Source organism: Pseudoalteromonas sp. 0802, assembly GCF_013350085.1.
GTDB lineage: Bacteria > Pseudomonadota > Gammaproteobacteria > Enterobacterales > Alteromonadaceae > Pseudoalteromonas.
Genome location: NZ_JABVXE010000002.1, coordinates 460,565 through 518,235 on the forward strand (window position 1 = coordinate 460,565; position 57,671 = coordinate 518,235).

The window sequence follows — 57,671 nt, forward strand, 5'->3', positions numbered from 1 at the left end:
GCTAAAAAGCTCATGCACTGGGGTAATAAACTTTCACCAATCGAAAAGCGCGGAAAGGTTTGCTGCTCTAACACCACTACATGCCAACCTTTTTTTACTAGTAAACTGGCAGCCACAGCACCTGAAGGGCCAGCACCAATAATAACAACATCAGCCTGTTGAACTTGATTATTCACCTATTATTTTTCCTTATTTTTAGGTAATGCAATACTGAGCGGCGCCAGAATATAGATACAAACTAGCCCCACTAATACCGTTAATCCGAAACTGAAAATGGCCGGGGTTTTCGAAACGGCCAACATGCCAAATACCCACATCGATGATGCCGCTGACAAACTAATTGCGAGTACATTGCTCGGGCTTAAATTATTGACCTGATAAAACACTAAGTAATCGATTGCCAACGCTAATATCAATAAACAGCCTAGCAAATTAAAAATCGATAACTGAGATTGCAGTGCACTGCAAAGTAGCAGTACAGCCGCGGTTGTTAGTACAAGCACTAGCGTTTGTTTACACGCCGTTTTAAAACCAAATTTGACGCTAAATAGTAGTAACGCAAAGGTCATCGCAATGGCCAATGTTATCAGTAACGAATTTGAGTAATGACTTAAACCTTCGCTTATCATCGCGACTTTATCGTAAACAATTAAATCTGGGTAAGCGTTGGCTAAATCCATCAGCTCGGTTTTATTTACACCCGTTACCATAAACCAGCTTGCGGTTAGTGTGTTGTTTGAGATCACTTGGTTAGCGATTAACGGCGCTAACGGAGAATTAAGTGCCGCGTTTAAATCAAGCATTGATGTTGAGAGTTCAACGGGCGTCCCTGTCATTTGGCTAACCACACTCATGGCTTGCTGGGCCGAATGCAGTTGATCGTAGTTTTGCTGTTGTAATTGTTTACTAGGCACTAAGTCACTGAGCATCAAAACACGGCCATTAAGGCCGCGAATAGTTGCTTTTAATGCTTCTTGTTGTACTAATAACTGCTGCGCATTATCGGCAAATAAAATCATGATTTGGCCATTATCTTTACCTAATAAAGACATATGCAACGCTTCGTTTTGCATTAAATCAGCAGGACTTGCATTTAAAAGCTTTACATCATCATTAATCACAGGGGGTTTTAGTAAGGCAAAAGCACTCAATAGCACTAACGTCAGCATACTGAGTGCGACGCGATAATGTGTTAAGCGTTTTAAATAACCACTTAACATGTTTGCTAATCGATGCGCAGCAGTGTTAATGGTTAAACCAGCTTGCCAATAAGGCAATATAATACGTGTGCAGAGCCAAGCTGTAACTAGCCCTGCAACAACAAACACGCCCACTTGACTGAGTAACTGCACCGGTGAGAAAAACAAACTCGCGTAACCGAGTGTGGTGGTTAGTAACGACAACAACAGCGCTAGTTTGAGCCCTTGGCTAAAACCTTGTGGCTGCTCGGTTAAATCAAGCATGCCATGAAATGCATAATCAATGGCAATACCAATCAGCGTCACGGCAAACACCATGGTTAATACATGGACTTGACTAAAAATACTGATCAGCGCAATGGTGCCGCCAATAGCGGCGCTTATCACGGTTACAGAGGCCAGCCACAATGCATTTATCGAGCGAAACACCCATACCACCATCACAATAAGTGCCAGCAAGCTCACCGAACCAAACAAGGTCATTTCAAATTTGGCTTGCTGCGCATTTGCTGCGGTATGAAATAAAGCACCAGCATAGCGAATTTGTGTATCGGGATAGCGGCTTTCAAGCTCAGCGATATAGGCAACTATCTCATTGCTTAAAGCTATTGATTGATTTATTGAAAAGGCATTGTCAGCACTTTGCACGAATAACATTAAATACTCATCACCTTGATAGCTAATGTTAATTCGGCCATCTTGCAGCTCAAATTGCTGCATGTGTGCCATAGCCTCAGATAAGAACCCCGCTGTGGCAAGTGTAGGGTCTTGGTTGATAGTACTTGAAACAAAAGGATCAGCGACTTTACTCAATTGGCTAAAGTAATACTGTTGAAAGCGATTAGCATCGCCAATCGCTTGCTTATATTCCTCGGAAACTAAATGCCCTGCGTACTGACCGTAAAATGCTGCCAACTGGGATATTTCTGGTAACTTAAAACGAGGCTCAATATGTTTACTCGCCAGCCACTGTTCTAAATTATCATAAGCTTTTACTACATTTTCACCACGAAAAGAAAAGCTCAACTGCTGTTTATTAGCCGCAAAAAAGTGTTCTTCGACTTGCTGTAAACGCGGTTCTGACTTTGGCAACAAAGCCAAAATATCATTATTCAACGTAGGCTGTTTTAGAATAAAAACAACCACTAAGGCGCTAACTAATAGGCTCAGCCAAGCAAGCGTTAGGCCCCATGCTTTCACTGTTTTTGCTCATTGTGAGGATACGCAAAGCGTAATACCGTAAAGTTACCATTTGCTTCTTGAAGACGCACACGGCTCACTTGCTCTGCTGCTACACATAATTTGAACTGACTAAATAGCTGTTTTAGCAAGTCATCTTTAGGCAATAAAGTCTGACAACCGGGCTCTGCATGATCTGTCATCGTAAATTGCTCTGCAAGTGCTACTTCATCATGCTTTAAAATCGCTTGCAGTAAATTAACGTAAGGCTCTGCACCTTTTTGTAGCTGCGGCTCATCTTGGTCATTCAAGGTATATACTTGCCCTTGCTTGATTAATAGCGTGCTTTTAACCGGAGATTCAACCTGCCAAGTGAGGCCATCTTCAGCAAGTTCAAACGAACCTGTTGAAATAAAAGGTTTACTAAATCCTTTAAAATGCTTCTCTTGGCTAAATGTGCCTTGCTCTGTCACTGCGCTCGATGCAAACACAGGAAAAAAAACTAGCACACTCAGTAACAACACGCTTAATCGCATTAAATCACCTTTTGAAGTTTTTCATGTAGCACAGGCGGCGAAATAAACTGCATTTCTTTTTTCTCTATATCAACCGCAACTTGGATAGTCGTTGCTTTGGTTAACTTTTTACCTGTAGCGCAATCAGTGATTACGTAATCGATACGTAATCGTGTTTCATATTCTTTTAAGTAGGCATCAACGCGGATTTTTTGTGTAAACAATGCTGAGCCGACGTACTTAATATGCATATCAATAATCGGCCACGCATAGCCAGACTCTTGCATTTGCACATAATCATAATCAAACAAACGCAGTAATTCGCAGCGCGCGACTTCTAAATAGCGCGGGTAATTACCATGCCATACCACATTCATTGGATCGCAATCATGAAAAGGAATTTCAATCTCAACATGAGTACTCAGCAACGAGCCTCTACTATGCATATAAACTCCAACGTTTTGTTTGAATAGCGTCTACCGTAAAGCGAAGAACAGCCTCTAGAGGACGGTCTTCATCAAGCAGCGGGAAAAACTCGCTAATGTCTTGATACATACTTTGTACATCACTAGTTAAACTAGCGAATTCAAGCTCACCGCTATTAATACGTAAACGCAAACCTTGAATACTCGCAAGCAAAGTACTTGCAACCACTTGCTCAGTTAGCTGCAATATACGCAAACAATCTCGTGCAGCGATGGTTCCCATGCTCACTTTATCTTGGTTGTGACACTCGGTTGAACGAGAAAACACACTTGCTGGCATGGTCAGTTTTAATGCTTCGGCCGTGTATGCACTGGCGCCAATTTGGACCGCTTTAAAACCATGGTTAATGTAACGACGTTCATCATTGCTCGCCGATAGATTAGAAGGTAAACCATTGTTATAGCGCGTATCAACTAAAGATGCGATTTGTCTATCGGCTAAGTCGGCTAAATTAGCAACAGCGGTTTTCATGCTATCCATAACCATTGCAATATGACCGCCATAGAAGTGACCACCATGCAATACGTGTTCACCTTCGCCATCGATGATTGGATTATCATTTGCCGAATTTAATTCATTTTCAATCATTTGCCTAAACCATGGCAAACTATCTTGCAGCACACCAATCACATGTGGAGCACAGCGAATTGAATACCTATCTTGTAAGCGGTCAGCATTACGCGGGTGTTCTACATGGTTTAAGTCTCCACGGATCCATGCAGCTACTTGCTGTTGCCCTGGATGTGGCTTCACCGAAAACAAAATATCATCAAAGTGATGACTGTTACCTTTTAATGCAAGGCTTGCAAGGGCTGTTATACGGCTGGTCAATTTAACTAGATAATCAGCTCTATCATAAGCAAGACATGCCAAAGCTGTCATCACGGCAGTGCCATTCATGACTGCCAACCCTTCTTTCGGGCGCAGCTTTAATGGCTGTAAGCCAAGTTCTTGCATCACCTCTAGACTGTTTTTAATTTCGCCTTTGTAATACACATCTCGCTCACCAACCATAGCACCGGCTACATACGAAAGCGGCGTTAAATCACCACTGGCTCCCACAGACCCTTCTTGTGGGATCACCGGTACGATATTGTGATTTAAAAAGTCACGTAATAAATTCAACATCTCCCAGCTAACGCCAGAATAACCTTGTGAAAGCGAAGTTAAGCGGGTTGCTAAAATAGCGCGCCCTTGGGCTTGATTAAAAACATCGCCAAGGCCACAACCATGAAAACGAGTAAGATGCAGTGGTAACTCATTGACTAAATCAAGTGGCACTTTTACGGTTACTGAGTCGCCATAACCTGTGGTAACGCCATATATCACGCCATCATCTTCAAGCAACTTATCTAAAAAGGCCACGGCGCTGTCTATTTTATTAGCAAATTGACGGTCTGATGTTAACGCAACAGCACCTTGCTCTAATGCAATATGAACAATATCTTCGATTGATAAACGCTGTTGGCCAAAAACGGTAGTCGAGTGCTCTGACACCTTAGTTCTCCTTGTTTTGACTACGAGACACTTGCTCGTCATTTTGCCAAAAATCATAAAAATTAAACCATTGATACGGATAGGCCGCAGCATAAAAACTGAGCCTTTGCGCATAATCGCTAACAATTTGTTGTAATGTTTGTTGCCTCGTTTTACGCGGTAAAACGAGTTTGTCGGCGTATTTTTCAAAAATCACGCGGTAAAATGTTTCGCCATTGGGCTTTTTATCTTTTAAACAAAACAGATGAAACACCGGGCAATCTAACAGCGCAGCTAAAATAAATGGCCCTTGTGAAAAAGGGGCTGGCTTACCTAAAAAGTCAGCTTCGATAACTCTTCCTGCAGTGGTGGTACTGGTTCTATCACCGACAATCACCACAATTTCACCCTGCTCGACTTTTTCTTTGAGCATAATTGCCATATCAGGGCCAAGATCGGTTACTTGAATGAGGTTTACCGCAACATCCGGATTAATACTTTTCAGTAATTTATTAAATTCAACAGCATGATGTGTAAACACCAACACATTAATCGTTTTACTGTTTCGGTGTTGGCTAAGAGCTCTACATACCTCTAAGTTACCAAGGTGTGAGCCGATAAAAATAGCCCCTTGCTGTTGCTCATCAAGCTGTTTAAACAGCGCTTCGTTGGTGTAAAGAATATTATGTTGCTGAATTCGTCCAAGCCAGGCATCAATTTTGTCAAAAGCGCTGTCAGCAAAGCAGCGAAAGTGACGAAAGCTATCGCGCCAAGTAACCCCTTTGCTATTGCCATTCACTTTACGCGCTTGGGTTAAGAATGCATGAGACGCTTGGCGGGCAGTTTTGCCTGTTAAAAACAAATAAAATACCACCGGAAACAACACCAACCACAAGCCTTTTCGACCAAATACGCGATAACATACGAGCAATATTTGCATGCCTAAGCGATTGCCACGTTCTTGCATTTTTGACCAATGTTTTACAGCCATTAGCCAGTCACCTTACGCCAAAGTAGCTTAGGTGAGCGTAGCAACATGCCAAAGAATAAACGCGTATGCAGCCACGAAATTCCCACGTTATCGTGTAAGGCTCGAAAATGAGATACGCCATTTTCAGGGTAAATGACCTGGGTTGGCAAAAACGTGACTTTAACACCTTGCCAATAAAGCCTGACTAAAATTTCAATATCAAAGTCCATGCGCTTGCCAAGCGTTTGCTTAGTCATTAATTGTTCAACGGCTGCTAAGGGGTAAACCCGAAAACCACACATTGAATCAACAATATCAAAGCTGAGCGTTTCTACCCAAACCCAAAAATGGGTGATGTAACGACTTAAATAACGGTGCTTAGGCACGGAGCTGTCATAAATTGGGCAACCACTGATCACCTTGTTAGGTGATGCATTACTTAGTTCAATCAACTTACTAATATCTGCTAACGAATGCTGACCGTCGGCATCAACCTGAATAGCATGGCTAAACCCTTGCTGATAGGCAGCCATCAAGCCTGTTTGAACTGCCCCACCCTTACCTTGATTTTGAGCATGGCTTATCAAGGTTAAAAAATCGTACTGTGCGTCAAGCTGTGTAAATACATGCTTGGCATCAGCGTCACTGCCATCATCGACCATGATTATCGGCAGCTGTAGCTCTTTTAGCTCATCGAGTACTGCAGCGATAGCATGGGTGTGATTGTAATTAGGAATAACAATACAAAACTGGTTCATGGCTTAATCACAAAATACAATTCGACCAGATGCATGCTGGCCTTTTTCTGATTGATAGCTAAATAAACATTTGCCTTTTGCATTGCGCTCAAGGGTTAGGTTTACCGTCATATCGGGGGTTGTTACTACCTGAAACTTTAACACTTCTAAATCTTGAACTAGTTTGCCAAAACCCAAATATTGCTGAGCATATTTTACTGCCCAATCCAGCTGTACTACGCCTGCTAAAATTGGCGCATCTGGAAAGTGGCCGCGAAAATAATCTAAATCAGCCGCAATGGTTAACGCTAAACTCACACTAGTTTCTGTTTGTGTTAAAACGGCCACCTCTGGGGTCACGTTATTCAGGCTTGGCAAAATACTGCTCCAATGTTTTTAAACTTAATTTAGCTTGGCTGTTAAAAGGAAGTGCATCGATGTAGCGCCATTTACGTGGTAAACAAATACGTTCAAAGCGGTTTGAGAGGTGCGCTTGTAAAGCGCGGTTAACTGCCAGTTTACCCTGCTGTTCAAGCTCTTTATTAGCCTCATCACTGAGTACAACCACCGCACCAATTTGCACGCGCTTAGCTGGAATAACCACTACTTTAACTTCTTTTACCCAGTCGTGACTTTGCAGATAACTCTCAAGCTCATCAAGGTTTAAACGTTTTTCTTCAATTTTTATCGTTCTGTCTATACGGCCCAACAGTTTAAATTGACCATTTTTATGAATAAGTGCTCTATCATCTAAAGGGAAATTCGATTGCTCTAAAATCGCAGAATCTAGCATCAAGCGCCCTTCTTGATTCAGCGATAAAAAATTACCATTAAACGGCTGCCATGGTACATCAACCGCTGCCTGTGTAACTTGTCGATAAGCAATACCGCCGGTTTCGGTACTACCAAATACTTGGGTAGCAGGGCGAGCTAACTGGTTAAATAAAGTTTCGGCATGCTCATTATTGAGTGGTCCGCCAGAGGAGAATAACCACTTAATTTTGTCGCGCTCAGGAATTAACACATTATCAGCACACAAACGGCCAAGTTGCGCAGGGCTTGAGACGAGCGCTGCATAACGAATATTTTTTAGCCTTTGCGCAATATGTTCAGGGTACTGAATTTGTTCACTATCAATTATATGGCCTTTCGCCAACGGCCAAAGTAAACGAAATAATAAGCCGTAAATATGCTGATGCGAAACAGTTGCTAAAAACGTAAATTGGCTAGGCAAGTCAAATGACATTGAAAGTACTGCAAGCTCTCGATTTAATACCCGCCACGGTTTCACTATCGGTTTAGATTGTCCTGATGAGCCTGACGTATAAAATATAACCGCTGTGTTTGTTGGCCATTGTAAACGGTTAGTTTGCAAAGGCGTGTGACCAAGACTTTGCTCAAGGTTAGTAAATAGCACATCATCATTGATATTGGTCGCATCGCCGGCAAAAAAAGCAGACTGTGCTAGCAATAAACTTAAGGTTTCGTGCTGACCATTAGGTGGCAAAATAACATTATAACCACTACACGCTAAAGCAAATAAGCGCACTGCAAATTGGTAGGTATCAGGATGGAATAACACCACATGGCTGCCAGCTTTAAGCGCTGTGAGCTTACTTTGATAAGCCGCAATATCAGCAAAAAACTGTGTTTGTGTTATTGGCTGCCCTGCAACAACAAATGCAGCGTCTGGGTGAAATTTCAGGTTACTCGCTACCATTACTTTTAACCTTTTGTCTTACAAGCCATTCCACAAGGCCTAAGAGAGCTATCAAAATATAGGCTATTAATCCGTTGTACAGAGTCCATGTCTGTAACGAAGTAAATAGGCTAGTGTATAACGCAATACTGCCATTAATAATAAAAAACGCGCACCATACTTTAGTAACTTGGCGCGTGTAATTAACCCCTTTTTCATCAAGATCAGGCTCTTTAATTCGAGCAAAACTTTCAATGACTGTTGGGCCACTTTTCAACGAATAAGCAAAGGTTATGGCCATCACTGTATTTATAATGACTGGGTAAAGCTTTAAGCCCAGATCACTGTTAAAAAACTGCGTTGTTGCTAAAGCGATAATAGCCAAAATAGAGGCTGGCTTTATCCATGGCATAGATGTCAGTAACTTCTTGCTAAGTAAAAGCCTTAAACCTAACAATACCATCAATACCAAGCTCACTTGCCTTAATGAGATATACTGTAATCCAAAATACACAATAAATGGGTATAAAGATAAGCATACTAAGAGCAGTGTTGTGGTTATCGCTTTGAGCATAGTAATGTTTATGAAACGAGTTTTTCTACTTCGTTTACAACATCTTGCACAGTACGCACTTGCTTAAATGCATCTGGCTCAATTTTCTTACCAGTGATTTCGCGTAGTTTTACAACTAAATCAACAGCATCAATGCTATCAAGATCTAGGTCTTGATACAGGTGCGCATCTAGGCTGATATCATCAGCATCGATCTCAAATTCATCTACTAAAATGCCCTGTAAAACGTTGTAAATGTCAGCAGCGGTTTTCATGCTTATTCCTACTTCTAAGTCTGTATTATGATTGGTGTTGGTTAATAAATTCTGCCAATGCATCTACCGATGCAAAATGGGCTTTTGTTTGTTCTGAGTTTGCGTCAATCTTAACGTTAAACTCTTTTTTAATGGCTAAGCCAAGCTCAAGCGCATCGATGCTATCTAGGCCTAAACCATCAACAAACAAAGGTTGGTCATTTTCAATATCATCCACGGTAATATCTTCAAGATCTAAGCTGCTAATGATTAATTGTTTTATTTTGTTCTTTAGTTCAGTCATAGGTGCCTGAGTTCCTCTGAAAAGTAATGTTGCAAATCACGGGTTAATTGTCGTGCTTGCATGGCGGGTTGTTCATTATTAAATGTGTCGTTAAACGTAAATGGGTCAGTGGCAAAGCGCATCTCAAAATGCGCTTTTGTTGCGGCAACGCAATACCATGGTGTGCCTTTGGTCAAAGTGCTGGGTTTCATACTAATCAGCACTGAGGTAATTGGGGCTTTACAACGCGCAGCAATATTCGCAGCGCCACGCTTAAATTTTAACTGTTCACCTGGGGTTGTGCGGGTGCCTTCAGGAAAGATAATCAGGTTATTTCCAGCAGCGAGTGATGCTTCACAATCATTAAGTAACTCTTGCGGGTCTTCATTACTAATATAGCCTGTGCCTTTAATTACACCGCGCATAAATGGATTTTTAAATAGGTGTGCTTTGACCACACAGTCAGCATTTTTAATCACAGATATCAGCACCACAACATCAATTAATGAAGGATGATTGGCAAGCACTAACTGCCCTTTAAGGTCATGAAATTTCTGTTTATCTTGCACAGAAAAATGGATAGCACCGGTGTAATGCATTAAGGCAACAAAGAATTTAAAACTATAGTGAACCGTTAAACGGGCTTTTTGCTTACGTTTCGCTTGGCAAGGTTCAAATAAACGTTGTAAAGGCAAAACCAACAAGGTGAGTACAATACCGCCAAAACCAAATACAGAAAAACAAAACCCGGTAGCCAGTACCCGCCAAATTTTATTCAACTTAATGTAAACGTTAGTCGCCATGGTACTGTAGCATCCAAGCTGATTGTTGATGTGAAAGCAGCGATTGTGATCCTTTGCTTGTTAAAGCAGCTGCTAATTGCAAACTCAGTGGTAAACACGAGTCACTTTGAGTATGTTCTGATTCAGGAAGTTTTGTTAATTCAAAATACGGCTTACCGGTCTGCGCTGTTGATAATACGAACGACACACTATGTGCAATTTGTTGCTCGTCACTAAATGGTAAGTACTCATCTGGTAATACACTTTCGGCATGAGCAATTAAAATTTGTTGCTCACCCCCACTATAAACACGAGCAAAACCATCAATCATGGCAGATATAATGCTGTCTTGGCCACCAGCGATAGCATTCATCGGGGCTTTATTTTTTGCAATAATCGAAAATAATCCGGTTGCAGCATTATGTACACTCAAACCAAATGCGGTCGGAGAAAGAGGTTCTTGTTCGACAAGTGAATGTAACAGTTGCGCTGTTTTTGGTAAGTCGCCATGACGCGATGAAAAATTAACAGCTAGCTGCTGATACTCACCTTGCGCTTGATGCATAGTATGAAGCGCCATTTTCATAAATGGGCTTAAGCGGCGGCGCTGCATCGGTGCAACCCAGCTTAAATCAAGGTCAGCAAGATTGAGATGGCTTAATTCTGCTATTTGTTGCTCGGGTGCAACCCATAAACACAAATTATCAACAACAAATTTCACAAATATTATTCTTATAACGCCAAACGATTGCTAATTTTACCTATTAGCTACAAAAAAGTAAAACAATGGTGCTTAATTACAGCCACAATTAAGCACTCATTCATTTTTATCGCAAAATAACGTCTTTTTCGGTTAAAAGTTGTGCTTTTTCGCCTACTATATCAGCAACATCAAGTTCGTTAATGTAACCTAAACCGATTTCTTGCTGAGCACTTGTTAGTGGCACATAAGGAAGACGGAACACAGGATTTACCGCGCCTGTCATCATAAGTGCCGTATTGATTGCAATTGGATTAGGCTCGCAGAATAACCAGCCCATAAGTGGCTGTAGTTTTGCATTAAGTGCATCATTTTGCTCATCCATTAACTGACGGAATAAGCCTGGAATAATATTAGATGTAACCGAGATAACACCGTGGGCTTTATGAATGTGTCTTGCATCATGCGCTTCATCGTCGTTACCTGACCAACAAGCAATACCTTGCTGTTCATAATGAGCAATACGCTCATTGCCACCGCACTCTTTTACACCGATAAAGTTTTCGTGCTTAGCGAGTGGCTCAATGATATCGGGTGTTAAGTCTTGGCCTGTACGACCTGCTACGTTGTAGATAAACGCAGGACCAATATCAAGTAAACGGTTAAAGTGCTCTTTCACACCCGCCAGCGACGTACGTCCGTAATAAGGGTTAATTTGTAGCGCTGCATCCATACCGGTGGCAAAACCATACTCGGTTGCTTTAATCGCTTCGCGTGTATTGTTGCTACCTGTATTACCGACAATTAATAAACGGTCAGAGAATTTGCTAACACTGTGAGCAATTAGCATTAAGTGTTCTTCCCAATTCATTAATTGCCCTTCACCTGTAGTACCACCGACAATAATGCCATCAACACCAGCTGCAATTTGCTGTTCAACAAGGTCGTCATAACATGCAAGATCAATTTCACCATTGGTTAAATAAGGTGTTTTTATAGCGGTGATCAAACTTGCTTGTTTAATTGTTTCTAGGTTGCGCATAACTTTTTTAATGTTTGGAAAATTTGCGCTAGTTGTATCACAAACACAGGCATTTTCCGAGTAGTGTGCTGCAATAAATAAAAATACTTGAGAAAAAATCAAAGTTAAGTCAAAATCAAACACTGTATAAATTAACAGTATTTATTGTGAGTATTTGATAATGCAACTTTCAAAATTTTTGGCAACCTACTTTTATACCACCGAAGAGCTGTGTCATACCCTCTCAATTGATGAGGAAACGCTATCGGCATGGCAACAAAGTAGTTTATTTCCAAAGCCGAGTTATTGTTTGCAGAGTCAATTAGAATGCAGTTCGTATTCGGGCATTTATCAATGCGAAGAATATCAAGACTATTACCCTCGTGGTGCCGCTAGTTGGGGGCAATTAATTATCAAACATGACATAAGCTCATCCTGCCAAGCGTTTAATTATTTTGCTCAGCAATATTCAAATCAACTCAGTAAGCTTGCTGAGCAAGGCTTTGCTATCGATGAAGAATTATTTGGCAGTGAAATTGACGAGCACTTACAGCAAGTTTGGCAGCAGTTTTTATGCAGTAAATACGGTGTACTAACACAAAATGGCTTAGTTGAAGAAGCCGTACAGCTCGATGTGGCTAAGTTATTGATTGATGATATTACTGAACTACGCACTAAAACAGGTTTAAGCGTGGAAGAGCGCCAAAGCTTGCATAAGGCGCTCAAATTAATGAACCGCGCGTTAAGCCATGGTACGGGCAACGAAGGTAAAAACACCTTACGCCATCGTTATATTGATGACGTAGTGGCAAAGTACGATCTATCGGTAAAATAACTGCTAATTTTGCGCTTTAAATGAAGCGCAACTGAACGACTGCACGAAGTTACATCGATGTTTATTTTGTTGCAAGTAAGTTAATACAATTTGCTACCTTTGTTTTGTAGGTTTTCATCTGCTTGATCGATAGATTGGTTTGGTTGAGTTATTGCTCTTGTCATATTTGTTGTTTTGACACCTAGCAATAACTCCTTTCTTCCAAACTAATTACATCAAAATACAGGATAAAAAGATGAAACCTTTTCCAAGGCTTGGTCGCTTAAAGGCGACCTACTTAGCCATGCTCGGCTTATCGATTGCCCAACCAGCAACCGCAGAAGAATCATTTGTTACGCAACAAAGTAAAGCGGATGCCCTTACATTCACTTTGATCACTGGGGACAAAGTATCGGCTGTTGTCAATAAAGACGGCAAGCTAGGCGGCATTCGATTAGTGAATGCAGATGGTTCAGATACGTTCACCAGTATCTTTAAACGTGGTAACAACACCTATGTTGTTCCAAACCATGCTCAAGCCTTAGTTGATTCAAATGCGATTGATTTAGAGCTTTTCAATATTAATAAGTTATATGAATCGGGTTACGATGATGCATCAACTGACGCCCTCCCCGTCATTGTTGAATACCGCGACGGCACCCTTGCAGGACCTGCAGTCCCAGCAACGCTTGCTGGTATGTCATTAACCGGTGAAATTGAGCTAATCGACAGCGCCGCATTTGCAATCAACAAAGACAAAGCAGCGCAAACTTGGCAAACCCTGGTTGCACAAGCTGACGTTGAAGGTATTTGGCTTGATGCTGTCGTTCATGCTCACAAGGTTACCCAGTCAGAAACACTGACTCCAACAGTCCCACTAACCGGCGCATATGGTGAGTCAGCGATTAACTATAATGGCGCAGGTATTAAAGTTGCCGTGCTTGATACAGGCTACGATACCGAGCACCCAGACTTACAAGGTCGCGTCATTGCATCCCGCGATTTTACGTATTCGAGCAACGGTGTAGATGACTTAAATGGTCATGGAACTCATACAGCCTCAACCGTTGCAGGCAATGGCCATGAGTCAGCAGGCAAATGGGTCGGTGTGGCACCAGCCGCCGATTTAATTATCGGTAAAGTATTAAGCAATACGGGCTCAGGTTCAACTTACGGTATTTTAAATGGCATGCAATGGGCGGTGCTTTCTGAGCACGCTAATATTGTAAATATGTCATTGGGTGGCACAGCAACAACCTGTAGTGGCCCATTGGTTGAGATGGTTGAAGCGCTTAGCGATAAAGCTTTATTTGTTATCTCTGCGGGCAATAGCTTTACCCGCGAAACAATTGGTTCACCGGGCTGCGCGCCAAGTGCATTAACCGTGGGTGCTATTGATCGTGACGGCAATACGGCGTCGTTCTCTTCACGCGGTCCATCGCCAGATGGCCACTCAGCAAAACCAGATATTGCCTCGCAAGGTGTCTCTGTGGTTGCCGCGGCTTCTGGTGGCTTAGGTGATACGGCCTACCGCGTGTATTCAGGTACATCAATGGCTGCCCCTCATGTTGCCGGTGGTGCTGCAATTGTAATGCAAGCTCGCCAAGACCTTACGCCAAAAGAAATTAAAGACGTGCTCACATCATCCGTATTTAGTGGTGACTCACACGTCCTTGAGCAAGGTGCCGGTGCCATGAATATAGACCGTGCCATTGACCAAGCTATTGTGGCCCCTGCAAACCGTGAACTTGGCTACTTTGATAATGCCAATAGTGCATTTACAGAAACACAGATCACGCTAACAAACACGTCTGATGAAAGTATTAAATTAAAATTGAAATTAGATTTAATCGGTGAAGATGGTAAAACACAATTACCGGCGACCTTGGCAGGATTAGATATTAAATCTGTGACAATCCCAGCCAAAGGTGTTGCTCAAGTCCCTATGTGGATTGACCCTAGTGTGGCACTTAATAACAGTGCTTATGGTGCAATTACAGGTCGTATCACAGGCACAACCGTTGGCAATACCGACCAACAAGTAACTGTGCCAGTATCATTTTGGATTGACCAACCTCACGTTAATTTAACGGTAAACCTGACTGATCGCTGGGGTAATCAAGCAGGCTCGCCATCAAAGCTTTACTTAATTAATGAAGAAGATGATTGGGGCAGTCTTGTTAGGCTCACTGGCGGTAAAGCCAATATCGATGTACCTGCAGGTTACTATACGTTGATTGCTAACATTATGACTTACGATAATCAGCAAACCAGCTCTGGTTTAGTTGAATCAGCGGCACAAATGGCTGTATTAAATCGTAAGATTGATGGCAAAACAGAGATTAACTTTGATGCACGTAACGCTCAACCTGTCACCTTCAAAGCTGACCAGCCTCTTGATCCACAAGGTTATTCATTTGGCTTTACTTACGCGATTGACGATCAAGAAGTTGCGAAGCTTGCAGCTATCGAAATGGCACCTGATTACGTAAATGATATGTATGCATGGTCACAAGGTCATGACGATCGTTTTCGCTCATTTATCACCACCCGCGCAGTGGCTCCAGAAACAACCGTCACGATGCAAAATGGGGTTGAACTTGATTACATCAAACAAGGTTTAGCACTGTCTTTTCATGGTGAAGGCTCTGCAGAAGTAGTGCCAGTAGGTGATGCTGGTTACAGCACTGACTGGAGCCAATTTGAGTTAGACGGAAAAATTGCGCTTATTGCTAACCCTAATTACCTCACGTCTTACATGGTCGGTAATGCGATGAAAAATGGCGCCAGCGGTGTGATTTTTTATCGTCCTGGTCGTGGCGGCCGATATAAAGGGGCAATCACAGGCACACCAAAAGTCCCCGTGATTGGTATTAGTACCGAACAAGGTGAAGCCTTAATGGCAGAAATAGAGGCTGGCAACAATATCGTTAGCTGGTCTGGTATTGCGGCTGAACGCTCACCTTATGCTTATTCAATCAACCATATTACTGATGGCCGAATTCAATCTGGGCAAATCAATATTGCTGAACATAAAATGCATAAAATGAGTGCGTCTTATCACTCGCAAAATGATGAGCGCCCTGCATGGACTGATGTTATGGCAATGACCAACAGTACCGGAGAGTTCTACTCAACAGGTAGCTCACAGTTAATTATGTTGCCTCATCAGCGTGATGAATATTACACAGCAAGTACAAAAAATGCATGGACGAATGTCGTTATGCCAAACTATCAAATTCAAAGTGGTGGCGCTTATTTTGATGGTCCACGCGCTATGACTGAAGGTGCTGAGCAAAGCACTACTTGGTTTAAAGGTCCACGTGCTGGTAGCTTAGGCAGCAGTGGCTCGGCGATTATTAGCCGCGATACCAATGTTCTTTACTTTAACCTTGCCTCGTTTGGCGATGCCGCAAACCATGATGGTATTTTTGGTTATATGGGTAGCTCAGCCTTTGGTTTAAAAGTAAATGGTGAGCCAGCATCTCCGTATCAAGGTACGTTAACTCTTGAGCCGGGCTCTCATCAAATTACCTTAGAAATGCGTTCTTATGCCCGTGGTGTTGGTGAGCGCTCTCCAGTCAATGATAAGCTAGGTTCTCTTTACCAAGGTTTCTATACATTTACGGCTGACGAGCAGCAACAAGGTGTTCAGCCAATTTTAGTGCCTATGGTTGATTTACCTGTTGATATTAATAACAGCATGAAAGCAGGTGAAGCGGCTCAAGTTAAATTAACGGGTTTACTGGACGGTGTAGGTGAAGTGGCGCTGGCAGATGTACAGTTCCAATATGCGTACGGACAAGAATGTACGATTGCTAACGTGCCTGCTTATATCTATTGCCCTGTATCAACGAAGTTCTCAAGCGAAAACTGGTTAGATGCACAGGTTGAACACATTGACGGTGAATGGGTAGCTACGATCCCTAATACTGGAAACGTCGGTGACTTTGTCCATATTCGAACGATTGTTTCTGATTATGGTTCAAGCCAAGCAGAGCAAATTACCATGCGAGCTTACATGTTAGATTAATTAGTTAGCGCTAATCAGCAAAGCCGCCTTCGGGTGGCTTTTTTCATGTAAAAACAACATGATCAAGTATTAAGAATCTAAATGCTCGTACTGACCACGATACACTTCGAAAGTCTTCACAACGGTGTGTTGCTCTTTACTTAGATTATCAAACCAGGTATCGAAACGCTCATCATCATCTTGTTCACTCAGAGCTAAATACTGTGCCAACAACTCAATAATATCGTTGTGAGTACACGACAAGGTGTCTACATGATTAGCTAAAACAGAATGGTCTTTATCGCGAAGCGTGTTCATTACATTTTGATCTAGTTCTTCACGGCTAGTTTTATCATTCACTTCCATATCCCTCTTTAAAATAAGCACGCATACCTAGTTATAACAGCCTTATCGACAATATCCAGCTTTTTAAATCTAACTGCTTATTGATTGTTCAGCTTGTACAAAATTAAGACAAACCAATATAAATAAGAATCATTTTTATCTTGATCCAAATAGTCAACCACCCTATAATCGCTACATTATCACATAACAAAGAGTTCCATTATGAAGCCAAATATCCACCCTGATTACCAGCAAGTCGCGTTTCATGATACAGCGGCAGACAGCTACTTTATTATTGGTTCGACAATTAAAACTTCTCGCACAATTGAACTTGAGGGAAAAACCTACCCTTATGTGCCAATTGACGTATCAAGCGATTCACACCCGTTTTATACCGGTAAGCAAAAAGCCGTTGCAAGCGATGGCCGTGTTGCTGCGTTTAATCGTCGTTTCAAAAACTTAGCGAGCAAGTAATTGCTATTAAGGAAAGAACATGAAAGTGTTAAGTTCATTAAAAAGCGCGAAGAACCGCCCGGGCTGCCAAATCGTAAAGCGTAAAGGTCGTGTCTATGTTATTAATAAAGACAATCCGCGCTTGAAGGCAGTTCAAGGTAAAAAGAAAAAGCGTTAAAAAAGGTGCCTCGGCACCTTTTTTAAATTAAAGTAAATCTAACTCGTTAGTTTATTTATATTTGCCAAATAACAACTCCCAAAAACCTGGCGGCTCATGAAGCTCATGGTATTTCTTACGTAGCTCATCAATAGATTTAAGCGGCGCTTTTGCAGCTTCAAGGCCACGGGTCGTTGCAAGTTGCTTAGCTTGCTTTGCTTGATTTATGACTTTATCAAGCCCTTCTAAAGACGCCGTTTTATGCTGTTTAAAATCAGCTGTTTTGGCAGTCTCTAACAACTCAATAAATTCATCGATAGCGGTATTAAAGGTGGCTAAATCAGTTGCTCGCACTGAGTTTTTATAAGCAAGCCCCATGTTTTTCATATTGGCCTCAAGGTCAATATTGTTGGCCGCGCTCAGACTGGAAAAAACGATTAAAAAACTAATAAAAATGGCTCTCATACACCCTCAACCAAATACAAATTGTGCACCCATTATAAAGCGAAACGCTGCGTAAGCCTAATACAGGCAAAATATTACATCCAACAAAAATATTAAAAGTCAATTAAGTTAGCAATCGCTAACAACTAACACATATAAAAATCTAATCCATACCAAACTTAACTTAACTAACTGTTTCATTTAGCTTTAGTAGCGTACAAATTGATACGCAGTTTTTATTTGCAAAAAATAGGGACAATGATAAAGTCTTAGCCGTTAATATTTTGAAAAAAAAGTTAACAAACCTTGTGTAAAGGATAAAATAAAAAATAACAGGTGAAATAATGAAAAAATATAATATCTTAGGTGCAAGTATTAAACTTGCCCTATGTACATCTGCACTTGCAATCTCTGGTCAGTCTATAGCTGCAGATCAAGAAGGTGCAGAAGCTATTGAAAAAGTACAAGTTATCGGCTCTCGTATTCGAACGGATAGTTTCGCAAGTGAAACTCCTATAGATATAATCACGGTAGAAGATGCAAAAAATGAGGGCATCAAAACCCTAGCTGATTTACTTAGAACCAGTACTGCCGCTGCAGGCTCAAATCAAATTACCTCAGCAATGAGTGTGGGTTATGTTACTGCTGGTGGTAAAGGTACAGAGACTGCATCTTTACGTGGTTTAGGTGCATCTCGTACCCTAATTCTTCTAAATGGACGAAGAGCTGGTCCAGCAGGTACTCGTGGCCAAGTTTCGGCTTTTGATCTTAATACTATTCCACTTTCGACAATTGAGCGTGTAGAAATCCTTAAAGATGGCGCATCTTCATTATACGGTTCTGATGCGATTGCAGGTGTTATCAACATTATTACTAAAAAAGGTGACGATAAATCTGTAAATGTTGATATTAGCCAACCATTTGAATCAGGTGGTGAAGAGCAACGCTTCAATATTAGCTATGGTGAAGAATTTAGTAAAGGCTCCTTCCGTGTAACTGCCGATTATAAAGTTTCAAAAGAGCTGAAACGAGGTGATCGAGACTTTCTGAATTGTACCGAGCGTCTTTTATACAATGCGGATGGCTCTCAAGCTGATCCGATCGATCCTAGAACAGGCAAAGCTAATTGTAATGAAACCGGATACGGCCTTTGGGTATATGGTGCAGGTGCAACAAACGTTGTAGGTAGTGGACCAAATCTAGCATACGACTATGACGGATTCTTCGGTGCAAACGGATATGATAATTACAATAGCACAGCGACTCAACCAGGTGATTTAACCACTCCTGATGGCTGGTATCCTGTTTCTTATGACAAAGAAAGTGATGGTTGGTGGGACCTTCAGCACCCGTTTCTAGACAATGAAAGTATGCGTCCAGAAACTGAAGTGTGGTCAGTATTTGCTCAAGGTGATTACGCAATTACTGATGATATGAAATTGTACGGCGAATTAATCCATAGCTCACGAACGACTACAATGAGTAGTTATAGACAGTTTTGGATTGGTGATATTGGCCCTCAAGCTGCAGACCTATTTGATGGTTTCTCTGGAAACGCATTTTTAATGCCTGTTGCATTATCTGATCATTACGGTTCTGAGACGACTGTTGATTACACGCGTGCTGTAGTTGGTTTAGAAGGTAGCCTAGGCGATTGGTTGTGGGATGTTTCTTACCAAAATAGTTACAATGACGGTGAATATCAGCAACAGATCTTCTTAAGAGATTCGCTTGTGATGTCTCAGCTAAATTTAGCTAACGGCGTTCAATGTAATGGTGAAGTAACTGAGTTTTCAAAAAGAACTTGTGTAGATATCCCTTGGACTGATCCAAATTTCTTAGCTGGAAACCCATCTCAAGAGGTTAGAGATTTTATTTTTGGTGAAGATATCGGTAATACTATTTATAAGCAACAAACTTTAGATGCTTATATTACTGGTGACTTATTCGATTTACCTGCAGGAACAGTTGGATCTGCATTTGGTCTTTCAATTCAGAAGGATGAAATCGAAGACACGCCAGGAAAACATACATTAGATGGTAACTCTTGGGGTCTAACAGGAGCGGGGATCACTGCGGGCTCACAAATCACACGAGCTGTGTATGGTGAAGTCAAAGTACCTGTTGTAAAAGATCTATTTTTGATGAACTCGCTTGATCTATCAGCGTCATTCCGTTGGACAGACGTTAATACTTATGGCAACGATACAACATATAAATTAGGTCTAAATTGGGAAGTAGTTGAAGGCTTTAATATTCGTGCTAACCGCGGCAGTTCTTTCCGCTCGCCAGCACTTTATGAACTTTATTTAGCAAACCAATCTGGTTTTGGTGGACAATTAGCAGTCGATCCTTGTTTGAATTGGTCTGAAGAATTTGCCGCAGGTAATATTACTCAGACAGTTGCAAACAACTGTCAGGCAGATGGGATCCCTGCTGATTATGCTCTAGGCGGTAGCTCTGCAACTATTTATACAAGTGGTGGTGAAGGACGATTAAAAGCTGAAACTGCGGTCACAGAAACTATTGGCTTTGTTTGGAGAAGTCCAGAAGACACCTATGCTCTTTCAATAGATTATTACAACATTTCGATTGATGATGAAGTGACTAGCTTAAGTGGCGGTGATATTACGTCTCAATGTTATGAATCTAAAGATTTTGCAAATGAGCCGTTGTGTGACCTTTTCACTCGTCGAGATGGTTCTAATAACGACTACGGTATTGATGAAATCTATAGTGGCTATGTAAATGTTGCTAGCCAAAATGCTCGCGGTGTCGATTATAACTTCACATACCAAGATATGTTTGACTTTGGCTCAATTCGATTCCGATTAGAACATACAATGCAAATTGAACGTACTTATCAGTTATTCGAAAATAGTGAGCTAAACAATGAAGTTGGCGAGATGGGTGAACCTAAGCATGTTGGTAACGCATCACTAACTTATGGCTGGGATGATTACAGCTTGACTTGGACTGCGAATTACTTCGACTCTACAAACGATTATGAATATAACAATGATTCGAATCTAACAACATACCGTGGAGAAGAAGTTCGTTTCGTTGGTGAAACTAGATGGACAACTTATCACACTCTTTCGGGTTCGGCTAACTTCTCAGGCGGTTGGAGCGCGACAATGGGTGTTGCAAACTTATTTGATAAAGAGCCTCCTCGCTTATCGAGCACGGAGTTCCAAGTAGGTAATGCGGCATTGTATTCTCAATACGACTCAATTGGCCGACGTGTATTCGCCAATGTAACATTCGAGTTTTAATTTAGCGTTATAATTTCAATTTGATTCTCTTGGGGCTGCACATTTGTGCAGCCCTTTTTCTATCAGAAATTAAAAAACTATCCTATTCCAATCATTTACTTAAAACCTACCAATTCGCGCTATACTCTACCCTATCGGCCTTTTAACTTAATAAGACTATGCTCAAAACGGTATTTTTCATTATCTGCCTATTTTGCTTACCGAGTGTTTTTGCCAAGCAAAATATTATTTTTATAAACCCAGGTCATGCCGATACCAATGTCACAGGCCCGTTTTGGTTTGAAGTGTCGCAGTTGATGCGTGATGCTGCCAAAGACTTTGATCTCGATTTAACAATTCATTATGCCAACCGAAATCATATTGAAATGAAGTCATTAGTGGCTAAAGCGATAAAAGCAAAGCCAGATATGCTGATTTTAGTTGATGAGAAAAGTGTGCTTACCCAACAACTTTTAAGCTTAAAGCACATCTCTACGCCCATCTATTTTTTACTTAACCGCCCATCAAAACAAGAACTAAAACGTTTGATTGATCATGGCATTAATATCGCAGGTAGCGTAGTGCCCGATAACAAACAAGCGGGGCAACTATTAGCCGAAAAGCTATTTGAACAAGCTCAGCACACGGCAAATATTCTTGCGATTAATGGTGATTACACTACCCATGCAGCACTTGATAGAGAGCAAGGTTTAGAGCAAAGTGTTCAAGCGTATGATAATGCTACTATCACCGCTAAAACAGTTGCCAACTGGTCAGCAACACAAGCGTATCGCCAGAGTCTTGGCTACTTTAGCCATCAATCTAACATCAATATGGTTTGGGCTGCCAATGATGCCATGGCATTAGGGGCGATTGCAGCGCTTGATGAGTTAAATAAACGCAAAGATGTATTGGTTGGCGCAATAAATTGGCCGCTCAGAGTTGTGGCAGAAAAAATAGACGTCACTATCGGTGGTCATGTCACGCTAGGAGCTTTAGCTATAGTAAATGTTCATGATCTACTCAATAATTACGCAACCGGAGCTATGCATCATGAAGTGGCTATTTTCAGTCAACATAACGAACAAACGCTTAAGCTAGTTGAACAAATTCACAGTGATAACCTAGCAATTAACTTTCGCGTTTTCAGTAATGCGAATAAAAATGCCCTTCCCTTCAGTGTTGAATCACTTCTTTTAGAGGTAACCAATAGCAAACTGTAAAGGGCATTTACATTATTTATTGCTGAGCCATACAGCTTGGTATGGGGTTAGCGACATTGTTTGTGTTTGCTCAGTAATTTGCTCACCGCTGATCAAATCTCGCCATTGCTCGGTACCAATCAAATTTAAGTCGGCAAGCGTAAGCGTTTGCGGCTCGTCACTAATGTTATAAACACAAAACATACTTTGCGAACGGTTGATACTTTGTCGCCAAAAACCAAAGAGCCCTTCGCTTAAATGTAACGTATATTGCGTCGCATTAGGGTGAAATGCACTTTGCGCCTTACGAATAGACATTAGGTTTTTCATCGCTTTAAACACAGTACGATGATGGGCATTTTCATTACTCAGCTTTGCTAGTAAATCTGACTCTTGCCAGCGGTGTCGGTTAATCGCTCGGTTATGTTGGCTGTTTTCAAAGCGTTCATAATCATTGGTGGTACCGAGTAAGCTGTGAATATACAAACCTGGAATACCTTCAAGCGCAAACATAATGGCATGCGCACATAAAAAGCGTGCAACACCCCATTTATCTGGGCCTTTATGGGTACCTTGCAACGCATCAAATAAGGCAATGTTTAACTCATAAGGTGTATTGGTGCCATCAGGTGCGGTGCGTAATGAGACTTTACCGCCATATTTAGCCGTAGTATTGACCATTTCGGCAATTTCACTTTGCTCCAACAAGCCTTCAACGGGGCGCAAGCCAATACCATCATGTGAAGCTATAAAGTTAAAGTATGCCGTCCCTTCTTGAGGAGGTGGCATACTCATCATCCAATGTTTTAATGCGGTACTGTCGCCACTGAGTAAGGTATGTAATAACAGCGGTGGTAATGAAAAGTTGTAAATACAATGCGCTTCGTTGGCATTACCAAAGTACGATAGGTTTTCGCGGTTCGGGATATTAGTTTCTGTGATAATAATCACATTAGGCTCAAAATGCTCAATAAGGGTGCGAAGCAGCCTGATCACTTCATGTGTCTCAGGCAGGTTAATGCAGCGGGTATTGAGTTTTTTCCATAAAAAAGCCACCGCATCAAGGCGGAATATACGCACACCGTTATCTAAATAATGACGAATAATGCTGACAAATTCATTGAGCACATCTGGGTTAGCAAAATCAAAGTCGACTTGGTCATGACTAAAGGTACACCACACATGTTGCAAACCGTCTTTAGTTTCAACCGCCTGTAAAAGGGGTGATGTTCTCGGGCGAACAACTTGCACAAGGTCATCACTCTGGCTTGCCGTTTTAAAATACCCTTTTCCCGGCTCTTTGCCCTGAATAAAGTTTTCAAACCAAACGCTGCGGCTAGAACAGTGGTTGATCACCAAATCTGCCATCAACCTAACATCCGCTGAAATATCACGGATATGTTGCCAACTACCTAACGCTTCATTCACTTGCACATAATTCATTACCGCGAAGCCTTCATCTGAGCTATATGGGTAAAACGGCAAGATGTGTAGTGCATTAAGCTCGGGTAAGCATTGGTTTTTTACAAAGCGATGTAACGTATGCAAAGGCGGCTCTTCAGGCTTAGCAACGGCTTCATCCGTATTAGCATGACGAATAATCGAATCACCGTAGGCAATTAAAATCATATCTTGCTCATCCCAACGGTTTTTATGCGGCGTTGGGTCTCGAACGGGATCATCACCTAACATGGTATTGATTAATCTATCTGCGAGTTGTTCAAGCGTTGTTGATAACTCAACTTCGCCGTAGATGCAGGTTAAATGCTGAATAACCCTTTGTTGCAAAAGCTCTAAAGTCACGTGCCTTCCCCGTTAAATATATTCTTTGTTATCAAGCTCTACGGCTTCTTCTAAGCGAGCAAACACCTCTGGCATTGCCGAAGCTACTCGGTTCCAACTCGGCACAAAGGGTGCTTCCATTGGGTTTTCTAAAAAGTGCTGACCTGCATTCATAATATTTTGAGCAAACATTTCAACGGCTTTTTCTTCATGATGAATATCAAGTGTTAAGCCATTCATTAACGCATCGTTGTGATAAGTTTCAATAAAATCGAGAGCAATACGGTAATAGGTTGCCTTTAATGAGCGAATCGTTTCTGTCGTAAAAGTCACCCCTTGGGTAGCCAGCTTTCTAAATAAAGCTTTGGTGATATCAATCGACATTTTCGACAAGCCCGCCGCTTGGTTTTCTAGCGATAAGTCTTGGTGTTTGTGATCATAGTTATCAGCAATATCTACCTGACATAAACGGTTATGCGAGTAATTACGATACATCTCTGATAGCACGCCAATTTCTAAGCCCCAGTCACTTGGAATACGAATATCATTAAGTACATCGCGACGGAATGAAAACTCACCCGCTAGCGGGTAACGAAACGAATCCATATATTCTAAGTAATCGTTGCTGCCTAATATTGTTTTAAACGAACGCAATAACGGCGTTACCAGCAAACGTGACACACGGCCATTAATTTTGCCCTCAGCGGTGCGCGGGTAAAAGCCTTTACAAAATTCATAGTTAAAACGAGGGTGAGCAACGGGGTAAATTAAACGTGCTAATAGCGCTCTGTCGTAAGTCAAAATATCGCAGTCATGCAGTGCAATTGACTCTACTTTTGAGGTTGCCAACTTATAGCCCATGCAATACCAAACATTGCGACCTTTACCTAGCTCTCGTGGCGCAACGCCCAATTTTTGTAGTTCTTTATCAAGAGCTTGTAAACGCGGGCCATCATTCCAAAGTACCTTATGAGGCTGATCAAGCTCCGCAAAAAACTGCAGTGCATGGCGATATTGGCTTTCATCAGCGCGATCTAGACCAATGGTAATTTGCGATAAATAAGGCACATGTTTCAGCTCAGCAATAATATTTTGCAGAGCGGGTCCTTCTAGCTCACTGTAAAGCGAAGGTAAAATTAGGCCCATTGGGCGTTGTTTTGAAAAGCCCAACAACTCTTTTTCTAGTTCTTCTACTGGGCGGTCAGCAATATTGTGTAAGGTCGTGATAATGCCATTTTGATAAAAATCAGCCATGAGATTGCTCCTGTTTTGCTGCAAAACGCGTTTTGATGATAGTTAACGCTGAAACTTCTTGAACCCAACCAGCTGGGGCTGGTTTTTCGCTGAGCTGCCATGCTTTTTGTAATATTTGTGATTGCACTTGGCTGCCAGGGTTATTGATTAAAATAGCGGTGTCGGCCGCTTTGAGCATGGCTACATCGTTTTGACTGTCGCCAAGGGCTATCACAGTAAATGGATTGCGATAGGCTTTTTTGAACTGATTTAACAGCCACTTTTGTGCAAGTCCTTTATTGTTACCTTTGGTTAAATGGATAAAACGCCCGCCAACAAGCACTTCGTAGCCTGCTTGGCTCATTGCATCTATCAAACCTTGCTTTTCTTCCTCACTACCCGAAAAACAAACCGGATCTGAGTACTGTCTTTGTAGAGCCAATTCACTTTTATCGACGGGGAGTCCTGTTAACTCGGCTATTTCTTGTGCACTAAATTGGCTAAACAAACGTACACAATGACTAAATTGGCCCGCATATTGTTTAAGATCTTCATGCAATTTATCGGTACTTTGCGTCATGGCAAAGCGCCAATAACCTTTATATTCATCACAGCCAATCGGCTTTACTTTGAAATAGTCTTTCGGGATATAAACAGCAGCACCATTTTCCACAATAAAGGGCTGGTGATGATCCAAACCTTTTTGAATATCAGTGACTTCAGCAAAGGTTTTGCTGGTGTTAAAAATCACATTGACACCGGTATCATTCAACTTTGCCAAAAATGGTTTGATCACCTCACATTCGTAACTATCGTGATCGAGCAATGTGCCGTCTAAGTCAGTAAAAATAAGTGGCTGAGCAATCTGGTCAGCGAGAAGTTCCATCTTGGTGATATCACGCTCGGTATCAAGCAATAATAACGCATCCACGCTGTGCGCAAGAGTGGCTAAGTTTTCCCGCGTAATACGTTCAAAATGAGAGATAAAACGCTTTAAACTCACTTCGTCAAACGTGCCCTGCCCCTGGCCTTTTTTGGCAATTAGTTTATGCTCTTGCTCTAAGCGCCACGCATACACATCTTCAAATGAAGGCGCTTTTAGCATAATGGTGTAATCGGCCATTGCGAATACATTTTGATATTCATTCGCTAAGCAACTATTTACGCAGCGACGCCAAATGCCGTCGGCATCTTCTAGTTGCTCTAATTCATTTACCGGAGTTTGCAGTTGATAAGGCTGCTGAGGTGTACTGGCTACACACCAGCCTTCAAAAAACACGATATCAATCGGCTTTTGATTACTAGACCACTGCTCTTTTGGCACTGGATCATCAGTTAGTTTATCAAATTGAGGTAATGGCACTTCCACTTTACCTGCCAACAAAGCTGATAAGGTTTGTTCCATTAATTGCGTATCATGCGTACCCGGTACACCACGACTCGCAAACAAAGGATGAACATCTTTAGCAAGCTCGTTGCGTGCATCACGACTTAAATAAAAGTCATCGATTGATAATGACACGCTATTAAATTCGGTATTGCTATTAACCCAGGTCACTAAGAAATCAGCGAGGGTCGTTTTACCTGACCCTTGGCAGCCGTTAATCGCCACCAGCATAGGTTGGCCGGTCATTTTTGCGCTTAAGATATCGTGCGCGAGGGGTATAAAAAACTGCTCACTTAAGTATTGATACTTGAGTGGTAACTGATGCTTCGCTAAAAACGGGGTAATATCCACAACATTTGCCTCTTGCATAATCGCTCCTACCAGTATGACATAGAGATAAATGCAGTTAGTAGACCAGTTTTATAATTCCTTATTTTTTAAATGGTTACAAAAAAAGCGCATATTTAATGCGCTTTTTTGGTGCAATATTCAAGCAGTTTTTAAGTTCTAATTAGCTTGTTGCACTGCTTTGGGGAGAACAGCATTTAAGATAATCCCCAAAATTGCGCATAAGCTCACACCTTGCAAACTAAACTCATCACCACCGATATGCATACCACCAATACCAAACACTAAAATCAGTGCGATGATAGTCAAGTTGCGAGGCGCGGTAAGGTCTTCACCTGATTTTACTAAGGTATTTAAACCAACAACGGCGATAGAGCCAAATAGTAAAATCATGATGCCGCCCATCACAGGTACCGGAATCGTTTGTAAACCAGCACCCATTTTTGCCACAAACGCCAGCACAATAGCGATGATTGCGGTCCAAAGCATCACTCGAGGGTTGAAGTTACGTGTAAGCATTACCGCCCCCGTTACTTCAGAGTACGTTGTATTAGGTGGACCACCAAAAACCGATGCCGCAGAAGTTGCTAAGCCATCACCCAAAAAAGTACGATGTAAACCCGGTTTCTTTAAATAGTCTTTACCTGTTACTTGGCTAATAGCCATCATGTCGCCAATATGTTCAATTGCTGGCGCAATGGCCACAGGCACCATAAATAAAATAGCTTGCCATTTAAACTCAGGATAAGTAAATGCCGGTACCGCAAACCAGTTTGCTTCGGTGACCGCATTAAATTCAACAATACCTATAAATAACGAAGCAAGGTAACCTGCTACCACACCAGCAAGAATAGGAATAAGTTTAAATACACCTTTACCCCATACCGCAAAAATCAGCGTAACCAGTAATGATAAACCAGAAACCCAAATTGCTTGCTCATAAGGAACTAATTGTGCACTGCCATCCCCTGCTTTACCCATTGCCATATTCACAGCAACGGGGGCTAAGGCTAAACCAATCACCATAATCACAGGGCCAACAACCACAGGAGGTAACACTTTATGCAGTGCATTCACGCCTTTAAATTTTACTATCAAGCTAAGCGCAAAATAGCAAAAGCCTGCCACCATCAAACCGCCCATAGTTGCGGGAATGCCCCACATTTGCACCGAGGCGATAATAGGTGCGATGAAAGCAAAAGACGATGCTAAAAAGATGGGAACTTGGCCTTTGGTAACCACATGAAACAGTAAAGTTCCTAAACCTGCGGTAAATAAAGCCACATTGGGATCAAGGCCTGTTAGTAACGGCACAAGTACTAGTGCGCCAAATGCTACAAACAGCATTTGCGCGCCAGTTAGAATAGTTTTTAACGAAAATGTTTGATGGTTTTCCACGTGAGCGCCTTACACTGTGCCAAAAATCTTGTCACCGGCATCTCCTAAGCCTGGAATGATATATCCTTTTTCGTTTAAATGACTGTCTAAAGATGCTGTGAAAATTTCAACATCTGGGTGGGCTGCAAGGGTTTTTTCTACGCCTTCTGGTGCAGCTACTAATACAATCACTTTAATATCTTTACAGCCTGCTTTTTTAAGCATATCGATAGTTGCAATCATTGAACCACCGGTTGCAAGCATTGGGTCAATAACAAGGCTTAAGCGCTCATCAATTTTACCAACCAACTTTTCAAAATAAGGCACTGGCTCCAATGTTTCTTCGTTGCGCTGAAGACCAACAACACTTACTTTTGCAGCAGGTAATAACTGCATTACGCCATCCATCATACCAAGGCCGGCACGAAGAATAGGCACAACAGTAATTTTTTTACCTTTGATATGTTCTACATCTAATGTTGAACCATCCCACCCTGTGATTTGAACACTTTCTAATGGTAGGTTTTTTGTTGCTTCGTAAGTAAGCAAAGTACCTACTTCAGACGACAGCTCACGAAAACTTTTAGTACTAATACCTTCTGCACGCATAAGGCCAAGTTTGTGTTGAACTAACGGATGAGTAATTACATGGATAGACATAAGTAGAACCTAAATGAGATAAATTACGCCTATTTTAGCGCAAAATAGTCTTCTCGACTGCAAAAAATGCATGTTCATCGCATTAATTCTTTGAATTGGTCTAAAATTACACTATCAGCTGCAAATATTAATTTTTTTGCAACAACACGCACCGGCAATGTTTAACATTTTATTTATTTTGGGCCCGCAGTAATGAAAACGTTTATCTTCACTTCGATACTACTTTTGTGTATTTGCCTACCGGTCCACAGTGAAACACTCGAAATTCAAGTTATGGCTGACTTTGTTCCGCAAGATGGCGGTAACCCTGAGAATGAGGCCACCACGTTTTTGCTGGCTGTAGCAGCTGAATTAGGCGATGAAATCAGCCTACATTTTATACCTGCAAGCCGCTTAAGAGAGTGGCAGAAATTAGGCAAAATGAATAATGTTTGCTTGTACAATAAATTAAAAACCCCAGAGCGTGAAGCTCATGCTGTGTTTAGCCAGTACCCTCTAATGGCTTTTCCCCCAAATAAGCTAGTGGTATTTAATAAGCCCACCATTCCAGACGCTGTTACCCTACTACAAGCTATCTATTACTATGACTTAACAATTGGCGTCACCAAAGGCCGTTCATACTCAGAAGAGATTGATAAGTTTGTCCGTTTAAATGATGAGCACTTTTTTATACTCGATGGGGCAACAAATGCACCAAGGCTCGGGCAAATGTTATTTCAAAATAAAATTGATGCCGTTTTAGAATACCAAACTGTATTTAGCAACCGTTATAAACGTTTCCCCGGTCTGAGTAGTATTCGTTATATCAGCCTTAAACCAGAAAAAGCCGCCGTGTTTGGTTATATTGCTTGTTCACCAACAGAGGTCGGCAAACAAGCAATCGCGCTGTTCAATAAAGCGCTTAAAACAGAAAAGGTACGCACATTAATTAGTGAGCGCCTAATGGAGTTATTTCACGAAGGTGAAAACACACAAATAGTAAATGCCTTCAATGCAGCGTTTGAGCACTAAGCCGATAAAATCTGCTCCATAACCCAACTTGTATGAAGTGCGCTCTCACCGGTTGATGGGTGGGGTTGCTGAGCATGAAAATAGTTCGCCATGTTTTCAACATGATATTGTTGAATATGTGCAGGGTTATCAATTACGAACTCTTGTTTGCCCTGTGCGTTGTTAAGCACAATCGGTTTTTCGTCAAACACACTAAAGCTAAGCTCGCCTTCACTGCCATAAATCATCACATCATCAAAACGATTTGCTGAAGCAAAGTTCCAGCTCCCGGTGCCGGTAACACCACATTGATGCTGCCAGTGAGCGGTAATAGCATCGAATGCTGAATATAAGCCTTGTTGATTAGCACATAAACCATGCACCTTATTAAAATCACCTAAAAGGTAGGCAAGTAAATCAAGACCATGGCTGGCTAAATCGTCGAAGTAACCTCCTCGTGCCACATTTTGATCTGTGCGCCAGTTGTAATCACCCGATAAATCAAGAGCGTTAGGAGCTTTACTTAAATGCCAACTAACATGACGAGGCTTACCAATGGCACCTTGTTCTAATAACTGTTTAACGTGATTAAAGCGTGGTAATGAACGGCGATAATAAGCCACAAATAGCGGCTGTTTAGCCTCTTTAAACGCTGCGACAATATCAAGGCTGTCTTGATAACTTGGCGCCAGTGGCTTTTCAATACAACAAGGTTTACCTGCCGCAGCAACCTCAAGAGCATACGCTTTATGGCTATCTGGCGGCGTGGCAATATACACTGCATCAACACTGTTATCGTTAATGAGTTCGCTTGGCGATGCGAACACCTTTGCGACATTATGGCGTTTAGCGTAATCATGGGCTTTTTCTAAGTCGCGGCGTGTCACCCCAATAAGCGCAATACCTTCTGCTTGTTGATAAGCAGGGCCGCTTTTCACTTCGGTTACAGCACCACAGCCGATAATGGCAAATCGCATTGGCTTATTCATTGCTAATCCTTTATTTTTAAATACGTTACAAATTGCTGCTGCATGTAGCCGTTTATTTTTGCATGATCAGGGCTCCAACCTGCTAAAAAGCGATAAAAATCGCTCCATGCGTAACACCAAAGCGCTCGCCAACTGCTAACAACATGCGCTGGGTTTACATTCGGTTGATAACGTTTTAGTGCCTGTGTGAGGGTGTCAAAATAGCGATTTAAATAGTCATCGGCAACTGATTTTAATGCCGTATCATCTAAGCAACTGCCTAAAAAATACATGACATCAATCACCCCAACACCCTTGCCAACATATTGAAAATCATAGCCAAGAACATGCTGGTTTTGTGGCGCAATCGCAAAATTGGCAAGCTTAGCATCGCCATGAATTAACGTTTGATATGGTGACTCACTCAGCGCTATATCAATAGCGTGTGCCTGCGCTTTTAAGCTTAAATCACTCATGCGTCGTAGCTCATCAGGCCGCGTTGCTAAATGCCAATAACTACCGCGCGGCCAAAGGCCATCGGCAGAACTTGCTAAATGAAAAGCATGAAAGTGTGCAAGCCAGTTTATAATTGCTTCAATGTCATTGTGTGTAGCACTTGCAGGCTGGTAGCCAAGCGCACTGAAATCACTAAATACCAGCGCTTGTTTACTGCCCTCTTGTATTGCCTCAATACAGTGGATAGCCGCAGCTTCATGGGGTAATTGCTTAGCGTAATGCCGATACCAATTAAATTCGACTAAGTAAGATTGGCGCTTTCTGGCAAGTGCAAAATCACTTTGTTTTATACGACTATGATTGATCTGGCTAGGCACTTCAATCGCTTTAATTACCGTCGCAGTACCATTCATTTGGCAACGAATAATCTCACCGCACCCGCTCCACACTGATGCCGCTTGCTGTAGCTCTGTAATGTTTGAAAAGTGAGAAGTAACAAATTGCCTAAGATCCATAACGCTCTGTACTTTATATAAACTGATGGCAATGGTAGGTGAAATTAGCTATTGGCACAACGGCCTATAGGCAATAAAAAACCCGTGCTAAACACGGGTTTTCGAAGATAAAGTCCTAATACTGCTAAGGACTTGCATTGTTGAATTACTCGTTTACCACACTTTTAAGTGGGTTAACTGGCTTTGCGTTGTCATCCAGTAAGTTCATATCAAAATCGAACTCATCAACACGAATCGCTTTTTCACGTTTCTTGTTGTAATCAATCAGTTTTGCATACTCTTCTTCGTTGATAACACTTGCAACAAGTGCATTATCAAGTGTTTCTGCAAAACGAACGCCTGGCTTGATAGTCTTAGCACGCAGTGCTTTTTTAACTTTTGCAAGTAAATCAAGACATGCCATTTTCGCTTTGTACGCTTGCTCATTGATGTGATGACCATCACCTTCAATTGGTTTAACCAAGTGAGTGATTTGCGCTTTAAATGCCGTATCCATTTGCGCTTGAGTCGCAAGTTCACGGATTAAATCATCACTGATCTTAGGCATTTTCATTGAGTAGTTCATCGTAATGAAACGCATAAACTTACGAGTACCACTTGCAGGGAAGTTATCTAAGAACTTATGCAATGCTTCTTCAGCGCTTTGTAGTGCAAAGCGAGTCGCATAGTGGAAGTAAGGCGCAGCTTGCTCACGTTCACTGCTTGCTACTTTTTGCTCGTAGTATTTAATTGATGCCATCGCCGCATACAAGAAGCTCATTACGTCGCCTAAACGTGCAGATAACATTTCTGCTTGCTTAAGTTTGCCGCCCAGTACTAATAACGAGAAGTCAGCGTAAACGGCAAGTTTTGCAGATAGTTTGTGCGCTGCTTTTTCGTAAGCACGTACTTCTGGTAGTGACGATTTAGCACCCGCAGTAAACGGTAATACGCCTAAACGGAAAGCTCGTAAGCTATTAGCTACGCTGTAACCTACTGTTTTACGTAAGATGCTGTTGAATTCTTTATCTGCATTTTTGTCTTCGCTATGGATAGACTCAACCATAGTTTGTAAGTAAGGGTGACAACGCATTACACCTTGACCAAAAATCATAAGGTTACGAGTAAGAATGTTTGCACCTTCAACCGTGATTGCGATTGGTTGTGCAACATATCCACTTGCTAATGTATTTTGCGGACCATTTTGAATTGCTTTACCTGCTTGAATATCCATTGCTGAATCAAGCACGTTACGACCAATTTCTGTCATGTGGTATTTAGCAATCGCAGTAACTACAGATGGTTTTAAGCCCATGCCTAAACCTTCTGTTGTTAATACACGCATTGCTTCTTGAAGGTAAGTTTTACCTGCGATATCAGCAAGCTTCTCTTGGATACCTTCGAATTGACCAATCGCCAGACCAAACTGCTCACGCACTGCTGCGTACTCAGAAGCACCTTTGAATGCTACTTGTGATGAACTAACACCAAGTGCTGGTAACGAAATACCACGGCCTGCACCTAAACAGCTAACCAGCATCTGCCAGCCACGACCGATGTTCTTTTGGCCACCAATGATGAAGTCCATTGGTACAAATACTTTTTCGCCGCGAGTCGTACCGTTGTAAAAACGGATACCCATAGGATCATGACGATTACCAAGTTCAACACCTGGGTGATCTTTAGGAATAAGCGCACAGGTAATACCTAAGTTTTCTTTACCACCGAGTAAACCATCAGGGTCAACTACTTTAAATGCTAAACCTAATACTGTCGCAATTGGCGCAAGTGTGATGTAGCGTTTGTCCCAGGTAATTTCTAAACCTAACACTTCTTCGCCATTGAACTGACCACGTTTAACAACACCGATATCTGGAATACCACCCGCATCTGAACCCGCTTCTGGGCTAGTTAGTGCGAAACATGGAATATCACGACCATTTGCAAGACGTGGTAAGTAGTGATCTTGTTGCTCTTTAGTACCAAAGTGAAGTAATAGCTCACCTGGGCCTAATGAGTTAGGAACCATCACGGTTACCGCAACCGCAGAACTCTTAGTCGCGATAGTCGCAACGATTGTTGAGTTTGCATAAGGGCTGAATTCTAAACCGCCGAATGATTTAGGAATGATAAGCGAGAAAAAACGCTCTTTTTTCAAGAAATCAAGAATGTAGTCAGGAAGATGAACACCGTTTTGAATTTCAGAATCATCAATCATTGATAATAATTCTTTCACTGGGCCATCTAAGAATGCTTGCTCTTCAGCGCTCAGCTTAGCTGCTGGCACGTCACGAAGTGCATCGAAGTCAGGTTTACCTTGGTAGATTGAACCTTCTAACCAAACATCACCCGCATCTAACGCTTCTTGTTCTGTAATTGAAATACTAGGTAATACTTTTTTTAATTTTGTACGTAAGCTCATAATAAACTCATCCGACCAGATAGTAATACCTACATTACGTCATAAAACGAGCAATAGATCAATTGGTCCAACCAGTTTTTTTAACATTTTTTTATATTTATTTTTTCTTTGCAAGCTAAGCACTTGAATACAATGGGTTTACACGTGTACGCTCAAACGCCATTTTTTATCCCGAAATGGTTAACAACTAAAGGCTGAAAACAAAAAGCCCAACTAAAAAGTTGGGCCTAGGTATAAATACTGAAGGAATGGCTTATAGTTCATCTTCGATAGGGAATAACGAAATAAACCACACTTGAAAGCGTCGCCACGAAGACGTTTGTGGTTCTTCATCAAACTGCTCATTACTTACTGTGTCGAGCCACACTAAGTCATTATCTTTGAGCTCTACTTTCCAGGCATATTCAGGCATTTGCGTATCAACCCAATGGGCCAAAAAGCGGCTAAGTTTTTCGCTTTCGATTAATACGCCCATCTCAGTATTTAAATCAAGCGAGCGAGGGTCGAGGTTCATGGTGCCCACAAAAATCTTTTCATCATCAAAGGTCATGGTTTTTGCGTGTAAACTTGCTTGTGATGAACCAGTTACTTTACGCCCTGCTTTGCGCTTAATGGCCATTAAGTCACTGGGTTTTAACTCCCACAGCTTAACCCCGCCTTTTACGAGATCTTCTCGGTACTTTTTATAACCAGCATGCACCGCGGATACATCGGTAGCAGCTAAAGAATTAGTCAGTACAGTGACATCAACGCCCTGCTTTGCCCAATTGGTCAGTAATTTAACGCCCTGCTCACGAGGAATAAAATACGGCGACACAATAATTGCTTTTTGTTTCGGCTCGCCCATTTCTTTAAACAACATTGGCGACATATTAGCCGATTTTTCACTGACGTCGTTCATCACCTTATCGGGATGATCATAAAACAACACAGACTTTTGCCAATCGAATTCTATTTCATCGTGCAATAAACGTTTTACAAAGGCGCTTTCGCGTAACTGCTCAACATAATTACTCTGCTGATTCTGCTCAACATAGGTCGATAAGGTGTTAGTGATATCAATAAGTGATTGCTCATCACGTTCACCGTGCAAATCTTCAACAGGGTAAGACAGCTGATGATTCCAATATAGATCAAATGCTTTTGATGCCTCTGGCACAATCTCGCCAACACTCATCACATCTAAATCAATAAATTCAGAATGATCTTCAGCCGAGAAATACGCATTGCCTATGTTGCGCCCACCGGTGATAAAAATCCGATTATCAACAATAAAGCTCTTGTTATGCATGCGTCTTGAAAGCTGGCTAAAGTTGGTAACAAAACCGAGCGCTCTAAAACGACGGTTAGGAAATGGATTAAATAATCGAACTTCAATATTAGGGTGAACAGCCAGTGCAGCTAAATCAAGCTCACTGTCGGCTTGCGATAAGTCATCAAGCAACAAGCGAATTCTTACCCCTCTATCTGCGGCTTTTAATAAATAGGCCGTAAATAAAATGGTGGTTTGCTGCCTGTGGTATAAATAGTACTGCACATCAATGGTGTGCTCTGCAGAATCAATGAGTGCCAACCTAGCTACAAAGGCATCGACCCCATCTGCTAAAGGATAAAACCCTGATAACCCAGGATGATTATTACCCACTGCATCTCCTATGGTACTGGGTGTATCCGCTGCAATGGCATAGCTTGGTTGAATGGACTCTCGTGAAGGTAACTGCGCACAGCCCGCGGTGATTAAAATGAGTACTGCACAAAAAAGTGATTTTGAAGAGTCTATTATCATGGCTTCCTACCAATGACCGTGTGATACACGTATCTGCTTTGTTATAACCCTAATAAATGAAGGGGTTAAAAGCAAATAAAAACTCGTAAGTATGGGGATAAATTAGAAGAATTAAACGAAGGAAAAATTGTTAAGCACGCATGCTTAAGAGCAAGTAATTACGCTACTTGCTCAGTGATATCTGCAATTTCGATCAGTTTGCGATTAAGAATTTTTTTACAACAACCACAACACTTGCCGCACTGGCTACCCACTTGCAGTTCTTTTGATAAATCGCGCATCGTCATAGCGCCATCATCAATTGTTTGTTCGATTTTTTTATCAGTCACACCATGACATAAACAGATATACATGAATGCAAACCACTCTCATTTCTCTTGATGGTCAGCATATTAATCTAAACGGTAATAGTTCGCAATAGTGTTATAGACAATATTTGCATAACTTTTATACCGAAATTTCATAAATGGTACACAACTAAAAATTTTCCCTTATGATTTGGGCAGTTAGTTAAAGGCGGCTAAAGAAAAAATTTTTATTTTTTTTGGTATTGTTCTGCTCTAAAAGTGAGCTATTCCTTATGCTGGATTTCAAGTAATTAGTTTTGATAAATAAACCATTTTAGATAATACAACAAAGCGCCTCGGTAATTGGCAATAAAGAACTGCTTTTGCTATTTTACGCCTAATACTAGATCAGTAATCGAGGACACATGGAAGCGCCTACTTTTGAATTAACCCGTGATAACTTTAACTCAATCTTTTTTCAGACTTTCATAAAAACGAAAGTGCAAGCTGAAATACCTATCTTGAGATGCGCAGTCCCTTTACCTAAAGCACAGAAATTCAAAGCAAAATTAATCACCGGTGCTATATTCATCATTGCTTGCCACCTTGTTTGGAAAACACAATCCGGTGCAGGTGCAATTGCCGCTGTTATCATTACATATCTCAGTTACTTTTTAGTTCAAATGTTTATCGCCAATAAGCGTTACTTCATCCATGAATCCCCGTTGTGCGAAATTAAAATAAACCAAGAACAGGTTTACCTGCCTGCACTTTTATTCGATGACAGAAAACCACGAACAATTAAAAGAGAAGATTTACTTAACGTTGAGGCCATATGGAATTTTACACGCACCAAAAGCGGCTACGATATTAACGATCCACAACCTAGGCGTGCCTATCTATTTTCTGTTATTTTTAAAACTCGCTATGGTGATTCAATTCCTTTAAATGACTGGAGCTTAGAACATCCTGAGCTCTTCAAGACACTTGTTGAGTATGATTACCCAGTCACTATGATCAGAACAGCCAAACGCGGATCACCAATAACAGTTCACATAAAATGGTTCTTCCTATTTACCTTTATATATACTCTCATCTACTCACTTATAAAGTATGTAATTTAGCGGACTTATAAATATGCAATTGGCAAAGCAACTGCGAGCAAGCGCTTTGCCTTAAACTTACGCTTTATTGTTAAACAGCATACCAGAGTGATTACTAGAAGTAGGAGCAAACAAAGAGTTTATCATCGTAGAAACATTACTTTTTACGGCAAGCTGGACTGCATTTATTTCTTCATCAAGTTGTTTATTAAGCTCTAGTAACTCACTTTCTCGTTGTTCTGGAGCTAGGTCTTTGTTGCTTTTTAAACTATTAATCTTATTTTGTAACTCCTTTATTTTTACTACAAGCTCTTGTTGTGTGTGTGATGTCTTTGATTGAGCTTCTGCTTGTGGATCAGAATCAACGCCCGCTTCTTGTTGTTTAGCGCCTTGAAGGTTTGTTGCTTTTTCACTTTCTGGGTTTAGCTCATTTTTATTTTGCTGATCTAATAATGGCTCTTTTAGGAATGAGGATGTGTACGAAGTTAGCTGCATAGTTTTCCTATCGTTAATTTTTTGACGTTTAGCTATAAACCTTTTGAAAACAAAATAGATGCACAATCCGTACCCATTTACCACCCAAAACTTTTTATGTTGGTAAGCATGTATGTTCCTTTAAAGTTAGCGATATTAAACTTTAACTATTAATCCCCTTTTCCAATAAACTAACACTAAAGAACCAGTTTTTAACTTTTAAATAACCTTTTGTGATCGCTTTTTAAACACCCGCCGTAAGCCTTATTGAAATGGACGCGTCGTAACGTCCGAACATACAAAGATATAAGGAAGAACGATGAAATACATACTCCTGGCTAGCAGCTTACTTTTTCTCACCGCTTGTAGCGATGATGATGACGATAATACCGAAGTTGTTACCCCTCCCCCAGTTCAAGAATTCACTCCAAGTAAAACCTATTCTGTAACTTTAAGTGGCAAACAAGAAGTGCCAATGAATGACTCAATGCAAACAGCGACTGCAACGGTAGAGCTTGACGAAAGTTTAATGCAATTTCGTGCAACACTTGATGCAAGCTCAGTTGAAGGTTTTAGCGCAGCACACATACACGACGGCGATTTAGGCGCTAATGGTGATGTTGCTTTTGCATTTGAGGCCACTACCGATGGTATGTATGAAGTCGCAATTACCGACCTTGATGAAAGCTTGATCGCTGATTTAATGGATGGCGATTGGTACATTAACCTTCATACCGAACAATATGCAAACGGCGAACTTCGTGCGCAAATTGTGCCTGATACAACCAGTATCATCACGTTTGTTTTAAATGGCGATCAGCAAGTGCCTATGAACGACAGTGACGCAATGGGTTATGGCTATGCATCTTATGATAGCGCCACGACAGAATTACGACTTCGTGCGGTGACTATGGGTGTTGATGACGCTACAGCAGCTCACATCCATACAGGAAAATTAGGTTCAAATGGTGATGTATTTGTGACTTTAGAGCAAGACGACGAAGTCATGACTGACTGGGTTGTACCTGAAGATACCATGATAGACAGCGACACTCTGGCAGTACTTTTAGACGGCGGTCACTATGTTAACGTTCACACACCTGAATTTGCCGGTGGCGAAATTCGCGGCCAAATCTTAACAGACAACTATGCAGTTGCGACCTTTGACTTGAGTGGTGCTCAAGAAGTGCCTATGGTCAGCACCATGGCTGATGGTGATGGTTATGCTCTTGTTGATACAACAGACTACAGCGTAGAGCTTACTGTTGTAACATCAGGCTTAGACGATGCAAGTGCTGCGCACATTCATACAGGTCGTATCGGGACTAATGGCGATGTATTAGTAGCTCTTGAACAATCAATGGATGATAGCAATGTCTGGATGACACCAAGCAACACGCAAATCAATGCAGATATTTTTGCAGTGCTGGCTTCTGGCGGTCACTATGTCAATGTTCATACACCTGCTAATGCTGGCGGCGAGCTTCGTGGGCAAATCCTAACCAGTAACTATGGCTTTACGAGTTTTAAACTAAGCGGTGAGCAAGAAGTTCCTGCCATCGAATCTGATGCAAGTGGTGAGGGTTATGCATTAATTAACATGGATAACTATGCCTTAGAGCTATTAGTAAACACAATGGGTGTTGATGATGCAACAGGTGCACACATTCACACTGGCCGAATTGGCACGAATGGCGACGTACTCGTTGCACTTGAGCAGTCAACAGCTGACGCAGGCATGTGGATGACACCAGCAAATACCATGATCAACGCAGAGATATTTGAGGTACTTGCATCAGGCGGTCATTACGTTAACGTGCATACGCCTGCTAACATGGGTGGCGAAATTAGAGGTCAGATCCTAACAGATAACTATCAACTCGTTATTTTCCCACTTAGTGGTATGCAAGAAGTTCCTGCTGTTGATACGATGGCATCAGGTAGTGGTTATGCATTAGTTAACATGGATAATTACCATCTAGAATTAAGAGCGTTAACCGAAGGTGTGAGTGATGCTACTGCTGCCCACATTCATACAGGTCGTATAGGCACCAATGGCGACGTTCTTGCCGCGTTAGAGCAATCAAGCGATAACATGAACCTGTGGCAAACACCTGAAAACACCATGATCAATGCAGATATTTTTGCAGTACTCGCATCAGGTGGTCACTACGTTAATGTGCATACTCCAGCTAACCCTAGTGGTGAACTACGCGGTCAAATCCTTACCGACAACTATGTGTTTGTAACCTTTCCGCTAAGTGGTGAACAAGAAGTACCCGCGGTCACAACGGATGCATCTGGTGATGGTTATGCGCTAGTGAATACCAATGATTACAGTGTTGAGCTGCAAGTACTAACATCAGGTGTAAGTGATGCAAGTGCAGCCCATATTCATACCGGTGTAGCAGGTGAAAATGGCCCTGTGTTAGCTCCTCTTGTACAAGACAGTGATGATATGAATCGCTGGATGAGTAGCACAAGCTTAATGATAGATGCCGATATCTTTTCAGTTTTAGCTTCAGGCGGTCATTATGTAAACATTCATACGCCTGCAAATCCAAGCGGTGAGATACGAGGCCAAATTCAATAATTTTATAAAGTCAGAGGCCAATATTTTTGGCCTCTTTTACTTACCTTTTAGCTCAGTTAATCTCACAATAACACCCCTCAGCATCTGAGTTAATAAACTGGCTATTAAAACCCGCACGTAAGTTTGCAATTACTAACTCAACAAAGCCATTCTGACTTGAACAGGCGAGTCCTTTTGATAGTGGACCTGCATACACAAGCTGTTGATTTTCTGAAACAAGTACTGCGGCAGGTTGAGCGGGTAATATTGCAGCAACCGCAGATGTTGGTTTAAGTTTTATTACTCCAATACCTTGCTCTGCTGCATAGCTGCTAAGGCTTGTTATGTGCGGTTGTGAGCGTTCTGAGCATACACAGGTATTTTCATCAATAATGTACAAGGTATCTGTATTTGTGGTGCTAAGCCCCATACTTTGTTGAAAAGCAGGTAACCAATTTGTTGTGGCTAGCTTTTTATCTGGATCAAAGGAGCTTGCTTGTTGAGAATAAGCAAACACCAAGGCTAATGCTACAGAGGCAACCCAAAGTAGAGTTGCCATTATCAGCCATTTGCTATTTGAATTTAGCAATACCTTGCTCCAGTACATCGATACTTACATCAATTAACTGCACGCGATCGGTGAGCTTTTCAATCATCAAGTTGTCGTTGGCTTGGTTAGCAATTAAGGCTTGTGAGTTCTCGGCAATAGCACGTGTATTACCCGCTTGATTTTGCACTACATGAGCAACCGATTGTGAGCTACTTGCGGCAACATTCACCTGCTCTGTCATCTCGGTAATTTGCAGTTTCATCTGCGAACTAATGGCCGACAACTGCTCTATAAGCGCAACACTACCTTGCATAGACTTGGTTGATGAGGCACTGTTTTGCATCAAGCTTTCAAGCGTATTAGTTATTTTATCCGTCGTGTTTTTACTGCGTGTTGCCAAGTTTCTAACTTCATCAGCCACTACCGCAAAGCCGCGGCCTTGTTCACCTGCACGTGCAGCTTCAATTGCAGCGTTAAGCGCAAGTAAATTCGTTTGCTCAGCAATTGACGAAATTTCATTAAGTAATTCAGAGATATGCGAACATGCACTTACAAGTTGGCTAATGTTTTGATCTGCTTCTTGAAGGTTATTAGCAAGCTCAGCCGTTTTGCTGTCTGTATTCGCCACTTCATTTAATGCCTCTGTAGCACTTAAATGGAGCTGCTCAAACTGTGTTTGTAGCTCATTACTTTCTTGTTCAACATGAGCAAAGCCTTCGGCGACTCGTTCACCTGACTGCGCGATATCGGTCGATAGCTGCTCACGATTAAGTGCTTGCTCATGCAATTCGTCGTGTACTTCAAGTAATTGTTTAGACTGGCTTTTTAAAACACTACTTTGGCTTTGAACATCACCAATCACGCTCGATACAAAACCCAGTAAGCGGTTAAAACCCGCCACGGCTTCACTGTGGCTATCATCCGCTCTTAAACTAATATTAATGCTGTTTTCGTCGGCCATTATCTGCTCAGTCGTTGTGCTTAACGATAAGCCAGAACTACGTTCACGATGAAGGGTTTTTGCAATGTAGCCAGCTACAATCGCTTCAACAATGGCATACACGGCATGGATAAGTACGGTGCTAAAATACAATCGATCTGGGTCAAAAACGTATAAACCGACTTCGTTTATCTGTAAAAAGTAAAAGCTCAAATGGTGAACTGCCACAAAAGCAAGTGCAGTAATAAACACGCGCCATTCAACAAACATGATCAACACGGCCATTAAAATAAATATTTCAAAGTGAACTTCAATTAAGCCGTAGCTTTGTTGGATGTGTAAAAACGAAAACATCATGCAACCTGCAGCCACAACATGGGCTGTTAATTTGCTCGTTGGGTATTGATGGAGCATCCAAAGCGGTAAAGATAGCAATAATAAACCGGTTACCACACCTGTAATTAGGGTCGAATAGATAAAACCTAAAACTAAAGATTAAACAAACAATAAAAGGAACAAATAAGTAAAAAGGCGGCGCACACTCGTCATAGATAAAGCCTTAATTATTAAATAATATACAAAAATACAATTAATCGAGCCAATACGGTTTGATGCGCATCATGGTTCACTTTATTAATTGCAATAATGCTCTAAATTGATCAGTCCCTGCTTTTTCTAGCCATTGAAATATCAAACTTTCTGTACAAGTAATAATAGCACCTGCTGCCGATAGCTGCTTAATTGCTAACTCTTTGTGTTTTTCGTTACGTGATGCAATGGCATCTTCCACTACAAACACTTGGTAACCATTGGCAATTAAGTCTAAACATGTTTGCAGTACACACACATGCGACTCTGTACCCGTTACCACTATTTGCTTACGGTTAAAGCCAGCCAATAGGTTGTTAAATTGAACCTCTTGGCATGCGCTAAAATGTATTTTGTGATAGCAGTTAGTGCCACTTATAAAAGGTAAAAGCTGTTCACTACTTTTACCTAACTTGGTTGGGTTTTGTTCGGTAAATAAATAGGGAATATCTAAAGCTTTAGCTGCTTTTATTAACTTTTCGGTCTGATTAACAGCTAAGCCAAAGTCGTTAATTACCGGTTCAAGCCCTGCCTGAAGGTCAATAATCAATAACAATGCATTACTTTTTTGGCTTATAAATGAATGGCGCATCACGTTCTCAAATTGCTGATAATTGAACTAGTTATAGCATATGTTTCAGTTTCAGCAACAAGTAGACCTTATTACTATTTTTTCTTTTCAGAACCATTAATTACGGTCATAATTGTGCTATATTTTGTTAAAAATTATGCGCAAATAATAATTTAGGGTTAATCAGTCAGTGCCTAAACTTTTTCTTTTGATTTTCAGTTTGCTGTTCTTCACGCTTTCCTCTTCGGCGTTGGCACAAAACTATGCTTTGCAAATGCAGCGTATTTCAACCGATGAAGGCCTTACGCAAGGCAGTGTAACTAAAATCGTGCAAGATGATTTAGGCTTTATCTGGATTGGTACCTATCAAGGCTTAAATAGGTATGATGGTTATCAGGTAGCGCCTTTTGCTGGTGAGTACATACTTGATCAGCGACAAATTACCGCAATGCATAAAACTGACGACGGAAACATTTTCGTCAGCACTGAGTTTTCAGGTGCTTTTCTAATAGACCCAAAAACACTAAAAGTTGAAAAAATCTATTCTGGCAAACTAGACCCTGAAGATGTTTTCTTTTCGCCTATTTTAGCAATCACTGAAGACGATTATTTTTTTTACTTCGCTATTGCTCAGCACGTTTATTCATACAACAAGCAATCAAAAAAGTTTTTGCATGAGTTTTCTATTAATAAAGAAGAGCATATTGTGCGAGCACTCACCCTGCACGACAACTTTTTATATATAGGTACATCAAATGGGCTTTTCTCAAAAAACCTTGCAGATGAGCATATCTCGCATATTCCGCTTACCGATAAATCTCAGGTTACCGAAGATAATAAAAACGTAAAATTTTTAAGGGTCGATGCGCAACTGGGCTTATTTGTTGGCACTGTAGAAGGAATGTTTGATATCCCATTTAACGCTAACCGTTTACTGGCGTTTGATAAGATAAGGCTGTTAATTCCTAACTTAAATATTTGGGACTACTCTATTAGCTCATTCGGTGAATATATTGTCACAGAAAAAGGATTGTTCGAATTTAATCGCCAAACCATGTCGGTTGAGTTCATCTTAAACTTTGAGCAAAGTAAGTTTTTGATGTCTGACAATTCAATTCAAGATGTGATGATTGATAAAACTGGCTTGCTGTGGCTTGCATCTCGTTCTCAAGGTGTTTTTACTTGGTCAACTCTAGCAAGACGCTTTAAGCATATTGAATTAAAAAATAGCCAAGCTCGCTTCAACAATAATGTCTGGTCGGTATTACAAGATCAAAACAATACCGTTTGGATAGGTACAGATAATGGCCTAATGAAGTACAACCAAGTTACTAAAGATATTACACCCTACTTAGTTAGTAACGATGAAAAAGCCTTTCATGGTGAGCATGGTATTTATGGTATTACCGAGGCTAACATTGATGACAACAACCGTTATCTGTGGCTAATGAAATACATAGGTCTTGCCTTGTTTGATAAACAGACCGGCGAACTAGTGCCTATAAAAGGCAATGCTGAGACCATGCACCTCATAAATTACAACCCAAACTGGGGCTTTCGTGCTATGGGTAATGATCAATTTGCATTTTTAGATGACCAAAATTTTTATAAGTACAATGGTAAAACAGGCGAACTTACCACTATTAAAGGATTAAAAGAACAAGTTGACCTAGTTAATGCCCATGCTTTTTTAAAGCCACTGCCTGATCATCCTGATGAATATGTACTGAGTATGTCTGGAAAATTGTACCGCTACAATGAGCAGACTCAAAAGTTAACACTGATATACCAAACAGATAACTATAACCCTTTAGCGTTCACAACAATTGATGACTGGGTGATGGATTATAACAATACGCTTTGGCTTGGCTCGGCTGACGAAGGACTTATTGGCATAGATGCTAAAACTTACGAAGTTAAACACCGTATTAATATACAGTCGGGCTTAAAAGCTAAATCTGTTTTTGCATTGCAAATAGATCGTTTTGGTTTTTTATGGTTAGGGACTCAAAATGGCCTTTACCGCCTTGACTTAAGCTCCTTAGAACTTGACCGTTACTTTATTCGCGATGGTTTAGCCGTTAATGAATTTAACATTGATGCCGACACCACCTTACATAACGGACAACTTGCATTTGGTAGTACCCGAGGCGTACTTTTACTTTCACCAGAAGACTTTTTATCGTCGCCTGTAGAGGCTGGTAATATAAATACCGAAATAACCAATGTAACTTTGCTTTCGCGAGAGCTTAACTACCATCCATATAAATATGTGAATACGCCTCTGCAGATCACCTATGATGATATGGGCTTAGCAGTCACCTTTTCTAATTTTGATACCATCAATAAAGATAAAACATCGTACCGAGTGACCCTTGATGGGCCAACCTCACTGCAATACGACAAGCTAACAACCAATGAGGTCTTTTTCACTAAGTTACCGCCTGGTGATTATGTGTTATCAGTGTCGTCGTCAACCGAGTTAAGCGATGCAATATCAGCGTCTAGACAACTAAGATTCAATGTTGCACATGCACCTTGGTCATCCCCTGCTGCAAAAGCAAGTTATGTCATTATTGTATTAGCTATTTTGTTTTTCCTATTTTGGCAATACCGTGCTCGTCAGCAAATGATCGGCCGTGCGCATGCAGAAGCTGTAAAATCACAACAACAAACCGAACTCGCTTTAAGTAGTACTAAAAGTGGTGTTTGGGAGATTAACCTAGCAGAACAATTTTTAAGAACGACTCGCTTTTCTGCTGAGCTGGGCTATGCCGAATATAAAGATGGTATAAACCTCAACAAGTTTGTGGGCTTAGTGCACCCGCACGATCGCAATAATGTAACTAGCCAGTGGCAACTATTTTGTAAGCAAACAAATAACCAACAATGGAATACCACTTACCGTTTAAAACATAAAAATGGTAGCTGGCTTTGGTATGAAGACATTGGTCGTATTGTTGCAACCGATGAAAACAACCGCCCATTAAAAATAACCGGTATTTATACCAATATTACTGAGCAACGCGCTAATGCCCAGCAAGCCAGTGTGCTCGGCGAAGCATTTGGGCAAATAAACGACTGGTTGCTAATTTTAGACAATCAACTCAAACCATTTTCTGCTAATGCCAGTTTTGGTGAAGCATTCGCCACGCCAAACAATGTTGCAGAGCTTACTAGTCGCGACTTTATTGCAGCCATAGGCCGTGCAAAATACCTTGAATATATAGACGTATTAAAAACACTTAAGCCAAAGCAAAACTGGAAAACAGAAGCTGTTATTCGCACGCTAAAAAGCCCTGCACACCCGGTTCATATTAGTGTCACGGCTGTAGCCAAGGAAAACCAATCAATTAGTCATTATGTAATTGTAATTTCAGACTTAACAGAGCAAAAACGCGCTGAAGACGATTTGCGCTATTTAGCAAATTATGACCCGTTAACGGGCTTGCCTAACCGCTCCCTAATGCATACAAAAATTAGTAACTGTATAAATAACGCAAAAAAATACAATAAACTAGCTGCATTATTGTTTATTGATTTAGATAAATTTAAGCCTGTAAATGATTCATTCGGTCATGCTGTCGGCGACCAATTACTTTGCGATATCACGCAAAGAGTAAGCCTAATGTTACCTGATAACGCCGTAATAGGCCGTCAAAGTGGCGATGAGTTTTTGGTACTTGTTAAAGATTTACACTCCCCGCAAACACTCAGTGAGCTCGTTAAAAAGCTCACAGAAGAACTGGCAAGCAAAGTTATAATTGACGACTTTTCAATCAATATTTCTGCGAGTGTTGGTGTCGCTCTTTACCCATTTGATGCGAAAACAGCAGATGATTTAATTAAAAATTCAGATATAGCCATGATGCACGCCAAGCAATCTGGCCGTAACAATTTTAAATATTTCACTGAGCAGATGAATAACCAGCTAACCAAAAAGCTGTTACTTGAAAATGCCTTGAAAGATGCGTTTAAAGACGATGAGTTATTTAATAACTATCAGCCTATTGTTAATGCTAAAACTAAAAAAATAAACGGCGTTGAGCTTTTAATGCGCTGGAAGAACGAGCAAGGTTTTGTATCACCTGCTGAGTTTATCCCTATTGCCGAAGAAATTGGTTTAATCGATGCGCTGACTGAGCAAGCCCTTGATAGAGCGCTAACAGAGCTGCTACCTATGCTGCGTGCTAACCCTCAGTTTTATTTATCATTAAACCTGTCACCGACGCACATTTTAAAATCGAACTTAACTGAACGTTTATTACTTATTTTGAATAATCACATGGTTAAGCCGGTTCAGCTACGTCTTGAAATTACAGAAAATACGCTTTTAGAAGATAAAGAGAAAGCCTCTAAGCAGCTGCAAAAACTTAAAAATGCCGGCTTCAAACTATTACTTGATGACTTTGGCACAGGTTACTCGTCACTAACTTACCTAAGTCAATTCCCGATTGATGTGATCAAAATAGACCAAAGCTTCGTGCGTAATATCGGCCAAGATAAAAGTAATGAATCGATTATTAAAACCATCCATGCGCTGTCATCGAACTTAGGCTTATATTGTATTGCTGAAGGGGTTGAGACAAGTGAGCAAATCAGCTTCTTAACAGAGATGGGCTGCGAAGATTTACAAGGTTACTACTTCGCGAAACCCATGCTGGCCGATGACCTCATTGCAGAAAGTACGATTCAGGCAATCATTGATCGACTAAACGCGCTTTAAACCATTTATTTAAGCAGCGATAAAGCTCATCTTTATTTATGGGCTTTGAGATAAAGTCATCCATACCCGCTACAAGGCAACGTTTTTGATCTTCTTCAAAGGCGTTCGCCGTAATAGCAATAATGATAGCTTCGCCATACAGCGCAGGATTCTGTTTTATTTCTTGTGTACATTGATAGCCATCCATGTGAGGCATTTGGCAGTCCATCAAAATAATATCTGCCGCAAAGCTTTTAAGCTGCTCAAGCGCCTGTAAGCCATCGTTTGCCATTTTGATAGTACAATGGGTGTCTTGCATCATTTTTTGCAGCACGATTTGATTGACAGGATTATCTTCAACAATTAATACTCTAACCCCACTAAGTGTTGGCTTGTCTGTACTTTGTTCTGCCGTAGCTTCTGCGTCGCTCACAGTGACTGGGATGGCAACAGTAAACTCACTGCCCTCACCTTCTTGACTCACTAATGAAAGCTCTCCATCCATCAGCTCTATAATGCGCTTACTAATGGTTAATCCTAGACCAGTACCGCCATATTTACGGGTGGTCGATATATCGGCTTGAGTGAACTCTGTAAACAGTTTGGCCTGTTGATTGGCTGAAATACCAATGCCTGTATCACGAATTGATATTTCAAGAGCGCCATCGACCATTTGGCATTGCATGTTTATTTCACCTGACTCAGTAAATTTACCCGCGTTACTCAAAATATTATTGATTACTTGGCTAAACCTCAGTGGATCTAAACGGATATACTCAGGTATGTCCTTTGCTATGCTTAAGTTAAATTCGACACCCGTTTTCACACTGGTATTGCTAAATACTTTTGCTAATTGTTGCAGTAAAGCCTTAATCTCAACGGCGCGGTTTTCTAATTTAAGTGCCCCCGCTTCAATTTTCGAAAAATCTAAAATATCATTTAAAATCAACAATAAGTTATTGGCACTTTGATGGATCATCGCCAGCTCATCACGTTCAGTTTCGGGAAGTTTAGGATTTTCTAATAGCAGTTGAGTCATGCCTAAAATACCATTGAGCGGGGTGCGGATTTCATGGCTCATGTTCGCTAAAAATTGCGACTTGGTACGGTTAGCTTGGTTCGCTAAGCGCACAGCTTCGACTAGCTCATTAGTTTTATCATTAACTTGTTGCTCGAGCTGGGCATTAAAATCAGTCAATTTGTTATTCAACACTTCGTTTTCGTGATTCGCTTGATGTAAGCGATTAAAATTAAGCGCCAGCTTATTTGCTAAACTCGAAAACTGCGACTGCAAACGACTCACTTCTAGCCAAGTTTGTGGTAAGTCGGTATCTGTGATTGCCCGCTCAGGCTCAAATTTGTCTATTTGTTCAGCTAACTTTTCGATAGGAGCAATTAACCAGCGGCTTAACTGCGTTATGAACACACTGGTTAATAAAATAATGAACAATATCATCACCAAAGACTGACCCCATGCACTCACCGCAACATTGTTGGCATGTTTGCGATTGAGCATGGTCATTACAATCCAGTTATGCTCTGTTGAGCGAGCTTCTCTGGCGTAAAACTGCTGTTCGTTCTCAGCATCAAACATTTTAAAGCGTGCTTCGTCTGCAAATGAATCTATTTCTTCATCTGTTAATTGTTGTAGTTCTTTAAAGTCATCTAATGTGCTAAATACCACTTTGTTGCTGGCATCTAAAATCAACAACTCGCCTTGATGACTAAATAGACTGGGCCTGAGGCCTGCAAAATAATCAAACATCAGTGAGCCTTCAACGACGCCAGTAAAGGTATCTTCAATATAAATCGGTGCTGATACTGCAACTATAGGTAAAGAGCCAAAACCGCGGCCCTTAAATATTGTTGAGATATAACCAAGCTCATTATTAGGCGCATTGATAAAGTAATCTCTATCTGCCACATTGGCGCGAATGTTTGACTGCTGCAAACTAATCGCTAACGATTGTGGATAAAAGTGAGTGACATCAGCAAGGGCATTAACAATGATTTGTGTTCTAAAATCAGGGTATAGATTTGCCATATTTTCAAGGGCAATTTGACGAGGAACTCCATTGGCTATACTTCTGGCAGTAAGTACCACCCCTTTTTTATGGTGATCGAGGTGACCATCAATTGTGCGTGCGATTTCTTTGGCTTTTTCTTTTAACTGTGCATTTATCTCATACTCAATGCGCGCATAATGGTTATTGGTTAGTACTACTGAGGTTAATATAACTACCAGCACAACCAGCAAAGTAACAACATAATTAAGTATTTTATAGAGTGACGAATAATGTTTATGCCACGAATAGCGGCTAAAGAAGAAGCTTAGTAAATCAATAACAGATAAGTAAATTGCCGCATTTAAGCAGTATTTAGCAAGTGCGATGGCAATGGTTAAAATTGGAAGACCTAAAAAGAAATGGCCAAAACTCCAAAGTAGAGGTAAACCAATTACAAACCAAAACAGCATGCCTCGTAAAAAAACTGGCCGCGCTTTTGACAAACAGAATACCTGCAAGCAGATGAGCTCTAAAGCAAACACAATGGAAGGCCAAGCATGCCCCCAGCGATAAAAAATAAACCCTGTACTTAAAATAAAGGTGATTATTGCGAACCGCCAACCGAATAGCAGCAAGCTTAAGATCACAAAAAACTGACCAAGAAGAAATTCTGAGCTATCTAAAAACCAAATTGGTAATAAATTAACAACTCCCGCAATACAACCAAGCAGTACTGCGGCTAAAAAGTTGAAATATGAAGGCTTATTTTGAAGCAAAAAAGGTATCCTAACTTCATAGTGATACCTTTAAATTAAAAGAAAATTAAACTTTTTGCCACTTTAATTAACATGGTGGCATTCATGACTTTCTATTTGCAGCACACTTTTTCCAATTTTAAAGCGCGATTGCAATAGTTTTTCGACCTTTAAGCGACATGCTTCGTCATGCTTTTCAACGGTACAATGCTGTTTTAAAACAACGTGCGCGCCAACAATAATGTCTTTGTCTTGGCGCATTACCGTGACATTATGAACATTTTTTACATGTTCAACCGAAGCGATACTTTGTTCAATATCAGCTACATTCGGCAGCTTACTTCTATTTTCAAGTAAGCCTTGAATACAACGAATGATCACTTTAACCCCAGTAAATAAGACAAAGGTAGCGATCAACATACTCGAAATAATATCAATTTCGGCCCAGCCAGTTAAGTGGATTAAAATACCAGCGAAGAAGGTTGAAACCGTTGAAATTAAATCAAAAAACGAGTGTAAAAACACCGCATACACATTAATACTTGCTTTGCGCCCTTTGTATAGCACCCATGCTGCTGCACCATGAAACAAAAAACCAATAGCTGAAATGACCGACATTAAATAGCTATTAATTTGTAAATCATGACCATCGCTATGATGAAGGTAGCGCTCACCCCCTTCATAAAGAATAATTAAGCTAATGCTTAAATATAAGATGCCATTGATCAAGCCACCCGTGAGCTCTGCGCGCTGGTAGCCATCATTAAAGTTTTTCGCGAAATATATCGCCATGCTTGAGGCAATAAGCGCGATGAATAAAGAACTGTTATGAACAAACAAATGCCCAGCATCAGCAAGTACAGCAAGCGAATTCGAATAATAGGCGCCAATAACCTGTATCACCATAAACGAGCACGTTATGGCTAAGGCAATCAACAAGCGGCGTCTAGATGCTTGGTGTGTTGTAATATCTGTCATGAAGAAGTGAAATACCTATCAGCTGGAAATGCGGTAATGATATAAAGTCTCAATTGTAATACGCAGCGCACTTAAACGCACTAAAAACTTAGTTAATAGTCCCTTTTTGAAAGTTTTTTGCACGATGTGTTACTAATAAGAAAGGAATTAGCAGCAAACAAGTAAACTGAAACACTCACTTGTAATAAGGCGTTAACAACACATGCTGTTAACGCCTTTTACTCGAAGCAGATTTAAAAAGCAGGCTATTAAACTTTAAACTGACTGACTAAATCTTTAAGGTGCTGAGCACGCGATAATAAGCTTTGCGTACCACGCTGTTGTTGCTCAGCGTTATCATGTATTTGCATTGCACTGTCTGAAATATCATGAGCCGACTGATTGATATGCTCAACCACCGTGCCCTGCTCTTCTGTGGCTGCTGCAACTTGGTGATTGCCTTGGCTGATAATCTCAAACTTCTGCTGAATAGACTGAAGTGCAGACACTGCAATATGCGTAAGCTCAGTCACTTTTTGACTACTTTGCGTACCTTCGGCAATCGCTTCTTGTGATTGCAATGATGAGCTTTGTAAACGCGAAATCTGTTCTCGAATTTCAGAAGTCGATGTTTGCGTACGCTGTGCAAGTGAGCGTACTTCATCAGCGACGACCGCAAAGCCACGACCTTGCTCACCCGCTCTTGCCGCTTCAATTGCCGCATTGAGTGCCAATAAATTAGTTTGTTCTGAAATTGCATTGATTACTTCAACAACCGAGTTGATCTCAGCTGCTTGATTTGCAAACTCACCGATACTTTTATCAACCGTGATCAAAATGTCATTCAGTTCATTCATGGTTTGCGCTGTGGCAGCCATACTTTGATTGGTTTGCACGGTTTCTCGTACCGCTTCTTCCGTGTCGCTTGCTGTGCGATGAGCAATATCAGACACCTCATTAATAGTTTGCCCCATTTCTGTAATAGCTGTAGCAACTTGATCGGTTTGCGCGCGCTGATCTTCGGTAGCAACAAAGGTTTTGTTGGCAAAGTTCGCAAGATCGTCAATCCCCTCTCGCATCGCTTGCTCGGTGACACTGATTTCATCTACCAGCTCGGCTACTTTACCAATAATGGCATTAAAGCCCTTAGCAAGATGTCCCAGCTCATTATCAACACTGTCATCTAAACGTTTTGTTAAGTCACCGCCGTGGCCTGCCATACCAAGTAGCTCGTCACCAACACTGCGAATTTTCTTACTTAGCCAATTAGCAAAATAAAGTGTAAGCACCAAAAAGATACCCGCAAGCACGACACTTACGATAATCGACATCCAAACGACTGTATTAATCGCGCTTGATATCTCTTGCTTAGGCTGAACCGCTACAAGAGTAAGGCCTGTTCCTTCAATTGGCATAACCCCAGCATAAACATCTTCATCTGCGAGCTCGACTTGCGATAGAGTAAAGCCAGTATGTTTACTGCTCAAAAAGCTTTGTAATGCGCTTAATGAAGCGACGCTTGTGACTTGTTTACCAATATAAGCATCGTTTGCGTGTGCAATAATTCGCTTGCTGTCATCAATTAAGAATAAATACCCTTGCTCACCAATTTTACGCGACGTAACAATGCTAGAAATATCTGAAATATCATAACCAAGCCCCGCCACACCGAGTCGTTGCTCTGCAATTTCAACCAAGGTGTTAACGTATAAAGTGAGGTGTCCACCCTGCTCACTCACATCTAAAGCGAGCGCTTGGCGTTTATCTGAGCTAATAAAGTCAAAAAACCAACTGTCTCTTGGCTCACTTTGTGAGATTGATTTGAAAAAGCCGTCTTGTGTGTAATAACTCATTGAGTTTTTGCTTACCCAAAACACTGATGATGCACCGCTTTTTCTTTGTAAGTCAGCAAAGTACGCCATGACACGCTGATGAATTGGCGAGCTTTTCTCACCTTCGCTCATCCACGTATGCAGCATTTGGTTTTCAGCTAACGACTGTGACACAGAGATGGGGTAACGCATTTGAGCGTCAATTTCGGCAGCAACTTTACCCACAGCGTCAGGCAATAATTGCTTTTCTGTTTGTTGGTAATAAAGCCGAGAGAATTGGCTGGTATTGATTAAGGCGCTAACCACAGTGACAACAAACAATGCAATTAACACAAAACTAATAAAAATAGTGCGCAGCGATAGATTTCGCATTCAGCAAGCCTCATACTTAATGGTGGAGTTTTGGTTTTAGATCATCCTTGCGTCCTATCAATAATTTTAGGTAACAAGTCGGTGTTAAGCAATTGCTATTTAAGCTTTTACTGTTGTTTTTGTATGAATAATTATCAAACTCAAACAGAATAGGAACAACCGCCAACTTGTACCTTTTTACTAGTTAAAATAATAGCTACAAACAGCTCACTGAAAAAAGCCGTGCTTATTATGACCCTGCTATTATTGCCATTTTTTGCTTGTAGGTTTTTGGCGACATGCCATACCAGCGATGAAATGCATGATGAAATGCACTAATTTCAGAGTAGCCACATAAAAAGGCGATCTCAGTAACTGAAAGATCTGTTTCGTTTAACAATGACACACTTTTTTGCTGTCTTAAACTTGCTAATTCGTTACTAAAACTTGTGCCCTCTTTTGCAAGACGCCGCTGCAGCGTTTTTTCACTCATATTAAGTGCTTTTGCCATTGCTTTACTGGTGATTTGGCCTTGAATTAAATGCTCCTCAAGTAAAATTCTCAGTACCTGCGTCACATTCGTTTGTGTCACCAGTTTCATCTGGCTTGATAACACAGGTTCACTATCGGTATTTTCGCTAAAAAACAGGCTATGGGTCGTTGCGCCGTATTCAATTTTGCAATTAAAGTGCGTATTAATCTCACTGTGTGGCTCTTTACGCTGCAAGCAAATTCGCGTTGGGTGCCAATCTTTTCCCTTTACAGTGCGCGCTATTTTTACACAAAACGCCATGGGCGCTTCGTAGCTTAGCAGTGACATATCCCGCTCACCATCACTAAAGTTAAAGCGAAGTTCATACTCACTACCGTGATCAATCAAAGACACATTATGTGTATCACCCATCAATCTTTGATAACGCAATATCAGCCGAAAAGCACTCAATAACTGTGTTGACTGAATAATCGCCATGCCTACCACAGGAATAGCGCGTACATTCATGTTACTGCCAACATAAAGACCTAAATGGGTGTTTGGTAACATGGCTTGCGCCTGCTTCCAAAGCATACTGACACTGGCTTGTGGGTATCGGGCTGTTTGGCTACTTAATTCTGCTAAAGGAATATTTGCCGCTGCAAACAATTCATTAATTGGTAAACCCTGCCATTTAAACGACTCAGCCATAGCACGTAGCCACCAGCTTGATAAGGTTCTCATGCGCGTCCTAAATAAACAATTCAATGACCTATATTATCAAGTAAATAAAAGAATAAAAGCCTATTGTTAACCTGTAATTAACAACGGAGACAACAATATGGGCACTGTAGCAAGTAAACGCGAGTTCGCGAGCTTTAAAGAGTTTTACCCCTATTACTTACAAGAACACAAAAATAAAGTCTGTCGACGCTTACATTTCATTGGCAGCTGGTTTGTTTTGGCTATTTTGTTTGCCGCTATTTATCAGCAGCAATATAGCTGGCTAATTTTATGCCCAGTTGTGGGCTATGGCTTTGCTTGGGTTGGTCATTTCTTTTTTGAAAAAAATCGCCCCGCTACTTTTACACACCCTTTTTATAGCTTTATTGGTGATTGGGTCATGTTTAAAGACATTATTATTCGCAAAGTACCATTTTAGGAAAACACCATGACCATGAAACACACAGTATCAGAGCAAGAATGGCAAGCCCGTGTTGAGCTCGCTGCCGCGTATCGCCTAGTTGCTTTATATGGCTGGGATGATTTAATTTTTACCCATATTTCAATGCGCGTTCCCGGCACAGACAACGAATTTTTGATAAACCCGTATGGCATGATGTTTCACGAAATTACCGCATCAAGTCTTATCAAAGTAGATCAACAATGTAATAAGCTGCATGACAGCGAATACCCAGTTAACCCTGCGGGGTTTAATATCCATAGTTGTATTCATATGGCGCGAGATGATGCCCATTGCGTTATTCACACCCACTCGCTCAATGGCACGGCAGTGTCTGCCAACAAAGACGGTTTATTGCCTATCTCTCAGCAAGCTGTTGTTGTGCACTCAGGTTTGGGTTATCACGACTACGAAGGCATTGCCCTTAATCCTGCAGAGCAAGACCGTTTAGTGAATGACCTCGGCACGAATAACTTTCTAATGCTACGTAATCATGGCCTATTAACTGTGGGTAAAACGGTCGCTGATGCATTTTTGTTTATGTATGTTTTTGAAGCGGCATGCGCTGTACAAACTCGTACATCACAAAATACCGAACAACTCGTACAAGTACCTAGCGCGATTATTGATGGTATCAAAGGGCAAACAGAAATTGCTACTAAGGGACTGGGTGGCGCAATTGCTTGGCCTGCCTTACTGCGCTTACTCGACAATAAAAGTCCGGGTTACGATCAATAAGGATATACCATGCAAATTGATATCATGACTAAAATAGTGCTGCCTTTAGCCCTATTTATCATCATGTTTGGCATGGGCTTAGGGCTTAAAAAGCAAGACTTTGGGGCATTATTTATCAGCCCCAAAGCACTTTCAATAGGCTTAAGCTGCCAACTACTGTTATTGCCAAGCGTTGCGTTTGTATTAGCAATGAGCTTTACCTTGACCCCAGAGCTCGCTATAGGTTTGATTTTAGTGGCTTGCTGCCCTGGCGGTGTGACCTCAAACCTTTATACCTATTTATTCAAAGGGGATGTTGCGCTGTCAATAAGTCTAACAACGCTAGCAACATTTATCTCACCCTTTACCTTGCCACTGATTATGCATTTTGCCATGCAAACATTGAGTGTGCCGGGCCACGAATTCGCTTTACCAGTGATTAAAACCATAGTGCAAATGCTGATGATAACGGTACTTCCTGTTTGCTTAGGAATGGTATTTAATCACTTTAAACCCCATTTGAGCTTGAAAATAGAACCCTTTATACGTCGTTTTTCGAGTGTATTCTTAATTGTGATAGTGCTTAGCATTATTCATAAAAATGCTGACCAAATGCTGAGTTTTTTTGCGGCCAGTGGCATTGCAACGCTGACATTAAACCTCAGCACGCTGTTACTAGGGCTGTTTTTTGCAAAAATATCGGGCTTAGATCACAAGCAACAAATGAGCATTGCGGTTGAAGTTGGGCTACAAAATGGCACTCTTGCCATTTTAATTGCAAGTACCTTAATAAATAATGCCGCTATGGCAATTCCTGGTGCAACTTATAGCTTATCAATGTTTGTGACGGGTTATATTTTTTGTCGCTTATTTAGCGCGCATCATACAAAACACCTTGCCATTCTCAACAAAGCATAAAAGCCAAAGTGATGACTAAAAACAAGGAAGTTTTTAATCACAAAGTAATAAAAAATAGTTAAAAATTGGGATTACCAAACGAGTCTAAGACACACCTAATAACAAAGTTCATCACCCATCCTAACTATTAATTTTTTATTTATTTTTCATAACTATACCTAAATCATTAGTTATAATTTTTGCTCTGTGGTCAGTCTTGTTTAATAAGATATTTTCGTTCACTATCAATTTATGGCTTGTTATATAGGGACA

48 protein-coding genes (1 of these 48 cut by a window edge) are annotated in these 57,671 nt (G+C 41.1%); 13 read left to right on the forward strand and 35 right to left on the reverse strand.

What is annotated here, in order from left to right; translation table 11 throughout:
* The 15 genes from HUS61_RS06890 to dapA form a co-directional block, all read right to left on the reverse strand.
* Positions 1-176: the start of an NAD(P)/FAD-dependent oxidoreductase gene (locus HUS61_RS06890; RefSeq protein ID WP_175081616.1), read on the reverse strand. Its footprint begins 1,066 nt before the window's first position; the window shows 176 of its 1,242 coding nt (coding positions 1-176); the start codon lies at positions 174-176; its stop codon lies off the left edge, out of view.
* Positions 177-179: 3 nt separating this feature from the next.
* On the reverse strand, positions 180-2,399 hold the full coding sequence (locus HUS61_RS06895) for an MMPL family transporter (RefSeq protein WP_175081617.1): 2,220 nt from the start codon (positions 2,397-2,399) through the stop codon (positions 180-182).
* Entirely contained in the window at positions 2,396-2,914 is a 519-nt protein-coding gene (locus HUS61_RS06900) for an outer membrane lipoprotein carrier protein LolA (RefSeq protein WP_175081618.1), read from the reverse strand. Before HUS61_RS06900 ends, HUS61_RS06895 begins: the two co-directional genes overlap by 4 nt.
* Complete coding sequence (locus tag HUS61_RS06905) at positions 2,914-3,339, reverse strand: thioesterase family protein (RefSeq protein ID WP_175081619.1); 426 nt, start codon at positions 3,337-3,339, stop codon at positions 2,914-2,916. The genes HUS61_RS06900 and HUS61_RS06905 overlap by 1 nt, the downstream gene beginning before the upstream one ends.
* Positions 3,332-4,876 carry a histidine ammonia-lyase gene (hutH, locus tag HUS61_RS06910; RefSeq protein WP_175080184.1) on the reverse strand — a complete coding sequence of 515 codons (1,545 nt, stop codon included), beginning with the start codon at positions 4,874-4,876 and terminating at the stop codon, positions 3,332-3,334. Before hutH ends, HUS61_RS06905 begins: the two co-directional genes overlap by 8 nt.
* 1 nt (position 4,877) lies before the next feature.
* Positions 4,878-5,846, reverse strand: coding sequence for an acyltransferase (locus HUS61_RS06915; protein WP_175080185.1), 969 nt, complete (start codon positions 5,844-5,846; stop codon positions 4,878-4,880).
* Positions 5,846-6,583, reverse strand: a complete 738-nt coding sequence (locus tag HUS61_RS06920; RefSeq protein ID WP_175080186.1) for a glycosyltransferase family 2 protein — start codon at positions 6,581-6,583, stop codon at positions 5,846-5,848. Before HUS61_RS06920 ends, HUS61_RS06915 begins: the two co-directional genes overlap by 1 nt.
* Positions 6,584-6,586: 3 nt before the next feature.
* Positions 6,587-6,940, reverse strand: a complete 354-nt coding sequence (locus tag HUS61_RS06925; RefSeq protein WP_175080187.1) for a thioester dehydrase — start codon at positions 6,938-6,940, stop codon at positions 6,587-6,589.
* Positions 6,924-8,282, reverse strand: a complete 1,359-nt coding sequence (locus HUS61_RS06930) for a class I adenylate-forming enzyme family protein (RefSeq protein WP_175081620.1) — start codon at positions 8,280-8,282, stop codon at positions 6,924-6,926. Before HUS61_RS06930 ends, HUS61_RS06925 begins: the two co-directional genes overlap by 17 nt.
* Positions 8,269-8,835: a hypothetical protein gene (locus HUS61_RS06935; RefSeq protein WP_175081621.1), complete on the reverse strand. Its 567-nt coding sequence runs from the start codon at positions 8,833-8,835 to the stop codon at positions 8,269-8,271. Before HUS61_RS06935 ends, HUS61_RS06930 begins: the two co-directional genes overlap by 14 nt.
* Before the next feature lie 8 nt (positions 8,836-8,843).
* Positions 8,844-9,089: an acyl carrier protein gene (locus HUS61_RS06940; RefSeq protein ID WP_054554554.1), complete on the reverse strand. Its 246-nt coding sequence runs from the start codon at positions 9,087-9,089 to the stop codon at positions 8,844-8,846.
* A gap of 25 nt (positions 9,090-9,114) precedes the next feature.
* Complete coding sequence (locus tag HUS61_RS06945) at positions 9,115-9,372, reverse strand: phosphopantetheine-binding protein (RefSeq protein WP_054554555.1); 258 nt, start codon at positions 9,370-9,372, stop codon at positions 9,115-9,117.
* The gene (locus HUS61_RS06950) at positions 9,369-10,154 is read right to left on the reverse strand and encodes a 1-acyl-sn-glycerol-3-phosphate acyltransferase (RefSeq protein ID WP_175081622.1); all 786 of its coding nucleotides are present in this window, start codon (positions 10,152-10,154) and stop codon (positions 9,369-9,371) included. The genes HUS61_RS06945 and HUS61_RS06950 overlap by 4 nt, the downstream gene beginning before the upstream one ends.
* Positions 10,144-10,854 (reverse strand): beta-ketoacyl synthase chain length factor, encoded by a 711-nt coding sequence (locus HUS61_RS06955; RefSeq protein WP_175081623.1) that lies wholly within the window; start codon positions 10,852-10,854, stop codon positions 10,144-10,146. The genes HUS61_RS06950 and HUS61_RS06955 overlap by 11 nt, the downstream gene beginning before the upstream one ends.
* Before the next feature lie 106 nt (positions 10,855-10,960).
* Positions 10,961-11,875, reverse strand: a complete 915-nt coding sequence (dapA, locus tag HUS61_RS06960; protein WP_054562639.1) for a 4-hydroxy-tetrahydrodipicolinate synthase — start codon at positions 11,873-11,875, stop codon at positions 10,961-10,963.
* Positions 11,876-12,035: 160 nt separating this feature from the next.
* Between dapA and HUS61_RS06965 the strand changes: the two genes are divergently transcribed.
* The gene (locus tag HUS61_RS06965) at positions 12,036-12,689 is read left to right on the forward strand and encodes a DUF6058 family natural product biosynthesis protein (RefSeq protein WP_063527485.1); all 654 of its coding nucleotides are present in this window, start codon (positions 12,036-12,038) and stop codon (positions 12,687-12,689) included.
* A 235-nt stretch (positions 12,690-12,924) separates the two neighbouring features.
* The gene (locus tag HUS61_RS06970) at positions 12,925-16,701 is read left to right on the forward strand and encodes a S8 family serine peptidase (protein WP_175081624.1); all 3,777 of its coding nucleotides are present in this window, start codon (positions 12,925-12,927) and stop codon (positions 16,699-16,701) included.
* 69 nt (positions 16,702-16,770) lie between these two features.
* Here the strand turns inward: HUS61_RS06970 and HUS61_RS06975 are convergent, their stop codons facing one another.
* The gene (locus HUS61_RS06975) at positions 16,771-17,046 is read right to left on the reverse strand and encodes a hypothetical protein (RefSeq protein ID WP_181447684.1); all 276 of its coding nucleotides are present in this window, start codon (positions 17,044-17,046) and stop codon (positions 16,771-16,773) included.
* Between the two features lie 201 nt (positions 17,047-17,247).
* On the opposite strand from HUS61_RS06975, the gene HUS61_RS06980 reads away from it, so the two are divergent.
* Positions 17,248-17,499, forward strand: a complete 252-nt coding sequence (locus tag HUS61_RS06980) for a type B 50S ribosomal protein L31 (RefSeq protein WP_058584106.1) — start codon at positions 17,248-17,250, stop codon at positions 17,497-17,499.
* 19 nt (positions 17,500-17,518) lie between these two features.
* A complete protein-coding gene (gene ykgO / locus HUS61_RS06985; RefSeq protein WP_058584105.1) occupies positions 17,519-17,656 on the forward strand; it encodes a type B 50S ribosomal protein L36 in 138 nt (45 codons plus the stop codon).
* A gap of 51 nt (positions 17,657-17,707) precedes the next feature.
* Here ykgO and HUS61_RS06990 read toward each other — a convergent pair whose 3' ends face one another.
* On the reverse strand, positions 17,708-18,100 hold the full coding sequence (locus HUS61_RS06990) for a cytochrome b562 (RefSeq protein WP_175081625.1): 393 nt from the start codon (positions 18,098-18,100) through the stop codon (positions 17,708-17,710).
* A 323-nt stretch (positions 18,101-18,423) separates the two neighbouring features.
* Here HUS61_RS06990 and HUS61_RS06995 point away from each other — a divergent pair, with 323 nt between their 5' ends.
* Together HUS61_RS06995 and HUS61_RS07000 are read left to right on the forward strand one after the other, a co-directional pair.
* Positions 18,424-21,354, forward strand: coding sequence for a TonB-dependent receptor domain-containing protein (locus tag HUS61_RS06995; RefSeq protein ID WP_175081626.1), 2,931 nt, complete (start codon positions 18,424-18,426; stop codon positions 21,352-21,354).
* Between the two features lie 158 nt (positions 21,355-21,512).
* The gene (locus tag HUS61_RS07000) at positions 21,513-22,556 is read left to right on the forward strand and encodes an ABC transporter substrate-binding protein (protein WP_175081627.1); all 1,044 of its coding nucleotides are present in this window, start codon (positions 21,513-21,515) and stop codon (positions 22,554-22,556) included.
* Positions 22,557-22,568: 12 nt separating this feature from the next.
* Here HUS61_RS07000 and HUS61_RS07005 read toward each other — a convergent pair whose 3' ends face one another.
* The 5 genes from HUS61_RS07005 to upp form a co-directional block, all read right to left on the reverse strand.
* Positions 22,569-24,338 (reverse strand): sugar phosphorylase, encoded by a 1,770-nt coding sequence (locus tag HUS61_RS07005; protein WP_175081628.1) that lies wholly within the window; start codon positions 24,336-24,338, stop codon positions 22,569-22,571.
* Between the two features lie 12 nt (positions 24,339-24,350).
* Positions 24,351-25,571, reverse strand: coding sequence for a hypothetical protein (locus tag HUS61_RS07010; protein WP_054562434.1), 1,221 nt, complete (start codon positions 25,569-25,571; stop codon positions 24,351-24,353).
* Positions 25,564-27,306 carry an HAD-IIB family hydrolase gene (locus HUS61_RS07015; protein WP_175081629.1) on the reverse strand — a complete coding sequence of 581 codons (1,743 nt, stop codon included), beginning with the start codon at positions 27,304-27,306 and terminating at the stop codon, positions 25,564-25,566. The genes HUS61_RS07010 and HUS61_RS07015 overlap by 8 nt, the downstream gene beginning before the upstream one ends.
* Positions 27,307-27,444: 138 nt before the next feature.
* A complete protein-coding gene (locus HUS61_RS07020) occupies positions 27,445-28,683 on the reverse strand; it encodes a uracil-xanthine permease family protein (RefSeq protein ID WP_175081631.1) in 1,239 nt (412 codons plus the stop codon).
* A 9-nt stretch (positions 28,684-28,692) separates the two neighbouring features.
* Positions 28,693-29,322 carry a uracil phosphoribosyltransferase gene (gene upp / locus HUS61_RS07025; protein ID WP_054562437.1) on the reverse strand — a complete coding sequence of 210 codons (630 nt, stop codon included), beginning with the start codon at positions 29,320-29,322 and terminating at the stop codon, positions 28,693-28,695.
* A 192-nt stretch (positions 29,323-29,514) separates the two neighbouring features.
* Here upp and HUS61_RS07030 point away from each other — a divergent pair, with 192 nt between their 5' ends.
* A complete protein-coding gene (locus tag HUS61_RS07030; protein ID WP_175081632.1) occupies positions 29,515-30,333 on the forward strand; it encodes an ABC transporter substrate-binding protein in 819 nt (272 codons plus the stop codon).
* Here HUS61_RS07030 and HUS61_RS07035 read toward each other — a convergent pair.
* The 5 genes from HUS61_RS07035 to HUS61_RS07055 all read right to left on the reverse strand — a co-directional run bounded on the left by HUS61_RS07035 (position 30,330) and on the right by HUS61_RS07055 (position 36,791).
* Positions 30,330-31,301, reverse strand: coding sequence for a Gfo/Idh/MocA family protein (locus HUS61_RS07035; protein WP_175081633.1), 972 nt, complete (start codon positions 31,299-31,301; stop codon positions 30,330-30,332). The genes HUS61_RS07030 and HUS61_RS07035 overlap by 4 nt on opposite strands.
* 2 nt (positions 31,302-31,303) lie before the next feature.
* On the reverse strand, positions 31,304-32,251 hold the full coding sequence (locus HUS61_RS07040) for an aminoglycoside phosphotransferase family protein (RefSeq protein ID WP_175081634.1): 948 nt from the start codon (positions 32,249-32,251) through the stop codon (positions 31,304-31,306).
* A 145-nt stretch (positions 32,252-32,396) separates the two neighbouring features.
* Entirely contained in the window at positions 32,397-34,652 is a 2,256-nt protein-coding gene (locus HUS61_RS07045; RefSeq protein WP_175081635.1) for an acyl-CoA dehydrogenase, read from the reverse strand.
* 253 nt (positions 34,653-34,905) lie between these two features.
* Positions 34,906-36,438, reverse strand: a complete 1,533-nt coding sequence (locus HUS61_RS07050; protein WP_175081636.1) for a phospholipase D family protein — start codon at positions 36,436-36,438, stop codon at positions 34,906-34,908.
* A 158-nt stretch (positions 36,439-36,596) separates the two neighbouring features.
* Positions 36,597-36,791: a (2Fe-2S)-binding protein gene (locus tag HUS61_RS07055; protein ID WP_054554573.1), complete on the reverse strand. Its 195-nt coding sequence runs from the start codon at positions 36,789-36,791 to the stop codon at positions 36,597-36,599.
* Between the two features lie 359 nt (positions 36,792-37,150).
* Here HUS61_RS07055 and HUS61_RS07060 point away from each other — a divergent pair, with 359 nt between their 5' ends.
* The gene (locus tag HUS61_RS07060; protein ID WP_175081637.1) at positions 37,151-37,849 is read left to right on the forward strand and encodes a hypothetical protein; all 699 of its coding nucleotides are present in this window, start codon (positions 37,151-37,153) and stop codon (positions 37,847-37,849) included.
* Positions 37,850-37,906: 57 nt separating this feature from the next.
* Here HUS61_RS07060 and HUS61_RS07065 read toward each other — a convergent pair whose 3' ends face one another.
* On the reverse strand, positions 37,907-38,323 hold the full coding sequence (locus tag HUS61_RS07065; protein WP_175081638.1) for a hypothetical protein: 417 nt from the start codon (positions 38,321-38,323) through the stop codon (positions 37,907-37,909).
* A gap of 298 nt (positions 38,324-38,621) precedes the next feature.
* Here HUS61_RS07065 and HUS61_RS07070 point away from each other — a divergent pair, with 298 nt between their 5' ends.
* Entirely contained in the window at positions 38,622-40,895 is a 2,274-nt protein-coding gene (locus tag HUS61_RS07070; RefSeq protein WP_175081639.1) for a CHRD domain-containing protein, read from the forward strand.
* Between the two features lie 52 nt (positions 40,896-40,947).
* On the opposite strand, the gene HUS61_RS07075 is transcribed toward HUS61_RS07070, so the two are convergent.
* The 3 genes from HUS61_RS07075 to HUS61_RS07085 all read right to left on the reverse strand — a co-directional run bounded on the left by HUS61_RS07075 (position 40,948) and on the right by HUS61_RS07085 (position 43,544).
* Positions 40,948-41,433: a DUF6436 domain-containing protein gene (locus HUS61_RS07075; RefSeq protein WP_175081640.1), complete on the reverse strand. Its 486-nt coding sequence runs from the start codon at positions 41,431-41,433 to the stop codon at positions 40,948-40,950.
* Between the two features lie 13 nt (positions 41,434-41,446).
* The gene (locus HUS61_RS07080; RefSeq protein ID WP_404936085.1) at positions 41,447-42,817 is read right to left on the reverse strand and encodes a methyl-accepting chemotaxis protein; all 1,371 of its coding nucleotides are present in this window, start codon (positions 42,815-42,817) and stop codon (positions 41,447-41,449) included.
* Between the two features lie 172 nt (positions 42,818-42,989).
* Positions 42,990-43,544: an isochorismatase family protein gene (locus tag HUS61_RS07085; RefSeq protein WP_063529724.1), complete on the reverse strand. Its 555-nt coding sequence runs from the start codon at positions 43,542-43,544 to the stop codon at positions 42,990-42,992.
* Positions 43,545-43,797: 253 nt separating this feature from the next.
* Between HUS61_RS07085 and HUS61_RS07090 the strand changes: the two genes are divergently transcribed.
* Positions 43,798-48,249, forward strand: a complete 4,452-nt coding sequence (locus HUS61_RS07090; RefSeq protein ID WP_175081641.1) for an EAL domain-containing protein — start codon at positions 43,798-43,800, stop codon at positions 48,247-48,249.
* On the opposite strand, the gene HUS61_RS07095 is transcribed toward HUS61_RS07090, so the two are convergent.
* The 4 genes from HUS61_RS07095 to HUS61_RS07110 form a co-directional block, all read right to left on the reverse strand.
* Positions 48,224-51,010 (reverse strand): response regulator, encoded by a 2,787-nt coding sequence (locus tag HUS61_RS07095; RefSeq protein ID WP_181447685.1) that lies wholly within the window; start codon positions 51,008-51,010, stop codon positions 48,224-48,226. The genes HUS61_RS07090 and HUS61_RS07095 overlap by 26 nt on opposite strands.
* A gap of 63 nt (positions 51,011-51,073) precedes the next feature.
* The gene (locus tag HUS61_RS07100; RefSeq protein ID WP_175081642.1) at positions 51,074-51,967 is read right to left on the reverse strand and encodes a cation diffusion facilitator family transporter; all 894 of its coding nucleotides are present in this window, start codon (positions 51,965-51,967) and stop codon (positions 51,074-51,076) included.
* Between the two features lie 248 nt (positions 51,968-52,215).
* A complete protein-coding gene (locus HUS61_RS07105; protein WP_175081643.1) occupies positions 52,216-54,150 on the reverse strand; it encodes a methyl-accepting chemotaxis protein in 1,935 nt (644 codons plus the stop codon).
* A gap of 229 nt (positions 54,151-54,379) precedes the next feature.
* Positions 54,380-55,345 (reverse strand): AraC family transcriptional regulator, encoded by a 966-nt coding sequence (locus HUS61_RS07110; RefSeq protein WP_175081645.1) that lies wholly within the window; start codon positions 55,343-55,345, stop codon positions 54,380-54,382.
* A 97-nt stretch (positions 55,346-55,442) separates the two neighbouring features.
* Between HUS61_RS07110 and HUS61_RS07115 the strand changes: the two genes are divergently transcribed.
* Genes HUS61_RS07115 through HUS61_RS07125 form a run of 3 tightly spaced genes read left to right on the forward strand, consistent with a single transcriptional unit; the run spans position 55,443 to position 57,419 of the window.
* Entirely contained in the window at positions 55,443-55,763 is a 321-nt protein-coding gene (locus HUS61_RS07115; RefSeq protein ID WP_175081646.1) for a DUF962 domain-containing protein, read from the forward strand.
* Between the two features lie 9 nt (positions 55,764-55,772).
* Entirely contained in the window at positions 55,773-56,522 is a 750-nt protein-coding gene (locus tag HUS61_RS07120; protein ID WP_220094645.1) for a class II aldolase/adducin family protein, read from the forward strand.
* A gap of 9 nt (positions 56,523-56,531) precedes the next feature.
* Positions 56,532-57,419: a bile acid:sodium symporter family protein gene (locus HUS61_RS07125; RefSeq protein ID WP_175081647.1), complete on the forward strand. Its 888-nt coding sequence runs from the start codon at positions 56,532-56,534 to the stop codon at positions 57,417-57,419.
* Positions 57,420-57,671: the final 252 nt, after the last annotated feature.

Bases quoted from the DNA above. Each gene is read 5' to 3' on its own strand.
- HUS61_RS06995 (WP_175081626.1), top strand. From the start codon at position 18,424: ATGAAAAAATATAATATCTTAGGTGCAAGTATTAAACTTGCCCTATGT.
- HUS61_RS06945 (WP_054554555.1), bottom strand. From the start codon at position 9,372: ATGACTGAACTAAAGAACAAAATAAAACAATTAATCATTAGCAGCTTA.
- HUS61_RS06980 (WP_058584106.1), top strand. From the start codon at position 17,248: ATGAAGCCAAATATCCACCCTGATTACCAGCAAGTCGCGTTTCATGAT.
- HUS61_RS06920 (WP_175080186.1), bottom strand. From the start codon at position 6,583: ATGAACCAGTTTTGTATTGTTATTCCTAATTACAATCACACCCATGCT.
- HUS61_RS07070 (WP_175081639.1), top strand. From the start codon at position 38,622: ATGAAATACATACTCCTGGCTAGCAGCTTACTTTTTCTCACCGCTTGT.
- HUS61_RS07035 (WP_175081633.1), bottom strand. From the start codon at position 31,301: ATGAATAAGCCAATGCGATTTGCCATTATCGGCTGTGGTGCTGTAACC.
- HUS61_RS07030 (WP_175081632.1), top strand. From the start codon at position 29,515: ATGAAAACGTTTATCTTCACTTCGATACTACTTTTGTGTATTTGCCTA.
- HUS61_RS06930 (WP_175081620.1), bottom strand. From the start codon at position 8,282: ATGGTAGCGAGTAACCTGAAATTTCACCCAGACGCTGCATTTGTTGTT.
- ykgO (WP_058584105.1), top strand. From the start codon at position 17,519: ATGAAAGTGTTAAGTTCATTAAAAAGCGCGAAGAACCGCCCGGGCTGC.
- HUS61_RS06950 (WP_175081622.1), bottom strand. From the start codon at position 10,154: ATGGCGACTAACGTTTACATTAAGTTGAATAAAATTTGGCGGGTACTG.
- HUS61_RS07050 (WP_175081636.1), bottom strand. From the start codon at position 36,438: ATGATAATAGACTCTTCAAAATCACTTTTTTGTGCAGTACTCATTTTA.
- HUS61_RS06935 (WP_175081621.1), bottom strand. From the start codon at position 8,835: ATGCTCAAAGCGATAACCACAACACTGCTCTTAGTATGCTTATCTTTA.
- HUS61_RS06990 (WP_175081625.1), bottom strand. From the start codon at position 18,100: ATGAGAGCCATTTTTATTAGTTTTTTAATCGTTTTTTCCAGTCTGAGC.
- HUS61_RS07110 (WP_175081645.1), bottom strand. From the start codon at position 55,345: ATGAGAACCTTATCAAGCTGGTGGCTACGTGCTATGGCTGAGTCGTTT.
- HUS61_RS07040 (WP_175081634.1), bottom strand. From the start codon at position 32,251: ATGGATCTTAGGCAATTTGTTACTTCTCACTTTTCAAACATTACAGAG.
- HUS61_RS06970 (WP_175081624.1), top strand. From the start codon at position 12,925: ATGAAACCTTTTCCAAGGCTTGGTCGCTTAAAGGCGACCTACTTAGCC.
- HUS61_RS07085 (WP_063529724.1), bottom strand. From the start codon at position 43,544: ATGCGCCATTCATTTATAAGCCAAAAAAGTAATGCATTGTTATTGATT.
- dapA (WP_054562639.1), bottom strand. From the start codon at position 11,875: ATGCGCAACCTAGAAACAATTAAACAAGCAAGTTTGATCACCGCTATA.
- HUS61_RS07120 (WP_220094645.1), top strand. From the start codon at position 55,773: ATGACCATGAAACACACAGTATCAGAGCAAGAATGGCAAGCCCGTGTT.
- HUS61_RS06905 (WP_175081619.1), bottom strand. From the start codon at position 3,339: ATGCATAGTAGAGGCTCGTTGCTGAGTACTCATGTTGAGATTGAAATT.
- HUS61_RS06915 (WP_175080185.1), bottom strand. From the start codon at position 5,846: ATGGCTGTAAAACATTGGTCAAAAATGCAAGAACGTGGCAATCGCTTA.
- HUS61_RS07015 (WP_175081629.1), bottom strand. From the start codon at position 27,306: ATGCAAGAGGCAAATGTTGTGGATATTACCCCGTTTTTAGCGAAGCAT.
- HUS61_RS07065 (WP_175081638.1), bottom strand. From the start codon at position 38,323: ATGCAGCTAACTTCGTACACATCCTCATTCCTAAAAGAGCCATTATTA.
- HUS61_RS07075 (WP_175081640.1), bottom strand. From the start codon at position 41,433: ATGGCAACTCTACTTTGGGTTGCCTCTGTAGCATTAGCCTTGGTGTTT.
- HUS61_RS06900 (WP_175081618.1), bottom strand. From the start codon at position 2,914: ATGCGATTAAGCGTGTTGTTACTGAGTGTGCTAGTTTTTTTTCCTGTG.
- HUS61_RS07060 (WP_175081637.1), top strand. From the start codon at position 37,151: ATGGAAGCGCCTACTTTTGAATTAACCCGTGATAACTTTAACTCAATC.
- HUS61_RS07105 (WP_175081643.1), bottom strand. From the start codon at position 54,150: ATGCGAAATCTATCGCTGCGCACTATTTTTATTAGTTTTGTGTTAATT.
- HUS61_RS07090 (WP_175081641.1), top strand. From the start codon at position 43,798: ATGCAGCGTATTTCAACCGATGAAGGCCTTACGCAAGGCAGTGTAACT.
- HUS61_RS06965 (WP_063527485.1), top strand. From the start codon at position 12,036: ATGCAACTTTCAAAATTTTTGGCAACCTACTTTTATACCACCGAAGAG.
- HUS61_RS07125 (WP_175081647.1), top strand. From the start codon at position 56,532: ATGCAAATTGATATCATGACTAAAATAGTGCTGCCTTTAGCCCTATTT.
- HUS61_RS07055 (WP_054554573.1), bottom strand. From the start codon at position 36,791: ATGTATATCTGTTTATGTCATGGTGTGACTGATAAAAAAATCGAACAA.
- HUS61_RS06940 (WP_054554554.1), bottom strand. From the start codon at position 9,089: ATGAAAACCGCTGCTGACATTTACAACGTTTTACAGGGCATTTTAGTA.
- HUS61_RS07010 (WP_054562434.1), bottom strand. From the start codon at position 25,571: ATGGCTGATTTTTATCAAAATGGCATTATCACGACCTTACACAATATT.
- HUS61_RS07000 (WP_175081627.1), top strand. From the start codon at position 21,513: ATGCTCAAAACGGTATTTTTCATTATCTGCCTATTTTGCTTACCGAGT.
- HUS61_RS07100 (WP_175081642.1), bottom strand. From the start codon at position 51,967: ATGACAGATATTACAACACACCAAGCATCTAGACGCCGCTTGTTGATT.
- HUS61_RS07115 (WP_175081646.1), top strand. From the start codon at position 55,443: ATGGGCACTGTAGCAAGTAAACGCGAGTTCGCGAGCTTTAAAGAGTTT.
- HUS61_RS06975 (WP_181447684.1), bottom strand. From the start codon at position 17,046: ATGGAAGTGAATGATAAAACTAGCCGTGAAGAACTAGATCAAAATGTA.
- upp (WP_054562437.1), bottom strand. From the start codon at position 29,322: ATGTCTATCCATGTAATTACTCATCCGTTAGTTCAACACAAACTTGGC.
- HUS61_RS07045 (WP_175081635.1), bottom strand. From the start codon at position 34,652: ATGAGCTTACGTACAAAATTAAAAAAAGTATTACCTAGTATTTCAATT.